At 55.9% G+C, this 55969-nt stretch carries 53 protein-coding genes and 3 tRNA genes (1 of these 56 cut by a window edge); 32 read left to right on the forward strand and 24 right to left on the reverse strand.

Features of this window, described 5'->3' with window-relative positions; translation table 11 throughout:
* Positions 1–180: 180 nt before the first annotated feature.
* Entirely contained in the window at positions 181–654 is a 474-nt protein-coding gene (locus tag ACR0CZ_RS10195; RefSeq protein WP_010439761.1) for an Lrp/AsnC family transcriptional regulator, read from the forward strand.
* 106 nt (positions 655–760) lie between these two features.
* Here the strand turns inward: ACR0CZ_RS10195 and ACR0CZ_RS10200 are convergent, their stop codons facing one another.
* Positions 761–1942, reverse strand: coding sequence for a cytochrome P450 (locus ACR0CZ_RS10200; protein ID WP_480536953.1), 1182 nt, complete (start codon positions 1940–1942; stop codon positions 761–763).
* A 46-nt stretch (positions 1943–1988) separates the two neighbouring features.
* Between ACR0CZ_RS10200 and ACR0CZ_RS10205 the strand changes: the two genes are divergently transcribed.
* The 7 genes from ACR0CZ_RS10205 to ACR0CZ_RS10235 all read left to right on the forward strand — a co-directional run bounded on the left by ACR0CZ_RS10205 (position 1989) and on the right by ACR0CZ_RS10235 (position 9418).
* Complete coding sequence (locus ACR0CZ_RS10205; RefSeq protein WP_170393222.1) at positions 1989–3722, forward strand: ATP-binding protein; 1734 nt, start codon at positions 1989–1991, stop codon at positions 3720–3722.
* Positions 3719–4948: a sigma-54-dependent transcriptional regulator gene (locus tag ACR0CZ_RS10210; protein ID WP_170393221.1), complete on the forward strand. Its 1230-nt coding sequence runs from the start codon at positions 3719–3721 to the stop codon at positions 4946–4948. Before ACR0CZ_RS10205 ends, ACR0CZ_RS10210 begins: the two co-directional genes overlap by 4 nt.
* 318 nt (positions 4949–5266) lie before the next feature.
* A complete protein-coding gene (locus tag ACR0CZ_RS10215; RefSeq protein WP_170393220.1) occupies positions 5267–6268 on the forward strand; it encodes a DctP family TRAP transporter solute-binding subunit in 1002 nt (333 codons plus the stop codon).
* Positions 6269–6384: 116 nt separating this feature from the next.
* Complete coding sequence (locus ACR0CZ_RS10220; RefSeq protein ID WP_170393219.1) at positions 6385–7062, forward strand: TRAP transporter small permease; 678 nt, start codon at positions 6385–6387, stop codon at positions 7060–7062.
* Positions 7062–8438 carry a TRAP transporter large permease gene (locus tag ACR0CZ_RS10225; protein ID WP_170393218.1) on the forward strand — a complete coding sequence of 459 codons (1377 nt, stop codon included), beginning with the start codon at positions 7062–7064 and terminating at the stop codon, positions 8436–8438. The genes ACR0CZ_RS10220 and ACR0CZ_RS10225 overlap by 1 nt, the downstream gene beginning before the upstream one ends.
* 156 nt (positions 8439–8594) lie before the next feature.
* A complete protein-coding gene (locus ACR0CZ_RS10230; protein WP_170393217.1) occupies positions 8595–8906 on the forward strand; it encodes a DMT family transporter in 312 nt (103 codons plus the stop codon).
* 65 nt (positions 8907–8971) lie between these two features.
* Entirely contained in the window at positions 8972–9418 is a 447-nt protein-coding gene (locus ACR0CZ_RS10235) for a nucleoside deaminase (RefSeq protein ID WP_170393216.1), read from the forward strand.
* A 9-nt stretch (positions 9419–9427) separates the two neighbouring features.
* On the opposite strand, the gene tpiA is transcribed toward ACR0CZ_RS10235, so the two are convergent.
* Positions 9428–10177, reverse strand: coding sequence for a triose-phosphate isomerase (gene tpiA, locus ACR0CZ_RS10240; protein ID WP_170393215.1), 750 nt, complete (start codon positions 10175–10177; stop codon positions 9428–9430).
* 120 nt (positions 10178–10297) lie between these two features.
* Between tpiA and ACR0CZ_RS10245 the strand changes: the two genes are divergently transcribed.
* Positions 10298–11212 carry an isopenicillin N synthase family oxygenase gene (locus ACR0CZ_RS10245; RefSeq protein WP_170393214.1) on the forward strand — a complete coding sequence of 305 codons (915 nt, stop codon included), beginning with the start codon at positions 10298–10300 and terminating at the stop codon, positions 11210–11212.
* Here the strand turns inward: ACR0CZ_RS10245 and ACR0CZ_RS10250 are convergent.
* A complete protein-coding gene (locus ACR0CZ_RS10250) occupies positions 11209–11574 on the reverse strand; it encodes a HesB/IscA family protein (protein ID WP_170393213.1) in 366 nt (121 codons plus the stop codon). The genes ACR0CZ_RS10245 and ACR0CZ_RS10250 overlap by 4 nt on opposite strands.
* A gap of 164 nt (positions 11575–11738) precedes the next feature.
* Here ACR0CZ_RS10250 and ACR0CZ_RS10255 point away from each other — a divergent pair, with 164 nt between their 5' ends.
* Positions 11739–12062: a hypothetical protein gene (locus tag ACR0CZ_RS10255; RefSeq protein WP_170393212.1), complete on the forward strand. Its 324-nt coding sequence runs from the start codon at positions 11739–11741 to the stop codon at positions 12060–12062.
* A gap of 304 nt (positions 12063–12366) precedes the next feature.
* On the opposite strand, the gene ACR0CZ_RS10260 is transcribed toward ACR0CZ_RS10255, so the two are convergent.
* The 3 genes from ACR0CZ_RS10260 to ACR0CZ_RS10270 form a co-directional block, all read right to left on the reverse strand.
* A complete protein-coding gene (locus ACR0CZ_RS10260; protein WP_170393211.1) occupies positions 12367–12729 on the reverse strand; it encodes an SUF system Fe-S cluster assembly protein in 363 nt (120 codons plus the stop codon).
* Between the two features lie 95 nt (positions 12730–12824).
* The gene (locus ACR0CZ_RS10265; RefSeq protein ID WP_170393210.1) at positions 12825–13103 is read right to left on the reverse strand and encodes an NfeD family protein; all 279 of its coding nucleotides are present in this window, start codon (positions 13101–13103) and stop codon (positions 12825–12827) included.
* Complete coding sequence (locus ACR0CZ_RS10270; RefSeq protein WP_170393209.1) at positions 13103–13993, reverse strand: SPFH domain-containing protein; 891 nt, start codon at positions 13991–13993, stop codon at positions 13103–13105. The genes ACR0CZ_RS10265 and ACR0CZ_RS10270 overlap by 1 nt, the downstream gene beginning before the upstream one ends.
* Before the next feature lie 175 nt (positions 13994–14168).
* Here ACR0CZ_RS10270 and ACR0CZ_RS10275 point away from each other — a divergent pair, with 175 nt between their 5' ends.
* The 4 genes from ACR0CZ_RS10275 (at position 14169) to lon (ending at position 19419) form a co-directional block, all read left to right on the forward strand.
* Positions 14169–15080 (forward strand): nucleoside hydrolase, encoded by a 912-nt coding sequence (locus tag ACR0CZ_RS10275; protein ID WP_480503209.1) that lies wholly within the window; start codon positions 14169–14171, stop codon positions 15078–15080.
* A 63-nt stretch (positions 15081–15143) separates the two neighbouring features.
* A complete protein-coding gene (gene tgt / locus ACR0CZ_RS10280) occupies positions 15144–16274 on the forward strand; it encodes a tRNA guanosine(34) transglycosylase Tgt (protein ID WP_170393702.1) in 1131 nt (376 codons plus the stop codon).
* Between the two features lie 92 nt (positions 16275–16366).
* Positions 16367–16777: a DUF6636 domain-containing protein gene (locus ACR0CZ_RS10285; RefSeq protein WP_170393207.1), complete on the forward strand. Its 411-nt coding sequence runs from the start codon at positions 16367–16369 to the stop codon at positions 16775–16777.
* 233 nt (positions 16778–17010) lie between these two features.
* Positions 17011–19419 carry an endopeptidase La gene (lon, locus tag ACR0CZ_RS10290; RefSeq protein WP_170393206.1) on the forward strand — a complete coding sequence of 803 codons (2409 nt, stop codon included), beginning with the start codon at positions 17011–17013 and terminating at the stop codon, positions 19417–19419.
* Between the two features lie 51 nt (positions 19420–19470).
* Here lon and ACR0CZ_RS10295 read toward each other — a convergent pair whose 3' ends face one another.
* On the reverse strand, positions 19471–21057 hold the full coding sequence (locus tag ACR0CZ_RS10295; RefSeq protein ID WP_170393205.1) for an APC family permease: 1587 nt from the start codon (positions 21055–21057) through the stop codon (positions 19471–19473).
* A 248-nt stretch (positions 21058–21305) separates the two neighbouring features.
* Between ACR0CZ_RS10295 and ACR0CZ_RS10300 the strand changes: the two genes are divergently transcribed.
* The gene (locus tag ACR0CZ_RS10300) at positions 21306–21533 is read left to right on the forward strand and encodes a hypothetical protein (protein WP_170393204.1); all 228 of its coding nucleotides are present in this window, start codon (positions 21306–21308) and stop codon (positions 21531–21533) included.
* Between the two features lie 75 nt (positions 21534–21608).
* Here the strand turns inward: ACR0CZ_RS10300 and ACR0CZ_RS10305 are convergent.
* Positions 21609–21683, reverse strand: a tRNA-Val gene (locus ACR0CZ_RS10305).
* Between the two features lie 213 nt (positions 21684–21896).
* On the opposite strand from ACR0CZ_RS10305, the gene ACR0CZ_RS10310 reads away from it, so the two are divergent.
* The 4 genes from ACR0CZ_RS10310 (at position 21897) to uvrA (ending at position 25736) form a co-directional block, all read left to right on the forward strand.
* A tRNA-Asp gene (locus ACR0CZ_RS10310) sits at positions 21897–21973 on the forward strand.
* 52 nt (positions 21974–22025) lie between these two features.
* Positions 22026–22102 (forward strand) — tRNA-Asp (locus ACR0CZ_RS10315).
* Between the two features lie 103 nt (positions 22103–22205).
* Positions 22206–22772: a methyltransferase domain-containing protein gene (locus tag ACR0CZ_RS10320; protein ID WP_170393203.1), complete on the forward strand. Its 567-nt coding sequence runs from the start codon at positions 22206–22208 to the stop codon at positions 22770–22772.
* Positions 22773–22877: 105 nt separating this feature from the next.
* Positions 22878–25736, forward strand: coding sequence for an excinuclease ABC subunit UvrA (gene uvrA / locus ACR0CZ_RS10325; RefSeq protein ID WP_170393202.1), 2859 nt, complete (start codon positions 22878–22880; stop codon positions 25734–25736).
* A gap of 74 nt (positions 25737–25810) precedes the next feature.
* On the opposite strand, the gene mmsB is transcribed toward uvrA, so the two are convergent.
* The 3 genes from mmsB to ACR0CZ_RS10340 are packed head-to-tail and all read right to left on the reverse strand — an operon-like array spanning position 25811 to position 28878.
* Positions 25811–26683, reverse strand: a complete 873-nt coding sequence (gene mmsB, locus ACR0CZ_RS10330; protein WP_170393201.1) for a 3-hydroxyisobutyrate dehydrogenase — start codon at positions 26681–26683, stop codon at positions 25811–25813.
* A gap of 3 nt (positions 26684–26686) precedes the next feature.
* The gene (locus tag ACR0CZ_RS10335) at positions 26687–27727 is read right to left on the reverse strand and encodes an enoyl-CoA hydratase/isomerase family protein (RefSeq protein WP_170393200.1); all 1041 of its coding nucleotides are present in this window, start codon (positions 27725–27727) and stop codon (positions 26687–26689) included.
* A gap of 8 nt (positions 27728–27735) precedes the next feature.
* Positions 27736–28878: an acyl-CoA dehydrogenase family protein gene (locus ACR0CZ_RS10340; protein ID WP_170393199.1), complete on the reverse strand. Its 1143-nt coding sequence runs from the start codon at positions 28876–28878 to the stop codon at positions 27736–27738.
* Between the two features lie 159 nt (positions 28879–29037).
* Between ACR0CZ_RS10340 and ACR0CZ_RS10345 the strand changes: the two genes are divergently transcribed.
* Entirely contained in the window at positions 29038–29898 is an 861-nt protein-coding gene (locus ACR0CZ_RS10345; protein ID WP_170393198.1) for a hypothetical protein, read from the forward strand.
* A 2-nt stretch (positions 29899–29900) separates the two neighbouring features.
* Here the strand turns inward: ACR0CZ_RS10345 and ACR0CZ_RS10350 are convergent, their stop codons facing one another.
* On the reverse strand, positions 29901–31016 hold the full coding sequence (locus ACR0CZ_RS10350) for a carboxylate-amine ligase (RefSeq protein WP_170393197.1): 1116 nt from the start codon (positions 31014–31016) through the stop codon (positions 29901–29903).
* 135 nt (positions 31017–31151) lie between these two features.
* Between ACR0CZ_RS10350 and ACR0CZ_RS10355 the strand changes: the two genes are divergently transcribed.
* Entirely contained in the window at positions 31152–32003 is an 852-nt protein-coding gene (locus ACR0CZ_RS10355; RefSeq protein ID WP_170393196.1) for a class I SAM-dependent methyltransferase, read from the forward strand.
* Between the two features lie 71 nt (positions 32004–32074).
* Positions 32075–32551 (forward strand): fasciclin domain-containing protein, encoded by a 477-nt coding sequence (locus ACR0CZ_RS10360; RefSeq protein ID WP_170393195.1) that lies wholly within the window; start codon positions 32075–32077, stop codon positions 32549–32551.
* Between the two features lie 78 nt (positions 32552–32629).
* On the opposite strand, the gene ACR0CZ_RS10365 is transcribed toward ACR0CZ_RS10360, so the two are convergent.
* Together ACR0CZ_RS10365 and ACR0CZ_RS10370 are read right to left on the reverse strand one after the other, a co-directional pair.
* The gene (locus tag ACR0CZ_RS10365) at positions 32630–33229 is read right to left on the reverse strand and encodes a L,D-transpeptidase (RefSeq protein WP_170393194.1); all 600 of its coding nucleotides are present in this window, start codon (positions 33227–33229) and stop codon (positions 32630–32632) included.
* Positions 33230–33417: 188 nt separating this feature from the next.
* A complete protein-coding gene (locus tag ACR0CZ_RS10370; protein ID WP_170393193.1) occupies positions 33418–34917 on the reverse strand; it encodes a CoA-acylating methylmalonate-semialdehyde dehydrogenase in 1500 nt (499 codons plus the stop codon).
* 104 nt (positions 34918–35021) lie between these two features.
* On the opposite strand from ACR0CZ_RS10370, the gene ACR0CZ_RS10375 reads away from it, so the two are divergent.
* The 3 genes from ACR0CZ_RS10375 (at position 35022) to coaD (ending at position 36997) form a co-directional block, all read left to right on the forward strand.
* Positions 35022–35924, forward strand: coding sequence for a LysR family transcriptional regulator (locus ACR0CZ_RS10375; RefSeq protein ID WP_170393192.1), 903 nt, complete (start codon positions 35022–35024; stop codon positions 35922–35924).
* Positions 35925–35985: 61 nt separating this feature from the next.
* A complete protein-coding gene (locus tag ACR0CZ_RS10380; protein WP_170393191.1) occupies positions 35986–36423 on the forward strand; it encodes a CBS domain-containing protein in 438 nt (145 codons plus the stop codon).
* A gap of 82 nt (positions 36424–36505) precedes the next feature.
* Positions 36506–36997 (forward strand): pantetheine-phosphate adenylyltransferase, encoded by a 492-nt coding sequence (gene coaD / locus ACR0CZ_RS10385; RefSeq protein WP_170393190.1) that lies wholly within the window; start codon positions 36506–36508, stop codon positions 36995–36997.
* Here the strand turns inward: coaD and gap (ACR0CZ_RS10390) are convergent.
* From gap (ACR0CZ_RS10390) to gap (ACR0CZ_RS10400), 3 genes are all read right to left on the reverse strand, one after another.
* Complete coding sequence (gene gap, locus ACR0CZ_RS10390) at positions 36989–37993, reverse strand: type I glyceraldehyde-3-phosphate dehydrogenase (RefSeq protein ID WP_170393189.1); 1005 nt, start codon at positions 37991–37993, stop codon at positions 36989–36991. The two genes, coaD and gap (ACR0CZ_RS10390), sit on opposite strands and share 9 nt — an antisense overlap.
* Before the next feature lie 81 nt (positions 37994–38074).
* The gene (locus ACR0CZ_RS10395) at positions 38075–38218 is read right to left on the reverse strand and encodes a hypothetical protein (protein ID WP_010439846.1); all 144 of its coding nucleotides are present in this window, start codon (positions 38216–38218) and stop codon (positions 38075–38077) included.
* 73 nt (positions 38219–38291) lie between these two features.
* A complete protein-coding gene (gene gap, locus ACR0CZ_RS10400; RefSeq protein WP_170393188.1) occupies positions 38292–39293 on the reverse strand; it encodes a type I glyceraldehyde-3-phosphate dehydrogenase in 1002 nt (333 codons plus the stop codon).
* Between the two features lie 182 nt (positions 39294–39475).
* Here gap (ACR0CZ_RS10400) and ACR0CZ_RS10405 point away from each other — a divergent pair, with 182 nt between their 5' ends.
* Together ACR0CZ_RS10405 and ACR0CZ_RS10410 are read left to right on the forward strand one after the other, a co-directional pair.
* Positions 39476–40447, forward strand: coding sequence for a DUF808 domain-containing protein (locus ACR0CZ_RS10405; RefSeq protein WP_170393187.1), 972 nt, complete (start codon positions 39476–39478; stop codon positions 40445–40447).
* Between the two features lie 87 nt (positions 40448–40534).
* Positions 40535–41335, forward strand: a complete 801-nt coding sequence (locus tag ACR0CZ_RS10410; RefSeq protein WP_170465398.1) for a thioesterase family protein — start codon at positions 40535–40537, stop codon at positions 41333–41335.
* Positions 41336–41385: 50 nt separating this feature from the next.
* Here ACR0CZ_RS10410 and tkt read toward each other — a convergent pair whose 3' ends face one another.
* Positions 41386–43407 (reverse strand): transketolase, encoded by a 2022-nt coding sequence (gene tkt / locus ACR0CZ_RS10415; RefSeq protein WP_170393185.1) that lies wholly within the window; start codon positions 43405–43407, stop codon positions 41386–41388.
* A gap of 234 nt (positions 43408–43641) precedes the next feature.
* Between tkt and ACR0CZ_RS10420 the strand changes: the two genes are divergently transcribed.
* The 3 genes from ACR0CZ_RS10420 to ACR0CZ_RS10430 are packed head-to-tail and all read left to right on the forward strand — an operon-like array spanning position 43642 to position 45217.
* Entirely contained in the window at positions 43642–44475 is an 834-nt protein-coding gene (locus tag ACR0CZ_RS10420; protein WP_170393184.1) for a coiled-coil domain-containing protein, read from the forward strand.
* Positions 44475–44867, forward strand: a complete 393-nt coding sequence (locus tag ACR0CZ_RS10425; RefSeq protein WP_170393183.1) for a cell division protein ZapA — start codon at positions 44475–44477, stop codon at positions 44865–44867. Before ACR0CZ_RS10420 ends, ACR0CZ_RS10425 begins: the two co-directional genes overlap by 1 nt.
* Entirely contained in the window at positions 44867–45217 is a 351-nt protein-coding gene (locus ACR0CZ_RS10430) for an MliC family protein (RefSeq protein ID WP_170393182.1), read from the forward strand. The genes ACR0CZ_RS10425 and ACR0CZ_RS10430 overlap by 1 nt, the downstream gene beginning before the upstream one ends.
* A gap of 1 nt (position 45218) precedes the next feature.
* Here ACR0CZ_RS10430 and grxD read toward each other — a convergent pair whose 3' ends face one another.
* From grxD to ACR0CZ_RS10460, 6 genes are all read right to left on the reverse strand, one after another.
* On the reverse strand, positions 45219–45581 hold the full coding sequence (gene grxD / locus ACR0CZ_RS10435; protein ID WP_170393181.1) for a Grx4 family monothiol glutaredoxin: 363 nt from the start codon (positions 45579–45581) through the stop codon (positions 45219–45221).
* Entirely contained in the window at positions 45568–45858 is a 291-nt protein-coding gene (locus tag ACR0CZ_RS10440) for a hypothetical protein (RefSeq protein WP_170393180.1), read from the reverse strand. Before ACR0CZ_RS10440 ends, grxD begins: the two co-directional genes overlap by 14 nt.
* 43 nt (positions 45859–45901) lie before the next feature.
* Positions 45902–46138 carry a BolA/IbaG family iron-sulfur metabolism protein gene (locus ACR0CZ_RS10445; RefSeq protein WP_170393179.1) on the reverse strand — a complete coding sequence of 79 codons (237 nt, stop codon included), beginning with the start codon at positions 46136–46138 and terminating at the stop codon, positions 45902–45904.
* A 138-nt stretch (positions 46139–46276) separates the two neighbouring features.
* Positions 46277–48436, reverse strand: a complete 2160-nt coding sequence (gene purL / locus ACR0CZ_RS10450) for a phosphoribosylformylglycinamidine synthase subunit PurL (RefSeq protein ID WP_170393178.1) — start codon at positions 48434–48436, stop codon at positions 46277–46279.
* A gap of 189 nt (positions 48437–48625) precedes the next feature.
* Complete coding sequence (locus ACR0CZ_RS10455) at positions 48626–50872, reverse strand: mechanosensitive ion channel family protein (protein ID WP_170393177.1); 2247 nt, start codon at positions 50870–50872, stop codon at positions 48626–48628.
* Positions 50873–51141: 269 nt separating this feature from the next.
* Complete coding sequence (locus ACR0CZ_RS10460) at positions 51142–52050, reverse strand: LysR family transcriptional regulator (protein WP_170393176.1); 909 nt, start codon at positions 52048–52050, stop codon at positions 51142–51144.
* Positions 52051–52219: 169 nt separating this feature from the next.
* On the opposite strand from ACR0CZ_RS10460, the gene ACR0CZ_RS10465 reads away from it, so the two are divergent.
* Together ACR0CZ_RS10465 and ACR0CZ_RS10470 are read left to right on the forward strand one after the other, a co-directional pair.
* On the forward strand, positions 52220–55639 hold the full coding sequence (locus tag ACR0CZ_RS10465; protein WP_480536952.1) for an indolepyruvate ferredoxin oxidoreductase family protein: 3420 nt from the start codon (positions 52220–52222) through the stop codon (positions 55637–55639).
* A 78-nt stretch (positions 55640–55717) separates the two neighbouring features.
* Positions 55718–55969 carry the 5' end (the start) of a lysophospholipid acyltransferase family protein gene (locus ACR0CZ_RS10470; RefSeq protein WP_170393174.1) on the forward strand. The gene runs 627 nt beyond the window's last position, so 252 of the gene's 879 nt are visible here — the first part of the coding sequence; it begins with the start codon at positions 55718–55720; its stop codon lies off the right edge, out of view.

Here is a 55969-nt window from a genome sequence, read left to right on the forward strand (position 1 = left end):
TTTGTGAATGCGCATATTTGTTTGTTTGACCTGCATCGGATCATCTCGTGACTGAATTGACTTGTGTGCCAATATAGGAAATATTCCCGCCAAATCGCCATATGCGTGAAGAAATAAGAACAGATGTTCTATCTGCGGCGAGTGGAAGAAGGTTTGTTCTGAATTGGAAGGGAAATTGGAATGTCGGTGCGAATAGACGACACGGATCGGAAAATTCTAGCCGAGCTGCAACGGGATGCCAGCCAGTCGCTTGACGAAATCGCAGCCCGTGTAGGGAGCTCCAAGACGCCGGTTTGGAATCGCATTCGCAAGCTGAAGGGGGCAGGGGTCATTGGCCAGCAGACCGTATTGCTGGACGCCGAAGCGTTGGGCTTTGAGGCCACATTCTTTGTGCTGATCCGTACGTCGGAACATGAGGCTGAGTGGCAGCAGAAGTTCCTGAAAGCGTTGCGCGATCGTCCAGAGGTTCAGGAAGCGCACCGTTTGGCTGGAGACATCGATTACATTCTGAAAGTGCGCGTCAAGAACGCGCGTGCGTATGATGCGTTTTATCAGGCGTTGATTTCAGAGGTACGGGTGCACAACGTCACAGCCTTGCTTTCGATGGAAGAGATCAAATCGACCACAATGCTGCCATTGAAGTCTGTCGGATAGTTTGAAGCGTGAATGGGGGCGCCGCCCCCGCCGCCCGAAGGCGACTCCCCCAAGATATTTATGGCCAGATGAAGAACGGATCCGGGTTTCTTGACAGGATATTAAGTCAGACCGTTACCATGAGTTTGGTCAGCCCGTGGAAATGGTAGCTGTCCGAATACTGCGGCTCTGCCGTCAGCTTTAGCTTTGGGCATTGCTGGAACAGGATGGGCAGGGCGATCCGCATCTCAAGCCGGGCCAGCGGAGCGCCCACACAGAAGTGAAGGCCACCACCAAAGCTAGTATTGGCGCTTACATCTCGCATCGGGTCGAATGTATCGGATTGGGACCAAGCAGCAGGGTCGCGATTGGCTGCGCCCAGAAGCAAGGCAACTTCGTCACCACGCGCAAAGCGGTGACCGAAGAGTTCAATATCTTCATAGGCATAGCGTCTGAACATGTGCAGTGGTGGATCGAAACGCAGGATTTCCTCGACCGCGCTATCGATAGTGCCAGGCGTCAGGACATACTGCTGTGTACCCGTCGTTAATATAGTCTTCACGCCATTGCCAATAGCGTGCACGGTGGCCTCGTGACCGGCGTTCAGCAACAAAATGCAGGTCGTGATCAGTTCGTCCCGCGAGAGTTTTTCACCATCTTCCTCTGCCGCGATCAACCGGGTGATCAGATCGTCATTCGGGTCAGTGCGGCGTTTTTCGATGTATTCTTCGAGATAGGTGGTAAAGGCTTGTGTGGCACGGACGGCTTCGTCTTCGGTCTGGCGCGTCCGGTTTGCCTGATACATGGGCACCATGGCGTGCGACCACTGCAACAGTTGCGGTGCCATGTCTTCCGGCACACCGAGCAGACGGCAGATCGTGATCACGGGGACCTGGGTGCAATAGGCCTCCAGCAGATCGAAGGGGCCAGCGGGAAACTGCTTGATCAAATCGTGGCACAACTGTTCAGTGGACCCCTCAAGCGCCGTGATCGCGCGAGAGGTAAACGCCCGCAGTACCAGAGAACGCAATCGAGTATGACGCGGGGGTTCAAGCTCTAACATCGAATGGGATTCGACTTCTAGCCAGGGTGCAAGATGGTCCGGGCCGGGTTTTGCAAGTTCCGCCGGGATTTCACGCCCGAAGCGCCGATCGCGCAGCAGAATTTGCACCGCTTTGTGCGAGACAGCCGCGACAACGCCGTAGTCTTTCCAGTAGAACAGATCGCCCGACTGACGTGCGCTGTCATAAAAGGGGTATGGGTTTTGCACGAATGCCGGGTCGGTCGGGGATTGGGTCAGCGTCTTCATGCGGTGCAGACTTGCCATGGCGGCTGCTGAATGCAAGACCCTAGATATGCAACGTTTTTGGATCATAGCCGGTTTCTTATGCGCGGTCGGATTGCTGTCAGCGGCGGTCTGGACTTATGGCTATCGTCAGGCCCTGTCGCAACTGAGCGAGAAGGCCGAGGCTGATTTGGAACTGGCCGCCGACCGTCTGAGCACGCAAATGCAGGTCTATCAGGAAGTGGCCGCCTTGATGGCGGATCATCCTGCTTTGCAGGAGCTAGAAACATCAGAACAGCAACGGGCCGCCCGAAAGGTGCTGCTGGATGTGGCAGACAAAACCGCTGCCGTTAACGTTATGTACCTGAATCCGGAGGGTCAGGTTCTTGTCGCGGCCCAACCGGTGACGCAGCGCGATATGTCCGCACATCCGGCCTTCGAGCGCGCCATGCAAGGTGCCTTGGGCAGCGCGCATGGGGTCGAAGACGCAAGCGGCGATCGCATCTATTCATATGCGGCCCCTGCATTTGGGGAATTGGGGCAGATACAAGGCGCGTTGATGGTTCTGGCCGATGTGCAGGACGTTGAACAAACTTGGCGCGGTAGCACCGATGCGGTGTTTTTCGTTGATACGGATGGGGTTGTCTTTATCTCGAACCGTTCGGATCTGCTGCTATGGCGCCGCGGGCAAGGGCAGCAAGGCCTGATGTCACCAGAAGGTGAGAATGTCGATTTCGCCTCAACCTGGATTGCGGGATATGAAGTGTGGAAGCTCGATTGGGGTCGCTATCTGCCCCGTCGCGCCTTGCATCTAACGCTCGATCTTCCGGTGATTGCGATGACCGCAGAGATGCTGGTTGATGTCGCCCCGGCGCGCCGGTTGGCGGGGTTGCAGGCGGCGGCGGTTGCGGCGATCTGTTTCGCCTTTGGTGCTTTGTTGTTTCTGGCCTCGGAACGCCGTCGGACACTTGCAGAGGCAAATACCGTGCTGGAAAGCCGGGTCGCGCAACGCACGCGCGCCTTGACGGCGGCTAATAGCGCTTTGCGCCACGAAGTTGCCGAGCGGCAGGAGGCGGAGGCCGCGCTCAAACAAGCGCAGGCCGATTTGGTTCAGGCTGGTAAGTTGAGCGCTTTGGGCAAGATGTCGGCTGGCATCAGTCATGAATTGAACCAGCCCTTGATGGCGATTCAGCAGTTCGCCGACAACGGGTCCGCCTTTCTTGAGCGCGGCAAGGGCCAGAGAGCTGGCGAAAATCTGGGCCGTATTTCCGATATGGCCGCACGCATGGCGCGGATCATCAAGAACCTGCGGGCTTTTGCGAGAAATGAAAGCGAACCAATGGGGCGCGTTGATCTGGTCCAGGTTCTGAACACTGCCACCGAATTGACCGAGGCGCGCCTGCGCGATGAGAATGTCGCGTTGGAGTGGGTGCCGCCAAAGGATGCGGTCTATGCTTGGGGTGGAGAGGTGCGACTGGTACAGGTGTTTGTCAACCTAATCAATAATGCAGCGGATGCGATGGTCGATCGACCGACGCGCAGGATATTGGTCACTCTGTCAGGGGGGAAGCCTATTCGCGTGTCGGTGCGGGATACCGGACCCGGCATCGAGGACCCCGACCGCGTGTTTGAGCCGTTCTACACCACAAAAACAGTTGGGACGTCCGAGGGGATGGGTCTGGGGCTGTCGATATCCTACGGTCTGGTTCAGAGCTTCGGGGGGGATATTCGCGGTGCCAACACGGACGAGGGTGCTGAATTCACGGTTGAACTGGAACCCTTTGAAGAAGATGAGGCAGCATGATCCGCAAAGTGCTTTTGGTCGATGATGATGCCGCCGTACGTGAGGCCTTGGCGCAAACCCTCGAATTGGCCGAGTATGAACCGGTCACCGCGGGATCTTTCGTGGCCGCAAAGGATCATATTCATCGTGACTTCGGCGGTGTGATCATCTCGGATATTCGCATGCCGGGGCGGGATGGGTTTCATCTGCTCGCATACGCGCGCGAGGTTGATCCTGAGCTTCCGGTGGTATTGCTGACAGGTGAAGGCGATATCCCGATGGCGGTACAGGCCATGGGGCAGGGAGCATTTGATTTTCTGGAAAAGCCCTGTGCAGCAGCGGATTTATTGGCGGTACTCGAACGAGCCTTTGCCGCGCGCGCAGAAATTCTGCAGGAACGCGAGCAACGGCGCGAACTTGAGCGTGGCGATCCCGCAGCACGCATGCTGTTTGGGTTGTCAGATCAAGCCGAGGCCTTGCGTGAGCGAGTGCGGAGCGTAGCGCCAACACGGGCCGAGGTACTGGTTACCGGGCCAGCGGGTAGCGGAGTTTCAAAGGTCGCTGAAGTTGTCCATCTGATGTCTCCGGTTGGACAGGGGCCATTTGTCAAACGCCCTGCCTCAGGCCTGAACCCGGATGATTTATTGCGTGTCTGCAAGGACGCGGCAGGCGGATCGCTGTATCTGGATGAGATCTCGGCGATGTCGGATGCCACGCAATACGCCGCGCTGGAACTGATCGAACAAGGGACGGAAGCCAGAATCATCGCAGGGGCAACGGCCGATTTGTCGGACCTTACTGCACAGGGAAGGTTCAATGCCGATCTGTTCTATAGGTTGGATGTCATGCGGGTGCGAATCCCGGCCCTGTCAGAACGGCCCGAGGATATCCCCGTCATCTTTCGCCGCTATGTGGCGCAGGCCGCTGAGCAGGCCGGGATTGCGGAACCTGAAGTGACACCCGAGCATCTGGCCTCGCTGATGGCGCAGGATTGGCCGGGCAATGCCCGATCGTTGATGTCGGCGGCAATGCGGTTTGTGTTGGGGATGCCGGATGAGGTTGCACAGGCCGCTGATCTGGGGTTGAGCGAGCAATTGGCGCGTGTTGAGAGGTCTTTGCTGATTGCAGCCCTTGGGCGCCACAATGGCAAGGCTGCGGATGCCGCCAAGGCACTGAAGCTGCCGCGCAAAACTTTTTATGACAAGCTGACCCGCTACCACATTAGGCCAGAAGACTATCGTCGTTAGCAAAACACTTCCGCTAGGGCGAACTGCGGTTGCGCTGTGGCTTAAGCGAGCGATTCGCTCGCATCGATTCGGATATTGTGCGGAAATTCGCACAAGGTGCTGACTGCCTGTGCGAAAAATCGCACAGCGTAGTTCTGCCGAAACACCAGATTTATAACGGACATCATTTAACCGTAAGAAATTATTTGGAAAAAACAGATTTCAGCAACATCTAAACAAAATGTTGAGAGTGAGGAGCCGATTCGGTTCACTCCGCAACATACGGCGCTGATTGGGCGCTCGATGGAAGTTTTAGGGAAGTCTGGGAGGATAAGACTGATGAAATTCCTGACAACGGCAGCAACCGTAATCGCACTGTCCGTGACAGCGACCGCTGGTGTAGCAGCTTGCGATGATGGCGAGATCGTCGTGAAGTTTGCGCATGTGACCAATACGGACAAACACCCCAAGGGCATCGCCGCTTCGCTGCTTGAGCAGCGCGTCAATGACGAGATGAACGGCGTGATGTGCATGGAGGTTTATCCGAACTCCACTCTTTACAACGATGACAAGGTTCTTGAAGCGATGCTGCAGGGCGACGTGCAGTTGGCCGCGCCCTCGCTGTCGAAGTTTGAGAAGTTTACAAAGCAATTCCGCCTGTTCGATCTGCCGTTCATGTTCAAGAACATCGATGCTGTGGATGCGTTCCAAGCCTCGGCTGATGGTCAGGCGATGAAAGACAGCATGCAGCGCCGCGGCCTTCAGGGGCTGGCATTCTGGCACAATGGCATGAAGCAGATGTCTGCGAACAAGCCGTTGGAAGATCCGTCGGATGCGAACGGCCTGAAGTTCCGCGTTCAGTCTTCGGACGTATTGGTTGCCCAGATGGAAGCAATTGGTGGCAGCCCTCAGAAGATGGCGTTCTCGGAAGTGTACGGTGCTCTGCAACAGGGCGTTGTTGACGGGCAGGAAAACACCTGGTCGAACATCTACGGCAAGAAGTTCTTCGAGGTGCAGGACGGCATCACAGAAACGAACCACGGTATCATCGATTATCTGGTTGTAACCTCAGTTGACTGGCTGGACAGCCTGGAGCCTGAAGTTCGCGATCAATTCCTGACGATTCTCGCCGAAGTGACCGAGACCCGTAACAAGGAGGCCTTTTCCGTAAACGAAGCTGCCAAGGCTTCGATCACTGACGCAGGGGGCATCATCCGGGAACTGAACCCCGAGCAGCGCCAGGCCTGGGTCGATGCGATGAAGCCAGTCTGGGACAAATTTGCCGGTGACGTTGGTCAGGACAAGATCGACGCCGCACAGGCGATCAACGCCGGGTTCTGATCCCGGTTCAAGCCACGCGTCCGGGGACTGGGGAGTTATGGACGCATAGGCTGGGCGGGCCTTAATGGCCCGCCACACTCCCACCACTCTCATCAAAAAAATGCGGGGACAGAGAGATGTCTGGTGCGAAACCCGGCCAAGGCGGGCTGGTCGACCATATCGAAGAAACCATGATTGCGTGCCTGTTGGGTCTGATGACAATTGTCACCTTCGCCAATGTGATCGCGCGGTTTGTATTCAATTCTAACATTCTTTGGGCGCTGGAACTGACAGTATTCACCTTCGGTTGGTTGGTGCTGCTGGGTGCGTCTTATGCAGTGAAGAAGCATGCACATCTGGGTGTTGATGCGATCCTGAACATGCTGGCCCCCGCGCCACGCCGGGTTTTAGCGCTGATAGCCGTTGCTTGCTGTCTGGTGTTTTCTCTGCTCCTGCTCAAGGGGTCGTATGACTACTGGGCAGTGTTTGCCGATCTGCCGCCAACCTCGGGTCGCTGGTTTCCGACCGGCTTTGACATGAGTGCGCGCAGCCAGAGCTTCTATGAAGTTGATGATATCCCGATGGTCGCGCCGCTGCGGTTTCTGGAAGATATGATCAACTATGGCGAGTATTACGAGAAACTGCCCAAGGTCGTTCCGTATTTCGTTCTGCCTCTTTCGATGTTGCTGCTGGTGATCCGTTTTGCACAGGTCGCAGTACAGATTTGGCGCGGTGAAACTGATCGCCTTGTAGCTAGCCACGAGGTTGAGGACGAGATCGAAGAAGTCCGCGCCCAGCAGGGGGAGCATGACTGATGGACGTCGTACTACTTTTCTCGATGGTCATTGGCCTATTGTTGATCGGAGTTCCGATCGCGGTGGCACTTGGTCTCAGCTCGACCCTCTTCCTGCTGATCTATTCCGACAGCTCATTGGCTTCGGTCGCTGGCACGCTGTTCGAGGCATTTGAGGGGCATTTCACCCTCTTGGCTATCCCGTTTTTCATTCTCGCGTCATCTTTCATGACCACAGGTGGAGTGGCGCGGCGGATCATCCGGTTCTCGATCGCTTGTGTAGGGCACTTGCCCGGAGGTCTGGCAATTGCTGGCGTCTTCGCGTGTATGTTGTTTGCGGCCTTGTCGGGTTCGTCTCCGGCGACAGTTGTCGCAATCGGGTCGATCGTCATCGCTGGCATGCGTCAGGTGGGCTATTCCAAGGAATTCGCCGCCGGTGTGATCTGTAACGCAGGGACACTGGGCATTCTGATTCCGCCATCAATCGTGATGGTGGTCTATGCGGCAGCCGTGGAGGTTTCGGTCGGGCGGATGTTCCTTGCGGGCGTTATTCCGGGTTTGATGGCTGGTCTGATGCTGATGATCACCATTTACGTCATGGCCAAGGTCAAGAACCTTCCCAAAGGCGATTGGAAAGGTTGGGGCGAAGTCTTCACGTCAGCACGCGAGGCCGGTTGGGGTCTGTTCCTGATCGTCATCATCCTCGGCGGTATCTACGGAGGTATCTTTACCCCAACCGAGGCCGCGGCTGTTGCTGCCGTCTATGCGTTCCTGATCGCAAGTTTTGTCTACAAGGATATGGGTCCGCTCAGCACCGAAGGGGATGCGCAGAACATCTCGCTGCTCAAGAAACCCTATGCGTTGATCACGGCCTTTGTGCACCCCGACACCAAGCATACACTTTTCGAGGCGGGCAAGCTGACTGTCACGCTGCTGTTCGTGATCGCCAACGCGCTGATCCTGAAACATGTGCTGACGGATGAGCAGGTGCCCCAGCATATCGCAAGCGCCATGCTATCGGCGGGTCTGGGGCCAGTGACTTTCCTGATTGTGGTCAACGTGATCCTGCTGATCGGTGGCCAGTTCATGGAGCCCTCAGGTCTGCTGGTCATTGTGGCCCCCCTGGTGTTCCCGATTGCCATCGAGCTGGGCATCGATCCGATCCATCTGGGCATTATCATGGTGGTCAATATGGAGATCGGGATGATCACGCCTCCGGTCGGGTTGAACCTGTTCGTAACCTCGGGCGTGGCGGGTATGCCGATGATGAGTGTTGTGAAGGCAGCGTTGCCGTTCTTGGCCGTGCTGTTCGTCTTCCTCATCATGGTTACTTACATCCCGTGGATTTCGACATTCCTACCCAACACTTTCATGGGGCCTGAGATCATAACCAACTAGATCGGGTAAACCGAGCATATGAACCGGGCGATGTAATCCGCCCGGTTTTTTTGTCTTGAAACTGATGCCCAAACGCATATCTGAGGGTCGGAGGACGACCTCACCATCATGGACGATTATTCGGGACGACCCGATCTCGGAAAGTGAGGTGTTCTTATGCCCTGGATATTACTGTTGTTTGCTGGCCTGCTCGAAATCGTCTGGGCCGTCGCGATGAAGCAGACCGCTGGTTTCACGCGGCTGTGGCCGACGGCGATCATGGGTGTTGCGATGATCGGGTCATTTGGCCTGCTTGCAATGGCCATGCGGGATCTGCCGCTTGGTACCGCCTATACGATCTGGACCGGGATCGGCGCAGTAGGGGCGTTCACTGTTGGCGTCCTATTCCTGGGCGAAGCGCTGACGCCCATGCGGATCGGCGCTGCGATTCTAATCGTGACGGGTTTGATCATCATGAAACTGGCCTAAGCGTTGACGGCCATAGTGGTGTCGGGCAGCTTTGCGAAACAACTCCGAACAAAGGACACCTGCATATGCTGACCGACACCGATGCACGCTTGCTCCGCGTCGCCTATGATGAGGCGAAAGCTGGATTTGACGAAGGAGGCTGCCCAATCGGTTCAGTGCTTGCGCGGGGTGGTGAGGTCGTTGCGCAAGGGCGTAATCAGCGTGTCCAACTGGGCGACCCGATCGCCCATGGGGAAATGGATGCGCTGCGCAAGGCAGGGCGGCAGAAGACCTATCGCGATACTGTGCTCTATACCTCGCTTTCGCCTTGCATGATGTGTTCTGGCACGATCGTACAGTTCGGTATCCCGCGTGTTGTGATCGGAGACACCGTGAATTTTGGCGGAAATGAGGACTTCCTGCGCGATCGCGGTGTCGAGGTCATCATCGCTGATGACCCGGACTGCATTGCATTGATGAGGCGTTTTATCGAAGAGAAGCCCGCGCTTTGGGCCGAAGATATTGCCGAATGAGGTTGGCGATCAGGCGCTTTCAAGCGCCTGAATGATGCCCGAGAAATCATTTGCTTTCAGACTGGCGCCACCCACCAACGCTCCGTCAACATTTGAAACGCCAAAAATCTCGGCAGCATTACCGGGTTTGACCGATCCGCCATACAGCAGGCGGACTGACCGGCCGACACCTTCGCCAAATCGGCGTTCCAGACGTGCGCGTATGAAATCGTGCACTTCTCCGATCTCTTCCAAAGTTGGAACCTTGCCTGTGCCGATGGCCCAGATCGGCTCATATGCGACAATCAGGTTCTCGCCTGTCGCTTGATCCGGGATCGAACCCGACATCTGTCCACCGATGATATCCAGAGTATTTGCTGCTTCGCGCTGCTCAAGGCTTTCACCGACGCAGATGATCGTCTTCAGGCCTGCATCCATGGCGGTGCGGGCTTTGGCACGGATGTCTTCGTTCTGCTCAGCATGATCTTCACGGCGCTCGGAATGGCCAAGGATCACTGCGCTCGACCCTGCATCCAACAGCATCTCGGCACTCAGATCCCCGGTATGCGCACCCGAGAGCGCCGCGTGGCAGTCTTGGCCGCCAACGGTAATGCCCGAACCTTCAACCGTATTTGCCGCGCGATGAAGCAAAGTGGCTGGTGGGCATATCAGGATTTCTACCGCAGAAGATGGGTGCGAGGCTTTCAACGCTTCCAGCTCGCTCAGCGCAACGCCAGTTCCGTTCATTTTCCAGTTGCCTGCCGCCAACTTACGCCGCATCGCGATCCCTCCGGTTTTCTGCTTTGAATCCTCGGATATCACCCGCAGGCGGGGCTGACAATTCCGGTTGCATAGCGCTACTTGTCAGGACACATTGCGCGCGTTGTTGCGGAGGATGGCATGATAGACGATCTCGATCTCGCCAAATTGGATCTGCGTGATCCAGCTGAGATGGAAAAGCTGAGACATGCTGTTCGCCAGATCGGATTTCTAACAATCTCCAATTCCGGCCTCGATGCCGCCCGTGTGCAGCTGGTGATTGACGCGTATCGCGATTTTTTTCGTCAACCCGATGAGATCAAGCAGAGCGTCGATATGGCAGCTACGGGTGCCAACCGCGGTTGGGGTGCGCCGCGTTCCGAACAGGTGGATCTCAGGGCGAACCCGGATTTCAAAGAAGTCTTTGATAGCGGTTTTGAACTGCCAGCCGATGATCCATATGCGGGGCGGGGATTAAGTGTGTATGCCCCAAATCTCTGGCCAGACGGGGCCGACGCCTTTCGGAGAACGATCCAGAGTTACTATTCAGACGCCTGCTCAGTTGCCATTCGCGTTTTGCGCGCGATTGCGATTGCCATCGGTAGGGATGCAAACAGTTTTGATGCGGCCTTTGATACGCCAATGGCGCTGCTGCGCGGTAACTTCTATCCGCAACGCCCTGATTGGGCAGGGGAAAAGGACTTTGGTATCGGCGCGCATACGGATTATGGCTGCCTGACTTTGCTGGCCACGGACGGCACACCGGGTCTGGAAGTTCGTATGCCTGATGGCGATTGGCAAGCTGTAAACGCCACGCCGGGACAATTCATAATCAATTTCGGGGAGATGCTGGAGTTTTGGACGGCAGGAGAAGTCAAAGCGACCGAGCATAGGGTCAAAGGCAGCGTGAACGAGAGGATCTCGGTTCCGTTGTTCTTTAATCCTTCTTACGACACAAATGTTGCGCCGCCGGGTTCATACGCCACGATCCGCGCCGGAGAGCACCTGACGCGGCGATTTAATGAGACCTACGTCCACCTAAAAGCTGCGAGTTAGCGTTGTTCAGCCAAGGTTTCGTCGAACTTGATCGATTCTCCGCATCCGCATGCATCGACTACATTCGGGTTTCGGAACTTGAACCCGGCCTCAAGCAGTGAAACCTCGTAGTCGATCTCGGTTCCGAACAGGAACATCTGTGCCATGGGGGCGATCATTACACGCGCGCCATCCTGCTCGACCACTTCGTCGTTCGGGTCGGCATCATGGACGTAGTCCATGGTGTATTCCATCCCCGCACAGCCGCCTTTCTTGACGCCGATGCGCAATCCGGTGTGACCGCCGGATTTCATAAGCCGAACAATCTGTTCAGCAGCTTTAGGTGTCATGGTCACGGCTTGTTTGCCGGGAATGCCAAACATGGTGGGCTCCGTTATCGCGCGTTATCTCTAATCTAAGGCCGACACGCGCCGGGCTCAAGAGAGAGCCTGTTCAAATACACACTCCGCGCAGGGTTGTCACGATGGTGCGCAAAGCTTTAGCGTACCTGAAGTAAAGGACAGGCATTCCAGAGAGGTTTGGATCGATGAGAGCGCAGAACTGGGCAGGAGCAGCCATTTTCACATCTATGTTGCTGGCGTCCGCGTCTGCGGCACTTGCGATAGATGACACAAAACGGCACCCGGTCAACTGTGCTACCGCACCCGGTGATCTGCGCGCAATCGCAGCTGAAAAGAAACATGCCGAGGACCAGCAGGCTGAAAGCGTGTTCTCGATCCTCCCTGCCGGTGCCTTGCTGGGTCTCGTCACAGGAACCGAGAGCAAGCACCTGAAGATGCTGTCAGGCGACTATATAAAAGAGCTGGACGCGCGCGCTGCTGAAATCAAGTCGACCTGTAACATCGAATAATCAAACAAAAAGGGCCGCTCTCGGGCAAGAGCGGCCCGGAATGGGCCCATTGAATGGGGGATGGCTATGGTCAGAGGCCCATGCAATTCACGAAGTATGTCAATTTAGCGGGGCAATCGGATAAGACGCCCGCTACTCGACATCCTGCGCCAGCACGTCCAGCAGATCGAAAAACGCATGCTTAATCACTGGGTCAGTACCTGAGGACCTTGTGACCCAGCATTGTGACAACATGAAAACGGTTAAGTAACACGCAGTACACCGTTTTGTAACATCGCCATGTTTTTTGTGAGTAAGTCGAGAGTTACATGAAACCCAGCTCAAGCCGGGCTTCATCTGACATCATTTCCATGCCCCAAGGTGGCTCCCAAGTCAGTTCGACGTCGACCTCTTTGACACCAGCAACGGGTTCGATTGCTTCCACGATCCAACCGGGCATTTCGCCTGCGACAGGACAACCTGGCGCAGTGAGGGTCATGATCACCTTGACCGCGTTTTCTCCGGTGATGTCGATCGTATAGATCAGACCGAGATCGTAGATATTGACCGGTATTTCTGGGTCAAACACCGTCCGGCAAGCTTCGACCACGGGTTCGTAGAGCGGGTGATCGATGGTCGAGGGAGCGATCAGAGGGCTGCCTTCGAACTGTTCACTGGGGTGGGTCATTGATGCCTCGGGTCTGTTACCTGAGAAATTATATAGGGAAAGTGCCGGGCAGCGTCCAGAGGTGCCGTGGCGCCTGATTTGGGCGCCACGACAGATCAGTCGTTGATGTCGTGCCTGAAGGTTTTGACCTGACCGTGCGGCAGGGCAAACATACGGCGCAGAACCAGCCATGCGACCAGTGACAGAACAGCAAATATCAACAGCAGAACGGGCAGGGATGGCGTGAGGCCAGGGATCAGCAAAGCCACTCCGGTAATGGCTGCACCGATGGCAAAACCCAGGAAAATGAAGCCGGGCAGCGCGACCTCAAGGATGCCCAGAGCAAGCGCTCCGGCCAACCAAATCCACCACGTCAGCCAGAAAGGATCGGCCATCATTTTCCTCCTTTAAGCATGTTAAAGGCATTGCCGAAGGCTTCAAGTGCGTTTGCAGGCACAACGATGGTCTGCGAGCCGGTGCCGTTGCCCAGGGCGTTCAGCGATTCCACCTGTTTCAACGCAACCTGATACTGTGCCGCTTCCAGCCCGTTGTCCTGAATGGCCTTTGCCACGACCTGAGTCGCATAAGCTTCGGCCTCAGCCGAGATTCGGCGGGCCTTGGCGGTCTGCTCTGCCGCATAAAGTTCGGCATCTGCCTGCAGCTCAACGGCACGCTTTTGGCCCTCGGCCTCGGTCACCTGCGCGCGGCGGGCACGTTCGGCGTTCAATTGCTGCAACATCGCGTCACGAGTGGCCTGATCGAGGTTCACGTCCAGAATCTCAGCGCGGGTTACTTCGATCCCCCAATCGTCAACAGCGGTTTCTACGCTTTCCTGAATACGTTCAATCAGTTGCGCCCGGTTCGATTGCACTTCATCCAGGTCCATCTTGCCGATCTCGGCGCGGACGATACCGGCTACAGTCGTTGCAATCGCACCGTCGACATCGCGGATGCGATAAACCGTCTTTTCTGGCTCGAGAATGCGGTAGAACACCGAGGTATCGATCTGCACCAGAACGTTGTCCTTGGTAATTGCGTCTTGCGTTGCGTTTGGCAACTGACGCTCAAGGATGGATATCTTGTGGCGGGCAACATCTAGAAAAGGAACGATAAAATTGATCCCGGGCCCAAGCACCGAATGCAGGCGGCCAAACCGTTCAACCACGTACTTTTCGGATTGAGGCACGATTTTGATGCCTTTGAATATGACAATGGCAATAAGCGCCGCTGCCAGCAGGTAGATAATGTTCGAAGTAATCAGTCCGATAATCTGGTCTTCTATCATACTGTCCTCATTTATTGTGTACTATGGTATACATATGGGGATTGAGTCGCTCAATTACAACTCTGGTATGGATTGTGCTGGCCGGAATGCAAATCGGTGAAAACGTTCATACCGGCCAGAAATTCCCTTTTGTGGCAGCTTTGCATCCCACTGGTGTTTGCGTTATCGGACGAGGATGAAACTGATTATCGATACAGACCCCGGCATCGACGACGCAATGGCCATTGCCTATGCCGCCGCTGCGTCCGAAATTGACCTGATCGGCCTGACCACCGTGTTCGGCAACACCCATGTGCATCAATCCAGCCGCAATGCGCGGTTTCTGGTGGACAAACTGAGGCTGGGCATACCCGTGGCCCAAGGCGCGTCCTCCGCTTTGGGAGAGAGCACGCATTCACCTTCGGAACATGTGCACGGCCCCGAAGGCTTTGGTGACCTGACCCAGATTGAAGAGATCGGTGAAAACCACGCCTTGTCCGCCGCAGAGTTTCTTGTCGACATGGCGCGCAGCCATCGCGGAGAGCTGGTCGTATGCGCGGTTGGGCCATTGACCAATATCGCTGATGCCATGCGATTGGACCCCGAGTTTGCGGACAATCTTGGCAAGCTCGTCATCATGGGCGGGGCCGTGTACTGCCCGGGCAATATCACCGAACATGCCGAGGCGAATATCTATCACGATGCCAAAGCTGCAGACGAAGTCTTTGCCGCGCCGCCGCCTACGATTCTGGTGGGATTGGATGTGACTCTGAAAACGCTCTACGAGACCGCTGATTTTGAGGCGCTCGCTGAACGTTCCCCTGACATGGGTGGTTTTCTGCGTGATATCTCGCGCTTCTATTTAAAGTTCTACAAAGAGATCGGTGGGCTTGAAGGGTGCGGACTGCATGACTCGACTGCCGTTATCGCCTGCACCCATGAACCGATGTTCGAAATGGTCGAAACGGGTGTGCAGGTGGCGTTGGACGGGGCTGAGATCGGTGCGACTCGTCCTGACCCTGCACGGCCACCAGTGCGAGTGTGCCGGGATGTCGATGGGGCAGGGGTGGTGCGCCTGTTTACGGACCGTGTAGCCTCGTTGCCCTGACGGGTTGCAATGCCCTTGCAGATCGGGCAAAGCCTGCCCGGTTCAGCGATCCAAGGCGTTACCATGACCCAGCGATTTTCTTTCGACCTGAAAGCCACCGATGGCAAGGCCCGCACAGGCGTGATCAACACGCCGCGCGGTGAGGTGCGAACGCCGGCGTTCATGCCTGTGGGCACAGCCGCGACCGTCAAGGCGATGATGCCGGAAAGTGTGCGTGCCACGGGTGCCGATATTCTGTTGGGCAACACCTATCATCTGATGCTGCGCCCAACGGCCGAGCGTATCGATCGTTTGGGAGGCCTGCACAAGTTCATGAACTGGGACCGGCCCATCCTGACGGATTCTGGCGGATTTCAGGTGATGTCGCTGGCCGGTCTGCGCAAACTGACCGAGAAGGGCGTGACCTTTAAATCTCACGTCGATGGCTCGAAGCACGAATTGACGCCGGAACGGTCGATGGAAATCCAGCGGCTTTTGGGCTCGGACATCGTCATGTGCTTTGATGAATGCCCTGCGCTGCCCGCCGATCGCGACCGTATCGCCGAGTCCATGCGCCTTTCGATGCGGTGGGCTGCGCGGTCGCGTGAAGCGTTTGGAGACCGCCCCGGACATGCCCTGTTTGGGATCATGCAGGGCGGGCTGGAACAGGATCTGCGGGAAGAAAGTGCCGAGGCGCTTAAGCAGGTCGGTTTTGAAGGCTACGCCGTCGGCGGCCTTGCCGTGGGTGAGGGGCAGGAGGCCATGTTCAGCTGCCTTGACTATGCGCCTGACTTCTTGCCCCAGGATAAACCGCGTTATCTGATGGGCGTAGGCAAGCCTGATGATATCGTAGGTGCCGTTGCACGCGGGATAGATATGATGGATTGCGTTCTACCTTCGCGGTCGGGTCGCACCGGGCAGGTGTTCACGCGTTACGGTGTGGTCAATATCAAGAACGCCCGCCATGCTGACGACCCACGCCCGCTGGATGAGAACTGCACATGCCCCGCGTGTTCAAGTTATTCTCGCGCCTACTTGCATCACGTGTTCCGCTCGAATGAGATGATCTCGGGCATGCTGCTGACTTGGCACAATCTGCATTACTTTCAGGAAATCATGCAGGGAATGCGGGACGCGATTTCACAGGGCACATTCGCAGATTGGCAATCGCAATTCCACGCGCTTCGGGAGCAAGGCGATATTGAACCGCTGTAGATTGTGGCCATTGCGGTGACAAACGCGGTATTTTTTGCTATACTGTTCGCGCATTATTTACCATTTTCATTTGTTTTGTTCAGGAGGATTCAATGCCTCGCTTTATTGTTTCTCTCGCAATCGTTCTTTGCGCATCGACATCTCTTGCGGATGTCTGGACCTTCGAAACCCCGTCCGAGAATATTCAGTGTGTCGTCGGGCAGGGGGCGAGTGTTTCGGACCTGTCTTGCACCATAATTGAGCGGAGTGGTGCGCCTGCGTTCCCGCGCCCGGCGGATTGTCAGTCGGACTGGGGACATGATTTTTTCATGACTAATACGGGCGCCGTCCGCATGCTGTGCCAACCAGTCAGCCATAACCGGGACGGATTTGACCGTGCAGACTACGGCGTAACCGGAGAGTTTGGCGGGTTCGTCTGCCATTCCTCGAAAAAGGGCTTGGAATGTAGAAACGAAGTCGGTCATGGCTTCTTTTTGTCGCGAGCTAAGCAGAGGGTGTTCTGATCCACGCTGGATGATCTGTTGCCCGTTTTAAAGCTGGGTTCGCTAAAATCGGTGGATATGTCTGTCGGATGCCTTGAAGTCCCCAAATCATCGGGTCATGCTGCAACACGACAAATGACGATGAGGTTGAAATGGGGGAACAGGTGCCCCACCTTTATCGTCCAAGACAGGAGATGGCCAAAGGTTGCCTGAATCAGGGACCAGCGCCGTCTTGCCAATGATAAGGATAGAGCATGCAAGAGCCTCTGAATTCCTCATACCCCGTCCTGCCGCTGCGCGATATCGTGGTCTTCCCACATATGATCGTGCCGCTGTTCGTGGGCCGTGACAAATCGGTCCGCGCCCTGGAAGAGGTGATGCAGGATGACAAGCAAATTCTGTTGTCCAGCCAGATTGATCCTGGTGAGGATGATCCGGAAATCGACGGTATCTACCGCTCGGGCGTTCTGGCCAACGTGCTGCAACTGCTGAAACTGCCCGATGGCACCGTGAAGGTGCTTGTCGAGGGGCAGGCGCGGGTGCAGATCACAGAATTCCTTGAAAACGATCAGTTTTTCGAAGCGCGCGCCGAGTATCTGACCGAGATTCCGGGCGATGTCACCACGACCGAAGCACTGCTGCGCACCGTCGCCGATGAGTTCGAGCGATATGCCAAAGTGCGCAAGAACATCCCCGAAGAAGCGCTGGCCGCTGTTGGTGAAACCACCGAGCCTGCAAAGTTGGCCGACCTTGTGTCAGGTCATCTGGGCATCGAGGTTGAACAGAAACAGGAACTGCTTGAGACTCTCTCGGTGAGCGAGCGGCTTGAGAAGGTCTATGGCCTGATGCAGGGCGAAATGTCGGTTCTGCAGGTCGAGAAAAAGATCAAGACCCGCGTCAAATCCCAGATGGAGAAGACGCAGCGCGAGTACTATCTGAATGAGCAGATGAAAGCCATTCAGAAGGAGCTTGGCGATGGTGAGGACGGCAGCAACGAAGTTGCCGAACTGGAAGCCAAGATCAACGAGACCAAGCTGTCGAAAGAGGCGCGCGAAAAGGCCGAAGGTGAGCTGAAAAAGCTTAAGAACATGTCGCCCATGTCGGCTGAAGCGACCGTTGTGCGCAACTATCTGGACTGGATCCTGTCACTGCCGTGGGGCACCAAATCTCGCGTTAAAAAGGATCTGGGTCGCGCGCAGGACATTCTGGACGCCGATCATTATGGACTTGAGAAAGTCAAAGAGCGGATCGTCGAATATCTGGCGGTTCAGCAGCGCTCGAAAAAGCTGAAAGGCCCGATCCTGTGCCTTGTTGGCCCTCCGGGTGTGGGTAAAACCTCGCTGGGTAAATCGGTCGCAAAAGCCACGGGGCGCGAATTCATTCGCATCTCGCTGGGTGGTGTGCGCGACGAATCTGAGATTCGTGGCCACCGTCGGACTTATATCGGGTCGATGCCCGGCAAGATCATTCAGGCGCTGAAGAAGGCGAAAACCACAAACCCTCTCATCCTGCTCGATGAAATCGACAAGATGGGGCAGGATTTCCGTGGCGATCCAGCCTCGGCGATGCTGGAGGTGTTGGACCCGGAACAGAACAACACGTTCATGGATCATTATCTTGAGGTCGAATATGACCTGTCCAACGTGATGTTCCTGACCACGTCTAACAGCTACAACATGCCTGGGCCTCTGCTGGACCGGATGGAGATCATCCCGCTGGCCGGTTACACCGAAGAGGAAAAGAGCGAGATCGCCAAGCAACACCTGATCGACAAACAGGTCAAAAACCATGGTCTGAAAGCCAAGGAGTTTGAGCTGACCGATGAGGCGCTGCAATCGATCATCCGCACTTATACCCGCGAGGCGGGTGTGCGGAACCTCGAACGCGAAATCGCCAAAGTGGCGCGGAAATCGTTGACCAAGATCATCAAGAAAGAGGCGGAGACCGTAAAAGTGACGCCCGACAATCTGGATGATTTTCTTGGAGTGCCCAAGTTCCGTTATGGCTTGGCTGAACAGGACGATCAGGTTGGTGTAGTCACTGGCTTGGCCTGGACTTCGGTCGGTGGTGATCTGCTGCATATCGAGGCTCTGAAACTGCCCGGCAAAGGGCGGATGAAGACCACTGGTAAGCTGGGCGATGTGATGAAGGAATCGATCGACGCGGCGTCGTCTTACGTCCGATCAATTTCGCCTCAGATCGGGGTTAAACCGCCGCAGTTCGACAAAATCGATATCCACGTGCACGTGCCCGATGGTGCGACGCCAAAGGATGGTCCGTCTGCGGGCTTGGCTATGGTGACCTCGATTGTTTCGGTCCTGACCGGTATTCCTGTGCGCAAGGACATCGCCATGACAGGCGAGGTTTCGCTGCGCGGCAACGCGATGCCGATTGGCGGGCTGAAAGAAAAACTGCTGGCTGCCCTGCGTGGCGGGATCAAGACCGTCCTCATTCCCGAAGAGAATGAAAAGGATCTGGCAGATATTCCCGACAACGTGAAAGAAGGGCTGGAGATCATCGCGGTCAAACACGTCTCGGAAGTACTGGAGCAAGCGTTGATACGTAAGCCCGAGTCAATTGAGTGGGATGAGGCCGCTGAAGAGGCCGCTGCCGCTGCCGCCAAGGCGGCCGAAGGGGCAGGACCGTCGGCAACAGCCCACTAACCCTGAAACAGATTAATTAGAAAGGCGGGGTCATTCCCCGCCTTTTTTTGTTCAAAGTCCAATGACAGGTTTGGTCGGGTCCAGCACCTCTTCGTTTTCGATGTAAGCCTGGAATTTTTTGTCCGACAGCGCCGAGCGTACGGCGAGCGCAAAAATCACTGCCGAAAATGCCGCACACAGCACAATGTCCCAACCAAACGGGATCTGTTTTTGCGCGCCTTCTCCAAACTGACCCATGTAAGAGATCAGCCCCAAACCACAGAAATAGGGCATCAGCCAAAGCGCCTCGGTTGCGTCCATTTCATCGAGCCGATTGTGAAAGCGGATCAGCAGCAGCGCCATGCCGATGAGCAGTGCAATTCCCAGCCTCCAGACCGTGTCCCATCCGCTCCAGTAGACGATCAGGGTTGAGATCGCGAAGGCCGTGAGCCCGACAAGTTTGACGGCGGGAATACGGATTGAGCGCGGGCGGTCAGGCATCAGATCGCGTAAACACACCACGGCGATTGGGCCGACCGCGAATGAAAGCACAATGGCGGCCCCGTTCAGGGCGATTACGGTTGCGAACGGGACCGTCAGTAAAAACAGAGTGCCAATCAGAAAGTTGAGAGCCAAGGCCCAAAGCGGTACTCCGAACGATGACAAGATCTGCAAACGTTTCGGCAGGAACCCGTTTTGCGACAGGGCCAGAGCGATACGGGCGTTCGATCCTGTTGCAACCAACCCATTGCCAAACGGGCCGATGACCGACCCGACGTTCAGCAAGCTGAGGAACCACAATATTCCGACAGACATTATGACGCCATCCAAAGGACCTTGCCCACCGAAGCTGAGACTCGCCCAACCATCGCGGATCATCATGGGATCAAGCGCGCCGATAAAGGCCACCTGTAATCCAAGGTAGATCAAGGCACATAGTACAATGGACAGAACCAGAGCGGCCGGGATGTCGAATTTTGGGTTTCGAACTTCTCCTGCCATATCAACAACATGCCGGAAACCTATAAAGGAAAAGATCACCCCACCGGTTGATACTGCGGCCATGATGCCTTTCAGGCCGTAGGGGGCGAAACCGTCAGGGGCGGAGAAATTCTGCACGTCAAAGCGGGTCGCGATCAACAACACGGACAATACTATCGGAATGGCAATCTTGGCCCAGGTCAGCGTTGCATTTACCTGTGCAAAAAATTTCACGCCCAGTGCGTTCACAGCGACGAACAGCAACATGAACAGCAAGGCGACCGAAACACCAGCGCCGGTCAGTTCGCCGGTATCCGCGGCGTGGAGCCATGACGCGTAGGGCGCGAGGTATTTAAGCATGGCTTCAACTTCGATCGGAGCGGTGGTGTTGTAGCCAATCCAGGCCGTCCATCCCATCGCCATCGACACGATGTTGCCGTGTGAGAACTGAGGGACGCGTGCGATTCCGCCTGGGATAGGTAACATCGCTGAAATCTCGGCGAATGTTATTGCCAGTATGAACATCGCAACGGCGCCAATAATCCAAGAAAGAACCGCGGCGGGGCCTGCGTGTTGCACGGCGAGCAGGGGGCCGAAAAGCCAGCCTGACCCAATGATTCCTCCAACCGAAATGAAGGTCAGGCCGACCAGGCCAATTTCCCGCTTCAGTTTCGCCATGTTATTTCTCGCCCAAAGAGGGGTGCCTTATTGGTGGCTATGACATCAGGATAAGCAGGCCACGGGAAACATGGCAAGCACCACATATCATGCAGAAAATTCGCGAAAACGAGGTCTGCCCGATTCATCTTCTAAATCCTGCTGGGCGTGTTCTTCGAAACGCGATCGCCGGCAATAGGTATTTGAAGTGGAATCGACTCGGAACATGAGGCACGCTGGTCGTCTGTGCCAAGGTAGGAGAACCCAGGATGCCTCTGTACAATGATATGTTCGAGCTTTCGGTCGAAGATATGGATATAATCGAAGAGGCCATGCGTCATGCCATAGCTTCCAGATCGAATGGCCCTGTTGACGAGAGGGTGGAAGAAAGGGAAACCCGTGAAGACTTTGTGCGCAAGGCACACGACCTTCTGGGGCGTCTGCATGACCAAAAGGTTTTTTATCGTCCTAAATCCGGCGTGTATGTCGGAGGATGACAGCATTGTGTTCGCAGCGTTGAACCAAATGGCTCCAAAACGCTTCAACTATGCCGCATAAGAATTTGAATAATATGGTGGGTGATAAGAGATTTGAACTCCTGACATCTTCGATGTGAACGAAGCGCTCTACCACTGAGCTAATCACCCATAGCGGCGTTTGATACAGCGGCTTGTGTTTCGCCGCAAGTTCAAAGCGTTCAAATTGCAGCGCGTCAGACGAAATCCGGTTTTCACCCAATGACCGCCAAGTCGGATAGATCGGAAAAAATCAGGTTCGAGCAAAAAACTTGAAAACGCCGCTTGACGATGCCGGGGTGTAGCCATAATACACCCCAACGTTCAGAGATGAACGGGCAGTGGGCGGTTGTAGCTCAGTTGGTTAGAGTACCGGCCTGTCACGCCGGGGGTCGCGGGTTCGAGCCCCGTCAACCGCGCCATCGCTGCCAGCCTTTGATCCGGGCAAACGGATCGCACATAGACCCTAAATGCGCGGTTGTAGCTCAGTTGGTTAGAGTACCGGCCTGTCACGCCGGGGGTCGCGGGTTCGAGCCCCGTCAACCGCGCCATTTTCCTTCGAGTTAGAAAGTCATACGCCCTTGTGGGCGTTTTTTTGTGCCGACATCTTACTGATCTTATGGTTTATTGCCTGCAAAACATCAGGGGCAAGCAGTGACCAGTCTAAATCGAGTCATCATGGCACGGCGCAGCCGGCAGTGGGTCCGCGGCCTGAAGCCGGAAACACTTGATGTCATTGAGATTTCTGGTTCGTGGGGTAAGCAATTTGGATTTTGCAGCTATGAACAGATTTGGCATAAGCAACATGATATCTGCACCGGACCCGTTCTGAATAAACAACAGCAGGTGCGAAAGGTCGATCTGGTTTTGGCCAATCAGGTGTGGGAGCACTTGGATCGCCCGGTTGAAGCCACGCTGAACGTGCTAGAGATGCTAAGGCCCGGAGGGTATTTCTGGCTGGCCGTCCCGTTCTTCATTCCGTTTCACGCTGCTCCGCATGACTGTTCGCGCTGGTCTGCGCGCGGATTGAAAAACCTGCTCACTGAGTGTGGGTTCGACCCGGATCTCATCCGGGCCGAACAGTGGGGTAATCGGCATGCCGCTTTGCGCAATCTCGAACTTGAATGGCCTCCTGTTTATGACCCTGAGACAGACAATTTGGAGAACGATCCCGATTTTCCAATCTGCGCATGGGCTCTGGCTAAGAAAACCAGTGCTTAAGCCGAGTGTCGAAAAATCGCCTGTTCTTACTTTGTTCTAATTTTTTGGTTGGAGACTCAGCCGCTCTCGCCTATCTCTGAGTGACGTTGGTTGTTGGGGGCCTGAATGGCTGAGCTGAAGAATATCGAGGTGCGCGGTGCGCGCGAGCATAACCTCAAGAGCATTGATGTCGACATCCCACGGGATCAGCTGGTGGTGATCACTGGCCTGTCGGGCTCGGGTAAGTCTTCTTTGGCATTTGATACGATCTATGCCGAAGGGCAGCGCCGCTATGTCGAAAGCCTGTCGGCCTATGCGCGCCAGTTCCTCGATATGATGGAGAAGCCTGATGTGGATCACATTAGCGGACTAAGCCCCGCGATTTCGATCGAGCAGAAGACGACCTCAAAAAACCCGCGTTCAACCGTGGGCACCGTAACCGAGATCTACGACTATCTGCGCTTGCTCTTTGCCCGTGCTGGTACGCCTTACAGCCCGGCCACAGGATTGCCGATTGAGGCACAGCAGGTGCAGGACATGGTCGACCGGATCATGACGATGGAGGAGGGCACACGCGGCTATCTGCTGGCCCCCATCGTTCGTGATCGGAAAGGTGAATATCGGAAAGAATTCCTTGAGCTGCGCAAGCAGGGTTTTCAACGCGTCAAGGTAGATGGTGAGTTCTATGAATTGGATGAGCCGCCGACGCTGGACAAGAAGTTCCGCCACGATATCGACGTCGTTGTCGATCGTCTGGTGGTACGAGAGGGCATGGAAACACGCCTGGCCGACAGCCTAAGGACCGCACTGGATCTGGCGGACGGGATCGCAATCCTCGAAACCGCACCGAAGGAGGGCGACCCGGAACGCATCACATTCAGTGAGAATTTTGCCTGCCCGGTCAGTGGGTTCACCATCCCCGAGATCGAGCCGCGCCTGTTCTCATTCAACGCACCCTTTGGGGCTTGCCCCGATTGCGACGGGCTTGGGGTCGAACTGTTCTTTGATGAACGTCTGGTCGTGCCGGACCAGACATTGAAACTCTATGACGGGGCGCTTGCGCCCTGGCGGAAGGGTAAATCACCCTATTTTCTACAAACGATCGAAGCTATCGCGCGACATTACGAGTTTGACAAGAACACTCCCTGGAAGGACTTGCCCAAGAAAGTCCAGCAGGTGTTTCTGCGCGGGTCTGGTGATGAAGAGATCCAGTTCCGTTATGATGAAGGTGGCCGCGTCTATCAGGTTACCCGAAGCTTTGAAGGCGTCATCCCCAACATGGAGCGCCGCTATCGCGAGACTGACAGCGCCTGGATTCGCGAAGAATTCGAGCGCTATCAAAACAACCGACCCTGCGGCACATGCAAAGGCTACCGTCTGCGTGCTGAGGCGCTGGCCGTCAAAATTGCGGGTTTGCACGTTGGACAGGTCGTCGAAATGTCGATCCGCGAGGCGTTGGCCTGGGTCGAGGATGCCCCAAATCATCTGAGCGCACAAAAGAACGAGATCGCGCGCGCAATTCTCAAGGAAATTCGCGAGCGGTTGGGTTTTTTGAATAATGTTGGATTAGAGTATCTTACGATGTCTCGTTCAAGTGGTACCCTGTCCGGAGGTGAAAGTCAGCGTATCCGTCTGGCGAGCCAGATCGGCTCGGGCCTGACCGGGGTATTGTATGTACTCGACGAGCCATCGATTGGTCTGCACCAACGCGACAATGATCGTCTGCTGGGAACGCTTAAGAATTTGCGTGACCAGGGCAACACGGTCATCGTCGTTGAACATGACGAAGAGGCCATTCGCGAGGCGGATTATGTGTTTGATATCGGTCCCGGTGCAGGAGTGCATGGGGGACAGGTGGTCAGCCACGGTACGCCCGAGCATATCGCCGGCGATGCGGCCTCGATCACCGGTCAATATCTTTCGGGCACGCGCGAGATCCCGGTGCCGGTTGAGCGGCGAAAGGGTAAGAAGCAAAAAGTAGCCGTTGTTAACGCAACGGGAAACAACCTCAAGAACGTTACGGCCGAATTTCCGCTGGGAAAATTTGTTTGTGTGACCGGTGTGTCTGGCGGTGGAAAATCGACGCTGACGATTGAGACTTTGTTCAAAACCGCCTCGATGCGGTTGAACGGCGCTCGCCAGACACCGGCGCCCTGTGAAACGATCAAAGGGCTAGAGCATCTGGACAAGGTGATCGACATAGATCAGCGACCCATTGGCCGGACTCCACGTTCAAATCCAGCGACTTACACCGGGGCTTTCACCCCGATCCGAGACTGGTTTGCCGGGTTGCCAGAAGCCAAAGCGCGTGGATACAAGCCCGGGCGGTTCAGCTTTAACGTCAAAGGCGGCCGGTGCGAAGCGTGTCAGGGTGATGGCGTCATCAAGATCGAGATGCACTTTCTGCCTGATGTTTATGTCACCTGCGAAACCTGTAAAGGCGCGCGATACAACCGTGAGACGCTTGAGATCAAATTCAAGGGTAAGTCCATCGCGGATGTACTTGATATGACAGTGGAAGATGCGCAGGAGTTTTTTAAAGCGGTGCCATCGATCCGTGACAAGATGGATGCCTTGGCTCGCGTTGGGCTCGGCTACATCAAAGTTGGTCAACAGGCGACCACGCTCTCCGGTGGTGAGGCGCAGCGTGTAAAGCTCTCTAAAGAACTGAGCAAGCGATCAACGGGTCGAACGCTGTATATTTTGGACGAACCCACAACGGGTCTGCATTTCGAGGACGTGCGTAAGCTATTGGAAGTCCTGCACGAACTGGTCGACCAAGGAAATACTGTTGTTGTCATCGAACATAATCTCGATGTCGTAAAAACCGCCGACTGGATAATCGACATTGGCCCGGAAGGTGGCGATGGCGGAGGTCAGATTGTGGCTGAGGGTACGCCCGAAGACGTCGCTGAATGTGAGCGTAGCCACACTGGGCGTTATCTGAAGCCAATGCTGGATGGGCAAGCCGTAGCTGCCGAATAGGAACAGAGCGAGAGAAGAAAATGCTGCGAATTTTCTTCTCTGTTGCTTCGTAGAGCGCTGCGTTCTTAGGTTGTTCAGTCTCTGGACCGCTTCTCAAATCGCGGTAACATGGCGCTGAAATCGCGACCCAAGCCATTTTCTTGTTCGACAAACTGTTCATATAGCTTTGTCGCAACCTGTCCCATGGGCGTATCAGCGTCCGCACTTTCGGCAGCCTGTTGGCTGAGACGTAGGTCTTTCAACATCAGCTCGGCGGCGAAACCAGGGGTGTAGTTATTGTCGGATGGGCTTTCGGGTCCAACGCCTGGGGCAGGGCAATAGGCGTTCATTGTCCAGCTGTACCCTGACGAGGTGCTGACCACATCGAACATCTTTTGCCGGTCCAGTCCCAATTTATCAGCAAGCGCAAATGCCTCGCAGGTTGCGATCATCGTCACGCCGAGGATCATGTTGTTGCAGATTTTGGCGGCCTGACCCGCGCCAGCTTCACCGCAGTGAACCGCTTTTTGCCCCATGATTTCAAATAACGGAGCCGCCTTGGCAAAAGCTGCGTCAGATCCACCGGCCATAAAGGTCAAAGTGCCTGCAGCGGCCCCACCAATCCCGCCGGATACAGGTGCATCGACTGATAGCAGACCAGCCTGAGCAGCTTGCTGCGCCACCGCGCGGGCGCTGTCGACATCGACCGTAGAGCAGTCAATCAGAACCGCACCGTCTTGCATTGTCGGGACGACTTCATTGGCCACAGTGCGCAGAATCTGCCCGTTGGGAAGCATGGTGATGACGGCGTCGGCTTCCGCAGCTGCAGCGGCGCCAGAGGACGCCATGGAAACGCCTTCGATGGCGACATCAACTTGATCAAAGCCGATGACGTCATGGCCCGCGCGCGCCAGATTGGCCGCCATCGGGCCGCCCATGTTGCCAAGCCCTATGAATGCGATTTTCATCCCTTACTCCTCTGAAAAGCTTAAAGCATCCGCACCGAGCGGTTGCAGCATCTTGGACACCGCGACTGCAGGCACATCCAAATCAGCAAACTGCCATTTCGGGTTGCGATCCTTGTCGATGATCTGGGCGCGAATGCCTTCCAGAAAATCGCCATGCTCCATCGCGCGATAAGTAAACCGGTACTCCAGATCCAGCGCTTTTTGCAATGTCAGGCCGGTTCCGCGCAGCCGATGCAACATCTCGACAGCACAAGCCATGGAGATAGGAGAGTTTCGCTGCAGGGTGCCAAGAATTTTTGTCGAAAATTCTGTGTCATCGTTGCGCAAGCTGTTCAGGATATCGCTAAGGCTTTCTCCGCTGAATAGCCTGTCGATCTCGCCCTGCATTTCAGCCAAGGGGCTATCCGGTGCGGGCACTGCATGCTCATCCACCAGTTCCGCCCGTCCAGAGGCTTCCAACTGGTCTATCAGCCCCGCCCAATGCTCTTGGGGAATGAAATGGTCGGCAAACCCGGCATAGATCGCGTCTCCGGGCCCCATGCGGTGGCCAGTGGTGCCCAGATACTCGCCCAATCGCCCCGGCGCCAACGCCAACATCAGCGATCCGCCCACATCAGGAACCAGCCCGATTGAGCATTCCGGCATCGCGATCTTTGAGCTTTCTCCAACCACTCGATGGCTGCCATGGCACCCGATGCCAACCCCGCCACCCATGGTGAAACCTTGCAGGAAGCTCACCACTGGTTTTGAGTACTCAAAAATCAAGGCATTCAGGCGGTATTCGTCGCGCCAAAACGTTTGGCCATAAGCATAGTCCGCCTTGGTGCCGGTTGCATAAAGCTCGGCAATATCTCCGCCAGCGCAAAAGGCTTTGTCGCCTTCGGCATCGAGAATGATCAGATCGACTTGATCATCCTCACGCCAGTTGCGCAGAGCGGTATCGATGGCCATGCACATCTCATAGCTAAGGGCGTTCAGGGCGTGTGGTCGTGTCAGCGTGATGCGCCCGGCACGGCCTGTGGTGCGAATGTCGATATCGGACATCAAAGACCTCAGCGATTGGAGAGCATCTGGCGCGCAACGATCACGCGCATGATCTCGTTCGTGCCTTCCAGAATTTGGTGCACGCGCAGATCCCGCACCAGTTTCTCGATGCCATAATCCGCCAGATAGCCATATCCGCCGTGCAATTGCAGACACTGATCCACAACCTTCGATCCGGTTTCTGTTACGAATTTCTTGGCCATCGCACAGAATTTTGTGGCGTCTGGTGCGCCCTGATCAAGTTTCCACGCTGCCTGACGCAAGAATGTGCGCGCCGCCTGTAGCTCAATCTCCATATCTGCCAGTCGGAACTGCAGCGCTTGAAACTGATCGATCGATTGTCCAAAGGCCTTGCGCTCGGACATATACTGCAACGTCATGTCCAGACCGTTCTGAGCTGCCCCCAGCGAGCAGGAGGCGATGTTCAGGCGGCCACCGTCCAGCCCCATCATCGCGTATTTGAAACCGTCGCCTTCAGCCCCGACCAGATTGCCGGATGGAATTTTGCAATCGTCAAACTGAACTTGCGCGGTTGGCTGGCTTTTCCAACCCATTTTTTGTTCCAGCCCACCGAAACTCAGGCCCGGCGTGCCGTCTTCGACATAGACGGTAGAGATTCCTTTAGGGCCGTCTTCACCCGTGCGCACCATGCAGACATAGGCATCCGAATAGCCGCCGCCGGAAATGAACGCTTTTGTGCCGTTGAGCGTAAAGCCTTCATTGGTCCGTTCAGCGCGCGTTTTCAGCGCCGCAGCGTCCGATCCCGATCCGGGTTCCGTCAGGCAGTAGCTGAGGACGGTTTCGAGGCTGAGGATACTTGGCATAATGCGGTACTTCAGATCGTCACTGCCAAAGCTGTCCAGCATTTTGGCGCACATGTTGTGAATCGACAGGAATGCCGCGACCGAGGGGCAGGCCATCGATAGCGCTTCGAACACCAGTGTCGCATCCAATCGCGTCAAACCCGAACCACCAGCCTCTTCCGAGACATAAAGTCCACCAAATCCTAGTTCGCCGATTTTGGGCCAAAGCTCTTTGGGGATGGTTCCGTCTGCTTCCCACTGACGCGCGAAGGGGGCGACGTGGTCTTGGCCAAAGGCGTAGGCCATGTCGAAAATGGCCGTTTGTTCTTCGGTCAGCGCGAAATCCATGACGTGTGCTTCCTGATGGCTATAGAATTGAACGAGCGTTTTATTCTTCAATCCTTACAGAAATTTTTCAATGACGGCAAACCCGGCGATTTAGGGGATTTCTGGACGGTGAGGTATACTGCGGGAATTCTGCTTTCTTGATCATTACGGAGTATTCTTATGTCGTCACACAAGCTTGCTGTTATCGCGATTCACGGCATGGGCAGCCAGTACAATCCTCAGAACCAGCCCCCATCCACGACCCCAACGTTTTCCAAAGGGCTGAAACGACGCGTTTCGAACCGGGTCGGCGCGGATATGGATGATGTGATCTGGCACGAGGTGGTCTGGGCACAGATCCTGCAAGGGCGGCAAAAGGCATATCTGCGTAAGGTCAACCGCAGCCTAGGATACGACAAGCTGCGCGAGTTTGTAGTGTGCAATCTGTCGGATGCTGCTTCTTACCGACCAACTCCGGATGATGGCGATAAGATCTATGAGGCGATCCACAAGAAAATCGAGAATGTGATGGGGGTCGTCAAATACCAGGTCGGACCACAGGGGCCTGTACTGATCCTGGCGCATTCGCTGGGTGGGCACATAATGTCGAACTATATTTATGACATGCAAAGACATCTGCGCCAGGGTGGTTCACCGGTTCACCCGACAGATGTTGAAAACATGAAAACCGTTGCTGGCCTCGTGACGTTTGGGTGCAATATTCCGATTTTTCTGTTCGCATATCCCGAGAATGAGATTTTTCCGATCATGGCCCCGAACCGCGCGCTGCCGCCTGCGTTGCAGTTTTCGACCTGGTGGCGAAACTACTATGACAAGCATGATGTTTTGGGTTTTCCTTTGGGTAAAAGCGCGCCAAGCTATGAACAGCTCGCTCAAAGTGGGGCCTTGAAGGATAAGCCGATCAATGCGGGCAAAATCTTTACGTCGTGGAACCCGCTTTCGCATAACGGATACTGGACGGATCGCGATTTGTATGAACCCGTAGCGGACCGGATCAAGGAGATTTTGGCGGCGGTTTGACTTTATAGGTCGGCGTGAAATTCCTCGATCAGGTGCTTGACCACCGCCATGCCCGGATCATCCCCGCGCGCTAAAGCTTCAGCGTAAACACGGCGTTGGCGGGTGGCGGAGGTGCCATTTTCTGCGATCTGCCGAAGTCGGGCGAGTTCGGTCATGGTGCCCAATGCCTCGGTGTCTTCGGCCAACATGCCCATCAGCTCTCCGATCAGTTCAGCCATCGGCTTGATTGAGCGATCACCGAAATCGATCAGACCTTCGCCCACACCGTAGCGCTGCGCGCGCCAACGGTTTTCGCCGATCAGAAACTTATCATATTGCCGCCAACGAAGATTGCGGTCTTTCAGGCGGCACAGCATCCGGGTCAGCGCCTGCACTAGCGCTGCAAGCGAAAGCGTATGTTCAAGCCTTGGCTGTACGTCCATGATGCGTGTTTCTAGGGTGGGGAACCGGTGAGATGGACGTAGGTCCCACCAGATCTTCGAGGTATCCTCGATAACGCCGAGTTCGACCAGCACGCCGGTGGTGCGTTCGTATTCGCCCCAACTGCTGAACACCGGGGGCAGACCGGTCCGGGGCAGATTGTCGAACACGGTGAGCCTATAGGAGGAAAGCCCGGTATCTTCGCCGTTCCAATAAGGAGACGAGGTCGACAACGCCAGCAGATGGGGCAGAAAGTAAGAAAGCTGGGGTACCAGGTCGGCGCGCAAGGCTTGATCTTCGACGCCCACATGCACGTGCATTCCGCAGATCAGCATCCGCCGCGCCACGCCGCCCAAAGCATGCTGCAGGGCGTCATAGCGTTCTTTCCGTGTATGGTGTTGATCTTTCCAGTTCGCAAACGGATGGCAAGAGACCGCGATCGGAGCCAGATTATACTCGGACGCACGTTTTGATACACAAGAACGCAGGCGCTTTAGATCTTCGCGCGCCGATCTGATCGTAGCATGTGGGCGGGTCCCGACTTCGATCTGGCACTGCAGAAATTCCGGGCTGACCTGGCCTTCGAAATCTGCCTGACAAGCTTCCATCAATGCTGCGGGCGCCTCGGCGAGCTGCAGACTGTCTTGATCGACCAGCAGGTATTCCTCTTCAATGCCGATCGTGAATTCCTGCTGCATGGCGGCCCTCGTTGGTCAATTCACATCAGTGAATACGGAAATTAGCGTTTTGCCAAGGGTTTGACCTGTCGGTTCTTGCAGAGGTCCTGCGTGCACAGGTAAAGAGCGGGCGCAACGCAATGTGGAGCCGTCCTCGTGAAACCCAGAAAATTTCCGCAGATCAATGCCGCCCTGGATGAGTTGGGCGTTAAGCTGATCGACAAGGTTACAGAACAGGATGAACGGGCGCGGCTCGAAGCGTTCGAACGGGCAGGGGGATTGAACAGGGCTGCCTATGCCCTGTCACCGGGGATGGACGGATTCGATATCGCGCAACTGATCAAAGAGTATACGCGCCATGCCGATGAGCTTGCTGCGTTGAAGGACCCGGCGCGAAACCAAACCGGTTATTACACCGGCAACGGATATTACGATAGCCCGGATGCGGATGCGCTTTACTTGATGATCCGCCGCTTTCAGCCCAAGCGCGTGATCGAGGTCGGCTGCGGGAACTCTACCCGCGTGACGCGGCAGGCGATCATAGATGGTGGTTTGGATACGACGATCACGGCAATTGATCCGTACCCGCGCGCAGATATCGCCCATGTCGTCGATCAGTTTGAGCAGAAGCGACTGGAAGAAGTAGATCCCGCGCTGTTCGATCAGCTTGAGGCTGGGGATGTTCTGTTCATCGATTCAAGCCATGTGGTTCGGATGAGCAACGATGTCGCCCATCTATTCTGTCGGATCATTCCGGCGCTGAAACCCGGCGTTGTCATTCATGTCCACGATGTTTTTCTGCCTTATGAATATCCCAAACGGTTCTTCTATGACTGCCCAGGATGGGGTGAGCAGTACATGTTGCACGCCTTGCTGCAATCCGGTTTCTATTCAATGCTTTGGCCCGGATATTACCTTCAGCAGGATCGCCCCGACGCCGTCGCAGCGCTGCCGTTTCTAGAAGAGGGCCGTGCGCAGAGCATCTGGGTTCAGCTCAAAGAAAATTGATTTCTGTGTGATCCGGTTCGAACCCAGGCCCGTAACCCTTTCCATAACAAGCTGGAGAGGAGTTAACAGCCATGTTCCGCCGCACATTCATGGGCGCTGCCGCCGCATTTGCACTTGCACTGCCCGTCAAGGCACAGGCCGCTGATATCGTAGATACCGCAGTTGCTGCCGGGTCTTTCAACACCCTGGTTGCTGCCGTTCAGGCCGCGGGCCTGGTTGATACGCTGAAAGGCGATGGGCCCTTCACCGTCTTTGCACCCACGGATGAAGCTTTTGCAGCTCTGCCTGAAGGCACTGTTGAAACCCTACTTCTGCCAGAAAACAAGGACCAGTTGGTGTCGATCCTGACCTACCATGTCGTGCCAGCCAAAGTGATGTCCGGCGACATTGCAGGAAAGCGCGCGAAGGTTCTGACCGTGCAAGGCGACCGACTAAGCGTGAACGCAAAAAATGGCGTGAAAGTTAATGGTGCCAAAGTTGTGCAGGCCGACATCGAAGCCAGCAACGGCGTCATTCACGTTGTCGACGAAGTGATCATTCCCGAATAAATCTACCACCTTCACGAAAACAAAAGCCCCGTTCCTGATGGACGGGGCTTTTTTGTGTTTCGTGTAGAAACTCGCCGTTTAGACCAAACGTACCTGAGTACCGACCTTTACCAGCGGATACAGCTCTTCAACGTGCTGGTTATAGAGACCAATACAGCCGGACGAGCTCTGACGTCCAATCTTGCGGGTATCATAGGTGCCGTGAACCAGGTAGGCAGGCCAGCCAAGATACATAGCGCGAGTTCCCAATGGGTTTCCAGGTTCACCACCCTCCATGCGAATTGGCAACGAGGGATCGCGCTCGCGCATTGATGGGGTTGGTGTCCAGCTTGGGTTCTCCGCCTTGCGTGTGACTTTGGTATAGCCGCGCTTGGTCAGCTCTTCGCTCATCGGGACAGAACTGGGGTACAGCTTGTAGGTTCCATCCGGCCCCCAGTAATGAACAGCCCGGCTGGTGATATCGGCCAACAATGCGCCGACGCCCAACTCGTCAAAGTGATCCTGCCAATTCTGCTGCGAGAACGATGAAACGTTACGACGTACTGGAAGCTGCGTGCTGATTGCTTCCTCGGTCTGTGGGAAAGCATCAGTGCTTTGAGCACGCACGATGGCAGGGGCCGCAATCAGCGATGCAGCGCCCAAAAGGGCGTGACGACGGGTAAAACGATTTTGGGACAAGGTTGCCTCCAGGAAGTTATGAGCTGCTCGGATAGTTGAATTACCGATAAAATATTAGTGATTGCCTGCTTTTTCCAGAGGGCGACCTCTGAATTTCTTGTGAGGTACGCGATCAGGCAGCAACTGGCGCATGCACGAAAAAACCCGACCCATGTAGGGCCGGGTTTCCTGATTTGTAAGCTGAATGATCAGTCCATCGCTTTGAAGTTGAACTCGCCACCTTCCTTGATGCCCGACGGCCAGCGCGATGTCACTGTTTTGGTGCGGGTGTAGAACTTGAAGCTGTCCGGACCGTGCTGGTTCAGGTCGCCGAACATCGATTTCTTCCAGCCGCCAAAAGTGTGGTAGGCCAGCGGAACCGGGATCGGAACGTTGATGCCGACCATGCCGATGTTCACACGGCTGGCAAAGTCACGCGCCGTATCACCGTCGCGGGTGAAGATCGCAGTGCCGTTGCCGTATTCATGATCCATCGCCAGTTTCAACGCCTCTTCATAAGAACCCGCGCGTACGGTCGACAGGACCGGGCCAAAGATCTCTTGCTTGTAGATATCCATGTCGGGAGTGACGTTGTCGAACAGGTGCGGGCCGACAAAGAAGCCATCCTCATAGCCCTGCAGGCTGAAGTCGCGGTTGTCGACAACCAGCTTCGCGCCCTGCTCAACGCCCGAGTTGATCAGGCCAAGGATACGCTCTTTCGCGGCAGCAGTAACAACCGGACCCATGTCTACGTCGTCGCCCGCTGTGTAGGGGCCGACTTTCAGCTTCTCCACGCGAGGGATCAGTTTTTCGATCAGTGCGTCTGCGGTTTCTTCGCCCACAGGCACGGCCACCGAGATTGCCATGCAGCGTTCGCCAGCCGCGCCGAAACCTGCACCGACCAGCGCATCAGCAGCCTGATCCAGATCGGCGTCAGGCATAACGATCATGTGGTTCTTAGCGCCACCGAAACACTGCGCGCGTTTGCCGTTGGCGGTTGCACGAGCATAGATGTACTGCGCGATCGGGGTTGAACCCACGAATGACACGCCCTGAATGATTTCGCTGTCCAGCAGGGTGTCCACGGCCTCTTTGTCACCGTTTACGACTTGGAACACGCCCTTGGGCAGACCAGCTTCGACAAACAGCTCTGCCAGCATCAATGGAACAGAGGGGTCGCGCTCGGACGGCTTTAGAACAACTGCGTTGCCGCAGGCCAGTGCCGGGCCAACGTGCCACAGTGGCATCATTGCGGGGAAGTTGAATGGCATGATCGAAGCGACCACGCCCAGCGGCTGACGCATTGAATACATATCGATGCCCGGGCCCGCGCTGTCGGTGAACTCACCTTTCAGCATCTGGGGCGCGCCGATGCAGTATTCTATCACTTCCAGACCACGCTGCAGATCACCCTTGGCGTCCGGGATGGTTTTACCGTGCTCGCGGCTGAGAGCCTCGGCCAGCTTGTCCATGTTGCGGTTCATCAAACCAACCATCGCCATCATAACGCGCGCGCGCTTCTGCGGGTTGGTTGCGCCCCAAGCGACCTGAGCTGCTGCAGCGTCTTCGATCGCAGCGGTGGTCTCGGCGACACTGGCCATCGGGCATTGGTACTGCACTTCACCCGTTGCTGGGTTGAATACATTGTCAAAGCGGCCAGATGTGCCAGCGACATTTTCGCCGTTGATGAAATGGGTCAGGTTCTGCATTGCAAACTCCTCCGGATTAAGTTGCGCGAAGAATAGACTTGCGAAAATCACCTGAACAGAGGCAATATTTCAAATCAGTTTTGCAAAAATGCAAAGGGTAGAGCATGACGCCGAATTGGGATGATTTGCGGGTTTTCCTAGCGGTCGCGCGCGATGAAAGCCTTTCGGGTGCGGGGCGGGTTCTCAAGATAGACCCGGCGACAGTCGGGCGCAGAATCGCGCGGCTCGAAGCGGCATTGGACGCGGTGTTGTTCACGAAATCACAGCAGGGCTATGTGTTGACGACTGCAGGACAACGCCTGATGGAGCATGGGCTGCAGGCGGAAGAAGCTATGCGCGCAGCGACTGGTGTCATGTCAGGCTCTGCCAAATCGCTAAGCGGTCAGATCCGAATTGGTGCCCCGGATGGTAGTGCCAATTACCTGTTGCCACAGGTCTGCGCCAAGATCAGCGATGCCAATCCTGATCTCGACATTCAGATCCTGGCGTTGCCGCGCATCATCAACCTATCCCGGCGAGAGGCCGACATGGCGGTAACAGTCAGTGCGCCCACCGCAGGGAAACTGCTGGTGCAGAAGATATCCGACTATCGGCTGCATATGGTCGCAACGAAGGAATACCTGAGTCGTCACGCCGAAATTCGATCCATCGAGGATCTAAAAGGGCATCGGATGATAGGCTATATTCCGGACATGATTTTCGACCGCGAGCTGGACTATCTCAACGACATTGGTGTTGAACGTGTCGCGCTTGCATCAAACTCTGTTTCCGTTCAGCTGCGACAAGTTTCGCTGGGAACAGGGGTCTGCGTGGCACATGATTTCACATTGCCGTTCCATCGGGGATTGCAGAAAATCCTGACGGATCAGGTCAGTCTGACCCGGGGGTTCTATCTGGTCCGCCATCAGGGCGATCAGCGCAATGAGCGGTTGAACCACTTTGCCGAGGCGTTGACGCGCGGAATACGGGACGAAGTAGCGCGGCTTGAGCGCGAAGCTTCACCTTGACACATTCACACATTCCGGCAACGCTTTGGAAAACAGTACGTAATTCCGGAGGTTTTCGCTTATGCTTGTACAGGCCATTCTCAAATCCAAGGCCAGCGGCGGTGTGGAGACGGTCGAGCCAACGGCATCCGTTTCTCAGGCTGCCAAGATTCTTGCGGAAAAGCGGATTGGTACTGTGGTCATTTCCAAGGATGGGGGGCAGACGGCAGCGGGCATTTTATCCGAACGAGACATTGTTCGCGAGTTGGCTGCCAGCGGCAGCGGATGCTTGGATAAACCCGTTAGCAACTATATGACCAAGCAACTTGTGACCGCCAGCCAGCAGGATACTGTTGAGTCTATCCTGTCCCAGATGACCGAAGGACGATTTCGCCACATGCCTGTATTGGAAGATGGCAAACTGGTCGGCATCGTTACGCTGGGTGATGCGGTCAAGGCGCAACTGGCTGAACTTGCTATGGAAAAAGACGCGCTTGAAGGCATGATCATGGGGCACTGAACGCGGGGGCTGTTTCAGCCTCTTGCACCTGCGGCAAAGTTATGTTTGCTTGCGCAGAAATATTGTTGCGCTGGAGAGCCCAATGCGGGTTGGATTATATCCCGGTACTTTCGACCCTATCACCATGGGTCATATAGACATTATTCGCCGCGCGGCTGCGCTGGTGGATAAGCTCGTCATTGGTGTTGCTATCAACCGGGACAAGGGCCCGCTGTTTTCTTTGGAAGAGCGTGTCGCGATGATCGAGGCCGAATGCGCCCATCTAACCGAGCAGACTGGCACCGAGATTGTCGCGCATCCGTTTGAAAACCTGCTGATCGATTGCGCCCGCGATGTAGGCGCTCAGATCATCGTGCGCGGACTGCGTGCGGTTGCGGATTTCGAGTATGAATTCCAGATGGTTGGGATGAATCGCGCGTTGGACGACTCGATTGAGACCGTGTTCTTGATGGCAGAGGCACGGCATCAAGCCATTGCGTCGAAACTGGTCAAAGAAATCGCCAGATTGAACGGGGACGTGTCAAAATTCGTCACGCCCCGCGTTAATTCCGCCTTGAAAGAGCGGTTAGGATAGCGCGCCCATCGCGGCGGCAGTGTCCAGCATCCGGTTCGAGAAGCCCCATTCGTTGTCGTACCATGCAAGCACACGAACCAATGTGCCGTCAGTTACTTTGGTTTCAGCCAGTGAAACCGTCGAGCTATGCGAGTCGTGGTTGAAATCGATCGAGATCAAGGGGCGATTCTCGGCCGCCAGCACACCGGGGATTTTGGCGGCGGCTTCTACAAAGAGGGCATTGACCTCTTCTTCGGTCGTCGGTCGCGAAACCTCAGCAACCAGATCAACGACTGAGACATTGGGCGTGGGGACACGAATGGCTTGCCCGGTCAACTTACCAGCAAGCTGCGGCAGAACCAGACCAACAGCCGATGCCGCGCCAGTTGTCGTCGGAATCATCGACAGCGCAGCTGCGCGCGACAGGTAGGGGTCTTTGCCCGCAGTGTCGTGAACCGGTTGGCTGGCCGTATATGCATGAACTGTGGTCATGTTGCCGTGTTTGATACCTAGTCCTGCGTCCAAAGCCGCCGCGACCGGCGACAGGCAGTTGGTGGTGCACGAGGCATTGGAAACAACGATATCGTCGGCGGTTAACTCATGATCGTTCACGCCGAACACGACTGTCTTCACGCCGCCGTCGCCACGGGCAGGGGCCGAGATCAACACTTTCTTTGATCCGTTTTTCAGGTGCCGCTCAGCTGCTTCACGGGTCCGGAAAACACCGGTGCATTCCAGAACCACATCCACATCAGACCAGTCCAGTGCTTCGGGATCACGCTCGCTGGTCAGCCGGATGGGCCCAGCACCCACGTCCAGACCTGCATCAGTCAGAGTTACGGGATTGGAATAGCGTCCATGCACGCTGTCGAACTCGAACAGATGTGCGTTCATTTCGGGCTTTGCCAGATCGTTGATTGCGATGATTTCAACATCAGTACGTCCGGATTCCATGACGGCCCGAAGAACGCCGCGCCCGATCCGTCCAAATCCATTGATTGCCAGCTTGAGTGTCATAATGCGCTCCGTCAGAACATGGTCCATAGATGGTTAGCGCTAACAAAGCCAGATTGGCGCGAAAGTCAAGAAAAACCTCTGTCAGCGCCAGAAGGCGAGCCAATCCAGGAAATCGTAGAGCTTCTTGCCCAGGAACAGCAGGTGTTCGGTGCCGAATAGTGCCACGTCCAGCATCAGACCGCCCAGAATTAGGATTCCAAGCCAGATGGCGATTTGATTTGTCATTTCTGCGCCCTGAACGAAAATGCCCGCTCAGATAACCTGAGCGGGCATAAAGGTACAAGCTATGTCCAAAGGGTCAGTTAAGGCGGCCCATCGCGACGGCGACATCCGCCATACGCACCGAGAATCCCCATTCGTTGTCATACCACGCCAGCACGCGCACCATACGGTTGTCGACCACACGGGTCTGATCCGGCGCGAAGATCGAGCTTTCTTCGGTATGGTTAAAATCGGTCGAAACCAGCGGCGCAGGCTCATACCCTAGAACGCGCTGCATCGGGCCTTTTGCTGCCTCTTCGACGATGGCGTTAACTTCTTCGACAGTGACGTCGCGCGAGGCGCGGAATGATAGATCAACGGCCGAGACGTTTGGAGTGGGCACGCGGATGGCCGAGCCGTCCAGGCGCCCTTTGAGGTTCGGCAGAACCTCTCCCAGTGCTGCAGCGGCGCCAGTGGACGTCGGGATCATCGACATGGCGGCAGCGCGGGCGCGATAAAGATCGCTGTGGCGACGGTCCAGCGTCGGTTGGTCGCCGGTATAGGCGTGAATCGTGGTCATGATGCCATGCTCGATGCCGATACCTTCGTCCAGAACCTTGGCAAGCGGAGCAAGGCAGTTGGTGGTGCAAGAACCGTTCGACACCATATTGTCGTTTGCGGTCAGGCTGTTGTGGTTCACACCAAATACGATGGTCTTGTCGACATTTTTGCCGGGAGCCGACAGCAGAACCTTACCAGCGCCGCGCTCAAGATGGGTTTTGGCTTTCAGGCCGTCGTTGAATTTACCGGTGCATTCCAGAACGACATCGCAGCCTTCCCAGTCCAGCTCGTTCATATCGTAGGTCGAGAACATCTCCATCGGGCCGCGACCCAGATCCATGGTGTTGCCTTCGACCGAGACGTCGCGTGGGAAACGTCCATGGATGCTGTCGTATTTCAACAGATGCGCCGAGGTTTCCAGCGGGCCGGTGGCGTTGACCTTGATCACTTCGATGTCGTTGCGCGCCGATGCGGCGATGTGCGACAGAGTACAGCGGCCGATGCGGCCAAAACCATTGATACCGACCTTGATGGTCATCCGACGTCTCCAAAAATGCGCTTGCGTTGCAGGCCATATAGCCGCGAATATTGAATCTCAAAAGGGCAAAAATGGCATATTTTTAAGGTGTTAGCGCAAACCTGCGCCGATTGCGCTAACGCTTGCGCTAGCCGTTGGATCAGGTAGGGTCCGATCGAACAGATGAATGGAAAGGAAGCGCGATGAGTGGTCTGTTGGCCCTGTTGGACGACGTGGCGGGCATTGCAAAGGTTGCGGCGGCCTCGGTGGACGATGTGGTGGCCGCTGCCGGCAAGGCTGGGGCCAAGACTGCGGGTGTGATCATTGACGATGCGGCCGTGACGCCCAAATACGTTCAGGGTTTTGCCCCGGCGCGGGAACTGCCGATCATCTGGCGCATCGCGCGCGGATCGATTTTCAACAAGATCATTCTGTTGTTGCCAGTGGCATTGCTACTAGCCAATTTTGCGCCTTGGTTGATCACACCGCTGCTTATGCTCGGTGGTTCATATCTGTGTTTCGAGGGGGCCGAGAAGATTTTTCATGTCCTGTTTCCACATGGGAGCCATGCGATAGACGAAGATATGAAAAATCCTGATCCTGGCCATCTGGAAGAAAAGAAGGTGAAGGGTGCGATCAAGACTGACTTTATTCTGTCTGCTGAAATCATGACCATCGCTTTGGCGGCCATTGAAGCACCGAATGTGTGGATGCAAGCCGCGACGCTGGCCGTGGTGGGCGTTGGGGTCACCGTCGCCGTTTATGGCTCGGTCGCTCTGATCGTGAAAATGGATGATGTCGGCCTGTATTTGGCGCAAAACGCGCCGACGCCGATAGGGCGCGGAACGGGAAGGGGCCTCGTCAAAGCGATGCCCGTTGTTATGAAAGTTCTGTCTATCGTTGGTACTGCTGCGATGCTGTGGGTCGGCGGGTCGATCATGATCCACGGTATGGAGGTCCTGGGCTTTGGCTGGCTGGGCCATCACATTTACGACTGGGCAAATGCTGCGAGTCATGCTGTGTCTGAACAATGGGCAGGCGCGGTAAAGTGGATCGCGAAGGCGACGATGGATGGTGTATTCGGTCTGGCCTATGGGCTGGCGCTGATACCGGTGGCAACCAAGCTGCTGTCCCCCGCGATCAGCGCGATTTCGGGATCTGCGAATAAACACTGAAATCAGGATCATGTGACGTGAGGTTTCATCTGGCACAACGGTAAGAGCGGGGTAAGTTCCAATCGAAGCATATCCGGTGTGAGATCGATGACTAAACTCAGCCTTTCCCAAGTCCTTGCCAGTTCAGATCGGTTGAACGGGATGCTGCAGTTTCCGGTACCGCCAAACTGGATGCAAGGCCGCACAACATATGGCGGCTTCTCGTCTGCCTTGCTGCTGGCTGCTGCGAGAAATGCGGTCGATGTTCTGCCTCCATTACGCTCGGCCCTGATCAATTTTACCGCGCCCATCGGTTCACCTCCGCTGATCGAAACCGAGGTGCTTCGCAATGGGCGGAATGTCACGACGATCAATACACGAGCAAGGATTGAGGGGAATACAGCCGCACTTGGGACATTTACGTTTGGCAAGGCACAGGACAGCCATGTGGCGTTCGAACATCCGGCTAAGGCAGAGATACAGCCAGAGATCACAGAACACTATTTCCCGCCAGATTTGCCAAAACTTCCCATCGCATTTCTTGAGAACTTCGACGTTCGGTTGATCGACGGGGCGCGGCCATTTGCTGGTGCAGAGCGTGGCTATGTGAAGGTTTGGGCGCGCCATAATGATGCCGATATGCGCGATAGGATCGAAGGGTTGATCGCAATTGCGGACCTGTTGCCACCGGCCATATTCCCGACATTGAAGAAGCCGGGAAACAACTCATCAATGAACTGGATTTTCAACGTGCTATCCGAAGATATTCATACTCGCGATGGATGGTGGTTGATGGAACATCAATTGACAGCTGGACATGACGGCTACAGCTCTCAGGTCATGCGGATGTGGAACACCGATGGTGATCTAATTGTCGATGGTATGCAGTCAGTAATAATTTTCGTCTAACAAAAAAGGCCCCGGTTTTAACCGAGGCCTTCTGACTAATTTGGGTAGGTTCAACCCAGCAGTTCTTTGACCTTGGCGACTGTTGCCTCGGTCGTGATGCCAAAATGCTTGTAGAGCTCTCCGGCGGGTGCCGACGCACCAAAGCTGGACATGCCGATGAACCCGGCTTTGGCCTCGCGACCACGCTCGCCCAGAAGCCAACGGTCCCAGCCTCCGGCGCGAACCGCAGCCTCGATACCGACGCGGACGGCTCCCGCAGGCAATACGCGCTTGCGGTAGGCTTCGTCTTGTTCGGCAAACAGCTCCATACAGGGCATGGAAACGACCCGAGTGCCGATGCCTTCGGCCTCAAGTATTGCTTTAGCTTCCATCGCCAGCGAAACCTCGGAACCTGTGGCAATCAGAATCGCCTGACGCTTGTTTTCTGCGTCAGCCAATACATAAGCGCCTTGCGCGGTCAGGTTTTTGGCTTTGTGCTGGGTCCGAACAGTTGGCACGCCTTGACGGGTCAGCGACAAAACCGAGGGGCTGTCCTTGAAGGTCAGCGCCAATTCCCAGGCTTCGGCGGTCTCAATCGTATCCGCGGGGCGGAACACATAAGTGTTCGGCGTCGCGCGCGAGATCGCCAGATGTTCCACCGGTTGGTGCGTCGGACCGTCTTCGCCCAGACCAATCGAGTCGTGGGTCATCACGAACACCGTCGGGATCTTCATAAGTGCAGCCAAACGCATCGAGGGCCGCGCATAGTCGGTGAAGGCCATGAACGTACCGCCATACGGGCGAATGCCACCATGCAGCGCCATACCGTTCATAGCAGCGGCCATACCGTGTTCACGAATGCCGTAATGGATATACCGACCCTTGCGGTTTTCCGGAAGGAACACGCCCATATCAGCCGATTTGGTGTTGTTCGATCCAGTCAGGTCAGCCGAGCCGCCAATGGTTTCGGGCATGATCGGGTTAACGACATTCAACACCTTCTCTGAAGAGGCGCGTGTGGCCAGCTTTGGCTGGTCTTCCGACATCTGTTTCTTGAACGACCGGATGGCGCCGGCCAGCTTCTTTGGTGCCTCAAACGCATAGGCGCGGTTGAATTCGGCTTGTTTACGTTCGGAGACTTGCGCAAAACGCTCCTCCCACGCTGCGCGCTCGGCTTTGCCACGTGCACCAATGGCCTCCCAAGCGGCTTTGACCTCAGCAGGGATGACGAACGCATCATGCGGCCAGTCATATGCTTCTTTGGCGGCGTTCAACTGATCCTGATCGGTCAGAGCGCCATGGCCTTTTGAAGTGTCCTGCGCCGCGTGACCCAGTGCAATGTGGCTTTCACAAGCAATCATCGTCGGTTTGTTCGACTTCTTCGCCTGCACGATGGCCGCATCGATGGCCTTGGGGTCGTGGCCGTCAATCTCAAGCACATGCCAGCCCGAGGCCGCAAAACGGCGCACCTGATCGGTGCGGTCGGCGATGTCGACTGTGCCGTCGATGGTGATGTTGTTGTTATCCCAGAAGACGATCAGTTTGCTTAGCTCGTGGCGACCGGCCAAAGTGATCGCCTCTTGGCTGACGCCTTCCATCAGGCAGCCGTCGCCCGCAATCACGTAGGTATAGTGATCAACGATCTTCTTGCCATAATGCGCACGCTGAATTTCCTCGGCCATCGCAAAGCCAACGGCATTCGAAATGCCCTGACCCAAAGGTCCGGTAGTGGTTTCGACACCATCGATCAGGAAGTTCTCGGGGTGCCCGGCAGTTTTGGCGCCCAATTGACGGAAGTTCTTGATCTCTTCCAGCGTAACATCGCCATGACCGGTGAGATACAGCAGCGAATAGACCAGCATCGAACCGTGACCCGCCGATAGGATGAACCGATCGCGGTCCGGCCAGTTCGGGGCAGTGGCGTCGAATTTGAGGTGCTTTTCGAACAATACGGTCGCAACATCGGCCATGCCCATCGGCATACCGGAATGGCCGGAATTGGCGGCGGCGACAGCGTCGAGGGTCAGGGTGCGGATGGCCGCAGCCTTGTCCCAGTGTTCGGGGTTGGCATTGCGCAGCGCAGTCAGGTCCACGGGCGTAGTTCCTTTGGTTTACGGGCAGATGGGCGCTGAATACCATCCGATTGTCAAAGTGCAAGCAGAACCGCGTGGCACACCGAATTGGCGCTTCAAGAGCGGTGTGCAAGTGGTTGAAACCAAACAGTGGGTATTTTCTGTCGCATTCCGTTAGACTAGGGCTGAGCGCCGCCGCTTTTGATTCGGGTAGGCGAATATCAGAACGAACCTTGATAAAGAGGTGACACAGGCATGAGTCAGATCGAAGAACTACAACGCCGTATTATCACCGCGATGGAGCGGATCGGTAATGGTGTCGAGGCCTTGCACGATGCTGGATCCGCAGCCGGTGATGACACGTCGCTGCGAACGGCGCTTGAAGAAGAGCGGGTGGCCAATGCCCAGCTTGAGGAACGGCTGAAAACGATCAAAGAGAGACACGCGCAAGAGATTGACGCGCTGCGTGCGCAACCGGCACCGAGTTCGGAAGTGGATGCGCTGCGTGCGCAATTGGCCGAGGCGACCTCTCAGCTCGCCACGGTTGAGGCTGCGCGGGCCGAGTTGGCGGATGCCAAGGCTGCGCTTGAAAACACGGACGAAGTCGAGGGCTTGAAGGCTGAGATTGAGACTCTGCGATCACATCAGGGCGCCGCAGAAGAGGCCAATACGTTGCGCGCGCAGGTCGAGAAACTGACCCCAATCGCGGATCGCGCGGAAGAGATGGAGGCCGAATTGGCGCGTCTGCGGGCTGAACTGGTCGATAGCGAGCGGTTAACCGAACTCAATGCCGAGCTTGAGATGCTGCGCGCGGAACGGGCTAGCCATGGGGCCGCGATGTCCCGGTTGGATGATGATTTGCAACGGCTTCGCAATGCAAACGATCAGCTCCGGAGCGCTGTCGATGAATTACGCGCCGCCGCAGAGGACGGTGTCACGGATGCTGACATGCTGAACCGGGCCACGACAGCCGAATTAGAAGCCATACGTGCCGCGCGCGCGTCGGACGCAGCCGAAGCGCATGCGGTCCTGGCTCGACTTGAGCCATTGCTAAGTCATGCCAATCTGGCCGAGGGAGAGGTGGAATAATGCCCGAAGTAACCATTCATATCGGTGGCCGCGGCTTTGATGTCTCGTGCCAGGACGGTGAAGAACCGTTTCTGCAAGCGGCAGCCAGACTGCTGGATGATGAGGCTCAGGTTTTGTCGGACCAGATCGGACGTATGCCGGAATCGCGGATGCTGCTGATGGCGGGACTCATGTTGGCAGACAAGGCAGCCGCGCATGAAGATCGCATGAAACTGGCCGAGGCCAAGCTGGTTGAATTGGAGACCGAATTGAAGCGGCTCCGCAGCCAACCGCAGCCGGAACCTGAACGGATCGAGGTCGCGGTAGTGCCGCCATCTGTCACGGATACGCTGGCTGAAATGGCGGCGCGCGCCGAAGCCCTGGCGGCAGTCATTGAAGAAAGGACGGCCTAATGCCGATCGCCCGAATGGCCTTTTGCGCGGCCGTCGTCTCGCTGACTGGCACGATGGCAAAGGCCGATATCGACATTCTGTCCGTGACGTTTATCTGTGAAAACAACACGCAAGTGCCGGTGTCCTACTTTAACGCCTCAAATGGCGATGGGGCGGCTGCGATGATGATCGATGATCAGTTGATCCCCATGAAACAGGTTCCAAGCGGTTCGGGCATCCGGTATGAATCCGTCGGAGGGGCAGGGACATACACCCTGCGCTCCAAGGGGTGGGATGCCACGATCAGCCATCAGGCCGAAGGCGACACAGCCCCGGAACTCGTATTGTTCAAGGACTGTAGCAGCCGATAGCTTACGCGTTTGCTTCGCGGATTTTGTCCGCAGCGTCTTTATTGTAGCCCACACTGTTTTCATCGAACAGTGTGTCTAGCTCGCCCGACAGCGTCATTTCAGTGATAATGTCGCAACCGCCGACAAACTCGCCTTTGACATAAAGCTGAGGCACGGTTGGCCAGTCGGAGTAGTCCTTGATGCCCTGGCGCACAGCTTCGTCAGCCAGAACGTTCACATCGGTGTATTCGACACCCATGTAATTCAGAACACCGGCCACCCGGGATGAGAACCCGCACTGCGGCATCTCTTTGGTGCCTTTCATGTAAAGCACCACATCGTTGGCTTTGACGGTTTCGTCGATCTGGGTCTTAACGTCGCTCATCTTGCTTTTCCTTTTCATCCGCTTGCGCGGCGGTCGTTCGGTTATCGGGCAGTTCAGGTGCCCATCCTTCTTCTTCAAGCCGCCGGTGTTCTGCTTGTGCAAGCGTCACCGGATCAAGCCCGTATCGTTCAATTCCCCCAACCTTGCTAAGCGTATCGGGGTCAGGGCGCATATCCGACAGTTTTCGTTTTCTGTTGCGTTTGACATAGGCTTCGATGAGGGCGGCGACAACTATCAATGCACCAAGAAGAGATATCCAGAAGGGCCAGCCACTCATCTTTTCAAAGCCACTTAGGCGCTTTTTTGAAAGTAGTGCTGTGTCATTCAGGTACCTTCGTCGTCAACGCCAGCGCGTGCAATTCCCCATCAGATCCATCCATCTTGCCTTTCAGCGCAGCGTAAACCGCACGCTGTTGCTGAACGCGGTTTTTGCCGCGAAAGCTTTCGTCCACGACCATGGCGGACATGTGCACGCCATCGCTGCCACCAACCTGAATTTCCGCATTGGGAAAGCTTTCGCGCAGCAGGGTTTCGATCTCGTGGGCGCTCATCGGCATGTAGGTTCACTCCTGAAGGTCTTTCCCAAGATGTAGAGTGATGAGAGCGGGCGTGCAAGATGTCGAGCATCTTTCAGATACGCGAATCCCGCGCCTATGGAAGACGCGGGAATTCTGGAATTCGGAAGAGACGATTTATCAGGCGACCGCGGCGGCAAAGCTCTGGCGGAAGGTCTCGGTCAGTTCTGCCAAAGGAGCTTCGGAATTGCCGATCTTCACGCTGTCACCGGTAAATCGACCAACCGAGACCAGCGGGACACCAGCCTGACCGGCAGCGATCATTAGCGCCTCGGCTTGATCGAAGTTGCACGCCACAAGATAACGGGCCTGGTCTTCGCCGAATAGGAACTCGGATGATGCATCATCCAGGCAAACGCCTACGCCTGCAGCTTCAGCAAGTTCAAACGCAGCCAGTGCAAGGCCTCCATCGCTCAGATCAGTACATGCTTTGATCATCTCGCGATTGGCACGGATGAATTCCCCGTTGCGCGCCTCTGCAGCCAGATCAACGTGCGGCGCGTCTCCGTCCTCGCGGTTGAATACCTCGGCCAGCAGGGCGGACTGACCCATATGGCCGTTGGTTTCGCCGATGACCAGCGCAACATGGCCATCCCGAACCTCGTTTCCGATGATCTCGTCGCTATGAGCAAGAAGACCAACCGCGCCGATGGTGGGGGTTGGCAGGATCGCCTGACCGTCTGTCTCGTTATAAAGAGAGACGTTGCCCGACACGATGGGCATATCCAGCGCACCAACGGCGGCACCGATACCTTGGATCGCGCCGACGAACTGACCCATGATCTCGGGCTTTTCGGGGTTCCCGAAGTTCAGGTTGTCTGTGGTGGCAAGTGGTTTGGCCCCCACGGCGGTCAGGTTGCGATAGGCCTCGGCCACCGCTTGTTTGCCGCCTTCCACCGGGTTTGCACGGACATAGCGCGGGGTTACGTCGCTGGTAAAGGCTAGCACCTTGTCGGTGCCATGTACGCGGACCATGCCAGCGCCCAGACCCGGCGTGCGAGTTGAATCCGCCATGACCATGGTGTCGTATTGCTCATAGACCCATTGTTTGCCTGCGTAATTGGGTGAAGAGAGCAGGGCGCGCAGACCGTCGATCGGATCGATCTGTGGTACGTCTTCCAGTGGCGCGGACTCAGGGGTCGGTTCCCACGGGCGGTCGTATTCAGGCGCGGTCGAGGACAGTTTAGACAGGACCAGATCGGCTTTGATCTCACCATTGTGCATGATCAGGAAACGGTCTTCGGCAATGGTTTCGCCTACGATGGCAAAATCGAGGTCCCATTTTTCGAACACGGCGCGGGCCTCGGCCTCAAGCTCAGGTTTGAGGACCATCAGCATCCGTTCCTGAGATTCTGACAGCATCATTTCATAGGCTGTCATGTTCTCTTCGCGCTGAGGTACGTTTTCCAGATCAAGGCGCACGCCAAGGCCGCCCTTATCGCCCATTTCCACGGCAGAACAGGTCAGGCCCGCCGCGCCCATGTCCTGGATCGAGATCACGGCACCGGTCTGCATCAGTTCCAGCGTTGCTTCCATCAGGCGCTTTTCGGTGAAGGGGTCGCCGACCTGAACGGTGGGGCGTTTTTCTTCGATGGTGTCATCGAATTCGGCCGATGCCATGGTTGCTCCGCCCACACCGTCACGACCGGTTTTTGCGCCCAGATAGACGACGGGCATCCCAACGCCCGAAGCGGCCGAGTAGAAAATCTTGTCACTGTCAGCCAGACCAGCGGCAAACGCGTTCACAAGGCAGTTGCCGTTATAGGCCGGGTGGAACCGAACTTCGCCACCCACGCAAGGCACACCGAAGCAGTTGCCGTAGCCGCCAATACCCTCGACCACTCCGTTCACCAATTGGCGCGTCTTATGGTGGCCTGGCTCGCCAAAGGACAGTGCGTTCATCGAGGCGATGGGCCGTGCGCCCATGGTAAAAACATCCCGCAGGATGCCGCCCACGCCGGTCGCCGCGCCCTGATAGGGTTCGATATACGAGGGGTGGTTGTGGCTTTCCATCTTGAACACCACGGCCTGACCGTCGCCGATATCGACGACACCCGCATTCTCGCCTGGGCCGCAGATAACCTGAGGGCCAGAGGTTGGAAGGGTGCGCAACCATTTCTTGGATGACTTATAAGAACAATGCTCGTTCCACATCGCTGAAAAGATGCCAAGCTCGGTAAAGGTCGGCTCACGCCCGATGATCTCAAGGATCATGTCGTATTCCTCGGGCTTGAGCCCATGTGCGGCAATCAGATCGGGTGTGATGGCGGGCTCTTGCATCTTCTGTCCTGTGTCCAAGTGGGCCGAGATTGCGGGCCTTTTAGGGCAATGGGCCGCTTGAGGAAAGAGCCAAACCCGCACAGGGGTCATCGGGCAATAAAAAACGGAACCGGCCATAAGACCGGTTCCGATTTGAGAGGCGTGCTGATTTGGTTCAGCCAGCGGCTGAAACGTGTCGAAGCCTAAGTGTCAGGCGGGGTTTTGCCCTTTGTTGACCGCATCTGCGGCGGCTGCACCGGCGGCAGCTTTTTGTTCTTCAGTTATGTTCTCAGCCTCATCCAACCCCGGGATGGCGACGCGCACCTCGCGGCGGGCGAAGTCGATACCATTTGCGTTGAATTCGGCCTTCACACGGTTAAAGATTTCCTTACGCAATGTGAATTGCTTACCGGGCTTGGCCATGAACTTGCCTCGGATGATCATACCGACATCGTCGAAGTCGAACACACCCTGAGATTTGAAGGGCTGCAGGAAGCCATCTTTGTGAACCTCGTCCTGCATCATCTCGGCACCGATCTTCTTGAAGATCTTCTTGACCTTGTTGGGGTCGGTGTCGAACGGCACAGTAAATTTCAACTTCATGATCACCCAGTCACGGCTGAAGTTGGTGAGCTTTTGAATCTCGCCATAAGGTATAGTGTGCACCGGACCACGATGGTGGCGAAGCTGCATTGAGCGGATCGAAATTTTCTCGACCGTTCCCATGGTCCCGCCGACATCGACATATTCGCCGACGCGGAAGGCGTCATCGATCAGGAAGAAGATGCCGCCAACGATATCGGCCACCAGTTTCTGCGCACCAAAGCCGATGGCCAGACCCAAAACACCAGCACCAGCCAGCAGCGGCGTGATGTTGATGCCCAAGGCGCTCAGGGCTAGTAGGCCGAAGATCACCGAGATGGTGACTTGTGCGGTGATCCGCAACAAGGGCAGGACGGTCGCCAGACGCGAACCACCCGCGCCGCCACCTTCTCCGCCGGCTTCTTCATCCAGCTCCTCGGCCGCTGTCTGTTCCTTGGCCAGACGACGGTTAATCCACAGCGAGACGATCTCGTTCAGGATGTAGCCGACAGCGATGATCAGCAGGAACTCGATGATTGCGCCGCCAACTTCGGCACCGATTCCTGCGGACGCAACATGGCGCAGATCTAGCTGCCAAACACGGGAAATCATGAAGACGACGAAGAGGCCAGCAATCACCCGACCGATGCGAATATAGCTGCGCTTGGCCGATCGGTAGGCGCGTTCTGCTAATGGCCCTTCGCCCGACATTGGCGGCTGCAGGTGGCGCACCAAACCACGTATCAATGTATCAAGTGCAGGTGCAATCAACAGCCAGAACATGGTTGTGAAATGCGCTCCACCGGACAGCACGCGGATCAGCGCCGGGTTGCGTTGTGCCACCAGGAATTCGACCAGCAGCCAAATCACGACCGAAACGCCGATTGCAAAATACGGGTAATACCGCGCGACTTCTTCGTCGAACTTGGTGTGGTCTGGGTCGGTGCCCAGCATCATCTGTGACAAACCTTCGCGCGCAGTCCAGGCGATTATGCCAATATAGACGTGGATTGCTGCGTTCAGCCAGAAACCGATGCGTGTCTGATCGCCGGTTACCCCGTTGAGCGCGTTGAACCTTAGTACGAACAAGGTAAAGCCGATCAGGATCAGCAGACCGATCAGGTTGCGATGCAGGTATTTTGCCCAGTGGTCGTCAATGTTTACCAATCGGAATTGTGGCTTTTGCGGCGCAAGAACAAAGCGCGAGACTGCTGCCCCCAGACGCGGCACCCAGATTAGGTAGAATACAAATGGGGCTGCATAGATGATCTGCTCGGGGCTCAGCAATCCTCGGCCAATCGCCCGAATGACGACGTAGAATACGATAAGCCCTGCAATTTCGCGGCAAAATCGGCGGAACAGGTAGTTCACAGCGCCTCTGAGATCAGCGTCACCCGATGGCTCGGTTGCCTCATGCCAGCGGCGGGTCAGGAAAATGAATAGCTTCTCAGCAATGAAGCCGACTATCAGGACCGAGAGCACCAGCCCCATTAGCGTCAGAACACCAGCGCCCCCCAATTTGTCAGAGAAATTGCTAAATGCAGTGATTTGCGCACTGATGATATTGGGAACTGTGGTCAGAACATGTGTCCAGGATGCGACCATTTCTGCCCAGATCTCATTGAGCTCGGTCAGCGGGTCTTCCTGACCTTCCTTTTCCGCCGCTTGCTTTTCGGCAACAGCGTCAAGGCGTTCCAGAAGGATTGCCCGTACCTGGTCGTCAGACATGCGCGCAACCAGATCATCAACCTGTTCTGGCGTCAGATCTTCGGGAATTTCAACTGTAGCGGTTGTGCTTGTGTCTTGTGCATGAAGTGGCACGGCCAGGAACAAGACTGAAATCATCGCCAACAATAGGCGGAATGAGTGGAACATGAATTAGCCCTCGAACACGAAATTTAGGTGTTTTTTCGGGATCATAGGCCTACGCGTTGGATTTTCCCAGTGCTTTCCACTGAATTGCATCAGCCTGGCGCAAAAAAAAGGCCGAGCACTAAGCTCGGCCGTAGTCCAACAGGGAGGTATGAAGATGATGAGCGTTTCAGCATCACCGCCTTCATGTGCTCATTTAGGGATCAGTTTATTAACGATCAAGGTCTATTAGCAGACCCCGGCGTCATGTCCGCTATGCTCTGAGTGCATGGCTATAGCTTGCCCAATTGCCTCAGCTGTTTGCGATGGGCGATTATCTCATCCTGCACAAAGTCCCGGAATGCCGCTATCCGTTTGGAATGACGCAATTCTTCGGGGTAGGCGAGGTAAACCGGCACATCAGCACTTTCGATGTCTGACATGACGGGGACCAGATCCGGGAAGTCCTCTGTCACATAATCAGGAAGTACTCCGATACCCAGATCATGCAGCACGCCCTGAAGAACGCCGAAATAGTTGTTCACGGTCAGCAACGAGCCGGGATTGTATGTCATAAGGTGACGAACCATCGACGCGCTTGCCCCAACCTGAGGGGCTGCGGGCGTTTGGCAGATCAATCGGTGCTTGGAAATGTCTTCCAGCGTTTCAGGCGCCCCACCATGAGCATCCAAATAGCTGCGCGTTGCATAGAGCAGCATCTGCACAGTCATCAGCCGTTTGCGCACGAGATCGGCCTGGCTGGGCTCTTTCATGCGGATGGCCACATCGGCTTCACGCATTGGCAGATCCAATACCCGTTCTTCAAGCATGAGGTCGATATTGAGGTCGGGATACTGTTCATAGAGCTTCGGTAGGCGCGGGGCGAGCCACAGCGTGCCGAACCCGAAGGTGGTGGTCACCCTCAGTACGCCAAATACCTCATCTTCGCTATCCCGGATACGCGCTGCAGCGGCATCCAGACGTTTCAGCATAGCTGTCGTAGCATCGAACAACAATTCGCCTTGTTCTGTCAGAATCAGGCCGCGTGCATGGCGGTGGAACAAGGTTGCATCGAGTGATTCTTCAAGCGCGCGGATCTGACGGCTCACCGCGGATTGAGATAAATTGAGCTTGTCTCCCGCGTGTGTGAGGCTGCCAGCGTCTGCAACCGCGTGAAATATTCTGAGCTTGTCCCAATCCATCGCCGCAACTTTCGTTATCCTCGCGCAGCCCTATATGAAACAGGTAACAAATTCCACAATGAAACCCGGAAATCGTTACGTAATAGAGTAAAATCACTATACAGGTCAGTATTTATGACCTAATATGCACGAGAATAAAGCACACTAATCCGACGAGGGGAGACGTCAGATGAGTCAGCCGAAAATTTCACTCAACGACCGGTTCGACCTGTCCAAAAGCCCGGTTCTTTTGAACGGCACGCAGGCACTGGTGCGTTTGATGCTGATGCAAAAAGTACGAGACACTGCGGCGGGATTGAACACAGCAGGTCTGGTCACAGGCTATCGGGGGTCTCCGCTTGGGGCTGTAGACCTTCAGATGTCTCGTGCAGAAAAGCAACTTGCCGAAAAGGATGTCACCTTTCAATTCGGATTGAACGAAGATCTGGCTGCAACCGCATTGTGGGGCAGCCAACAGGCGGGGCTGCGTGGCGACGGAAAATTCGATGGTGTTTTTGGGCTCTGGTATGGCAAGGGGCCGGGCGTAGATCGATCCGGTGATGTGATGCGCCATGCCAATATGGCGGGCACGGCGCAACATGGCGGTGTATTGATGGCCATGGGCGATGATCACACGGGTGAAAGCTCGACCGTTTTGCATCAGTCGGAATGGTCACTGGTGGACATGTATATGCCCGTGGTCAGCCCGGCAGGTGTGCAAGAAATTCTGGACTATGGCATCTATGGATTTGCGCTCAGCCGCTTCGCCGGGGTCTGGGTCGGGCTGAAAACGATGAAAGACACGATCGAAGTGACTTCCGTCGTAGATGGCCGCCCTGACCGAATGCAGCTGGTCACCCCTCAATTCGATATGCCAGAGGGTGGGCTGAATATTCGGCTGGGTGATACGCCGCATCTGCAGGAAGCGCGCGTAATCGACCACAAGCGCTTTGCGGCAGAGGTCTTTTCGCACGCCAATAAGTTAGACAAGAGGGTCTGGGGAAAACCGGGCGCCAAGATTGGGTTTGTGGCGGCGGGTAAGAACTGGCTTGATCTGACTCATGCCATGTCGCTGCTGAACATCAACCCGGATGAGGCCGAACGGCTAGGCATTACCACCTATAAGATCGGGCAGACTTTCCCCTTGGATATGAAGGGCTTCCACGATTGGGCTGAGGGGCTGGACCTGATCGTGATCGTCGAGGAAAAGCGCAAGCTGATCGAAGTTCAGGTCAAAGAAGCGATCTTTGACGACCGTCGTGGGCGCCGTGTTTATGGCTGGTACAAAGGCGGCGCGGGGACGCTACACCGCGAAGAACTGTTCCCGACCCGAGGGGCGCTTGACCCGATCATGATTGCCGAGAAGCTGGGTGAGATCCTAATCGAAGAGGGGCGCGATACAGATGGCGTTCGCGCCGGACTGGAGGCGCTGTCCGAAGCGCGCCGGGCTGACAATGCGCAGGAAATCGCGGCGCGTTTACCATACTTTTGTTCTGGATGTCCGCATAACAGTTCAACCAAGCTGCCTGATGGCAGCCGAGCCTATGCCGGGATTGGCTGTCACTACATGGTGCAGTGGATGGATCGCGAAACCACCGGTTTCACCCAGATGGGCGGCGAAGGGGCGAACTGGATTGGCGAGGCTCCGTTTTCAACCACACAACATGTGTTCCAAAACCTCGGCGATGGCACCTATAACCATTCCGGCGTGCAGGCGATCCGGGCGGCACTGGCTGCGGGCACAAATATCACCTTTAAGATCCTCTATAACGACGCCGTTGCGATGACCGGAGGTCAGGAGAACGAAGGTGGGCTAAGTGCCGAACGCATCGTCGCCGAGGTCCGTGCGATGGGTGTCAGCAACGTCGCTGTCGTTTACGACGAAAAAGAAGATGTGAATTTTGGTGCGTTGCCTTCGGGCGTTGAGACGTTCGAGCGTTCAAAACTGATGCAGGTTCAGGAAAAATTCCGCGAAATCGAGGGTGTATCGGTCATTGTTTATGTCCAGACCTGCGCAGCTGAAAAGCGCAGGAGACGCAAGCGCGGCACGTTCCCCGACCCCGATAAGCGAGTGTTCATAAATACTGATATCTGTGAGGGTTGCGGAGATTGCGGCGTTCAGTCGAACTGTGTTTCCATCGTACCGAAAGAGACCGAACTTGGCCGCAAGCGTGCGATTGATCAGTCAAGCTGCAACAAGGATTTTTCCTGCTTGAACGGGTTCTGCCCGTCTTTTGTAACCGTTGAAGGGGCGAAAATCCGCAAAGAGGCGACGACCGACCTCGACTTGCCCGATCTACCGGACCCCGTTTTGCCACAGATCATTGGCACTCATAACGTCGTAATTACCGGAGTTGGCGGCACAGGCGTTGTCACCATCGGGGCGGTTCTGGCGCAAGCCGCACAAATCGACGGCAAGGGTGCCGGTATGATGGAAATGGCCGGCCTCGCACAGAAGGGTGGCGCCGTACATATCCATTGCCGTCTGGCCAACCGGCCCGATGATATCAGCGCGATCCGTGTTGCCACTGGCGAAGCGCATTCGCTGATCGGTGGTGATCTGGTGGTATCGGCCGGGGCCAAGACGCTTGGCCTCACGCAAACCGGCCAGACCGGCGCTGTTGTGAACAGTCATGAGATTATCACCGGTGACTTCACGCGCGATACAGAATTCACAATCCCCAGCGATCAATTGCAGCTTGCGCTGCAGGCGCGGTTGAAAGACGGGGTGGCCCTTTTCGATGCCACCGATCTGGCGCGAGCCGTGATGGGCGACTCGATCTATTCCAATATGATGGTCTTTGGCGCAGCCTGGCAGCGTGGTCTGCTACCGATCAGTCACCAAGCGATAATGGGTGCTATTGAGTTGAATGGTGCGGCGGTCGAGCGCAACAAACGCGCCTTTGAAGTTGGTCGCTGGGCGGTGACCCACCCCGACGACGTGGCCAATATTTTGCGCCCCAACGTAGCAGAGTTACCAAAGACCCTCGATCAAGTGATCGATTTCCGCGCTGCGCACCTGATCGACTATCAGAACAAGCGGTTGGCGAAACGTTATCGCAAGCTGGTCGACAGCGTTGCAGATCAACACGTTCGTGAGGCTATTGCCAAAGGCTACCATAAGCTTTTGTCATATAAGGATGAATATGAAGTCGCCCGATTGCTGCTCGACAGTCGCCAGAAGGCGGAGGCCGAGTTTGATGGTGACTTTAAGATGACCTTCCATCTTGCGCCGCCAACCCTGGGGACGAAGGGCGACAATGGCCGCCCGGCCAAGAAAGCGTTCGGCGAGTGGTTTCTTGGTCCGTTGAAGGTTCTAGCCAAGCTGAAAGGTTTGCGCGGCACTCCGCTGGATATCTTTGGCTACACGACAGAGCGCAAAATGGAGCGTGCTCTGATCCGCCAGTATGAAAAGGACATGAAAGAGGTTTTGCCCAGCCTGACACCCGAAACCAGTGATGCGATCGCGGCCCTTGCGGCTCTGCCATTGGACATTCGCGGTTTCGGTCCGGTTTTGGTCGCGAATGAAGCCAAGGCTGCGAAACGTCGCGAGGAATTGTTGGCTGTTATTCGCGATGGCGGGCCTCAGATGAAAGCTGCGGCAGAGTGAGGCTTTACAAGCTTGTCATCAAACCTATGCAAACTGGCTACCCGGCCTTATCTAAGCGGCAGCAAACCGGAGTAGCCAATGCCCTCGCGCCATCACGTCGCTCGTGACATCTCTTACGCCCATTCCGCAGAAACGCGGAGCGGGCGTATAGTGATCAAGCTGATGGAAAACACGACCGGTCGTCTGCGTCTTATCCGCCGCGCTGACGGGTATGAGCAGGAGGTCGCACAGGGGCGTGATTTTTGGTCCGTAATGGTGGATCGATATGGGCTGACATTAGACGTGGTTGGCGGTGCGTTGTCGAACATCCCAAAAGATGGGCCATTGATC

This window comes from Ruegeria sp. H9, from assembly GCF_056532915.1.

Bases quoted from the DNA above. Each gene is read 5' to 3' on its own strand.
- ACR0CZ_RS10195 (WP_010439761.1), top strand. From the start codon at position 181: ATGTCGGTGCGAATAGACGACACGGATCGGAAAATTCTAGCCGAGCTG.
- ACR0CZ_RS10200 (WP_480536953.1), bottom strand. From the start codon at position 1,942: ATGAAGACGCTGACCCAATCCCCGACCGACCCGGCATTCGTGCAAAAC.
- ACR0CZ_RS10205 (WP_170393222.1), top strand. From the start codon at position 1,989: ATGCAACGTTTTTGGATCATAGCCGGTTTCTTATGCGCGGTCGGATTG.
- ACR0CZ_RS10210 (WP_170393221.1), top strand. From the start codon at position 3,719: ATGATCCGCAAAGTGCTTTTGGTCGATGATGATGCCGCCGTACGTGAG.
- ACR0CZ_RS10215 (WP_170393220.1), top strand. From the start codon at position 5,267: ATGAAATTCCTGACAACGGCAGCAACCGTAATCGCACTGTCCGTGACA.
- ACR0CZ_RS10220 (WP_170393219.1), top strand. From the start codon at position 6,385: ATGTCTGGTGCGAAACCCGGCCAAGGCGGGCTGGTCGACCATATCGAA.
- ACR0CZ_RS10225 (WP_170393218.1), top strand. From the start codon at position 7,062: ATGGACGTCGTACTACTTTTCTCGATGGTCATTGGCCTATTGTTGATC.
- ACR0CZ_RS10230 (WP_170393217.1), top strand. From the start codon at position 8,595: ATGCCCTGGATATTACTGTTGTTTGCTGGCCTGCTCGAAATCGTCTGG.
- ACR0CZ_RS10235 (WP_170393216.1), top strand. From the start codon at position 8,972: ATGCTGACCGACACCGATGCACGCTTGCTCCGCGTCGCCTATGATGAG.
- tpiA (WP_170393215.1), bottom strand. From the start codon at position 10,177: ATGCGGCGTAAGTTGGCGGCAGGCAACTGGAAAATGAACGGAACTGGC.
- ACR0CZ_RS10245 (WP_170393214.1), top strand. From the start codon at position 10,298: ATGATAGACGATCTCGATCTCGCCAAATTGGATCTGCGTGATCCAGCT.
- ACR0CZ_RS10250 (WP_170393213.1), bottom strand. From the start codon at position 11,574: ATGTTTGGCATTCCCGGCAAACAAGCCGTGACCATGACACCTAAAGCT.
- ACR0CZ_RS10255 (WP_170393212.1), top strand. From the start codon at position 11,739: ATGAGAGCGCAGAACTGGGCAGGAGCAGCCATTTTCACATCTATGTTG.
- ACR0CZ_RS10260 (WP_170393211.1), bottom strand. From the start codon at position 12,729: ATGACCCACCCCAGTGAACAGTTCGAAGGCAGCCCTCTGATCGCTCCC.
- ACR0CZ_RS10265 (WP_170393210.1), bottom strand. From the start codon at position 13,103: ATGGCCGATCCTTTCTGGCTGACGTGGTGGATTTGGTTGGCCGGAGCG.
- ACR0CZ_RS10270 (WP_170393209.1), bottom strand. From the start codon at position 13,993: ATGATAGAAGACCAGATTATCGGACTGATTACTTCGAACATTATCTAC.
- ACR0CZ_RS10275 (WP_480503209.1), top strand. From the start codon at position 14,169: ATGAAACTGATTATCGATACAGACCCCGGCATCGACGACGCAATGGCC.
- tgt (WP_170393702.1), top strand. From the start codon at position 15,144: ATGACCCAGCGATTTTCTTTCGACCTGAAAGCCACCGATGGCAAGGCC.
- ACR0CZ_RS10285 (WP_170393207.1), top strand. From the start codon at position 16,367: ATGCCTCGCTTTATTGTTTCTCTCGCAATCGTTCTTTGCGCATCGACA.
- lon (WP_170393206.1), top strand. From the start codon at position 17,011: ATGCAAGAGCCTCTGAATTCCTCATACCCCGTCCTGCCGCTGCGCGAT.
- ACR0CZ_RS10295 (WP_170393205.1), bottom strand. From the start codon at position 21,057: ATGGCGAAACTGAAGCGGGAAATTGGCCTGGTCGGCCTGACCTTCATT.
- ACR0CZ_RS10300 (WP_170393204.1), top strand. From the start codon at position 21,306: ATGCCTCTGTACAATGATATGTTCGAGCTTTCGGTCGAAGATATGGAT.
- uvrA (WP_170393202.1), top strand. From the start codon at position 22,878: ATGGCTGAGCTGAAGAATATCGAGGTGCGCGGTGCGCGCGAGCATAAC.
- mmsB (WP_170393201.1), bottom strand. From the start codon at position 26,683: ATGAAAATCGCATTCATAGGGCTTGGCAACATGGGCGGCCCGATGGCG.
- ACR0CZ_RS10335 (WP_170393200.1), bottom strand. From the start codon at position 27,727: ATGTCCGATATCGACATTCGCACCACAGGCCGTGCCGGGCGCATCACG.
- ACR0CZ_RS10340 (WP_170393199.1), bottom strand. From the start codon at position 28,878: ATGGATTTCGCGCTGACCGAAGAACAAACGGCCATTTTCGACATGGCC.
- ACR0CZ_RS10345 (WP_170393198.1), top strand. From the start codon at position 29,038: ATGTCGTCACACAAGCTTGCTGTTATCGCGATTCACGGCATGGGCAGC.
- ACR0CZ_RS10350 (WP_170393197.1), bottom strand. From the start codon at position 31,016: ATGCAGCAGGAATTCACGATCGGCATTGAAGAGGAATACCTGCTGGTC.
- ACR0CZ_RS10360 (WP_170393195.1), top strand. From the start codon at position 32,075: ATGTTCCGCCGCACATTCATGGGCGCTGCCGCCGCATTTGCACTTGCA.
- ACR0CZ_RS10370 (WP_170393193.1), bottom strand. From the start codon at position 34,917: ATGCAGAACCTGACCCATTTCATCAACGGCGAAAATGTCGCTGGCACA.
- ACR0CZ_RS10375 (WP_170393192.1), top strand. From the start codon at position 35,022: ATGACGCCGAATTGGGATGATTTGCGGGTTTTCCTAGCGGTCGCGCGC.
- ACR0CZ_RS10380 (WP_170393191.1), top strand. From the start codon at position 35,986: ATGCTTGTACAGGCCATTCTCAAATCCAAGGCCAGCGGCGGTGTGGAG.
- coaD (WP_170393190.1), top strand. From the start codon at position 36,506: ATGCGGGTTGGATTATATCCCGGTACTTTCGACCCTATCACCATGGGT.
- gap (WP_170393189.1), bottom strand. From the start codon at position 37,993: ATGACACTCAAGCTGGCAATCAATGGATTTGGACGGATCGGGCGCGGC.
- ACR0CZ_RS10395 (WP_010439846.1), bottom strand. From the start codon at position 38,218: ATGACAAATCAAATCGCCATCTGGCTTGGAATCCTAATTCTGGGCGGT.
- gap (WP_170393188.1), bottom strand. From the start codon at position 39,293: ATGACCATCAAGGTCGGTATCAATGGTTTTGGCCGCATCGGCCGCTGT.
- ACR0CZ_RS10405 (WP_170393187.1), top strand. From the start codon at position 39,476: ATGAGTGGTCTGTTGGCCCTGTTGGACGACGTGGCGGGCATTGCAAAG.
- ACR0CZ_RS10410 (WP_170465398.1), top strand. From the start codon at position 40,535: ATGACTAAACTCAGCCTTTCCCAAGTCCTTGCCAGTTCAGATCGGTTG.
- ACR0CZ_RS10420 (WP_170393184.1), top strand. From the start codon at position 43,642: ATGAGTCAGATCGAAGAACTACAACGCCGTATTATCACCGCGATGGAG.
- ACR0CZ_RS10425 (WP_170393183.1), top strand. From the start codon at position 44,475: ATGCCCGAAGTAACCATTCATATCGGTGGCCGCGGCTTTGATGTCTCG.
- ACR0CZ_RS10430 (WP_170393182.1), top strand. From the start codon at position 44,867: ATGCCGATCGCCCGAATGGCCTTTTGCGCGGCCGTCGTCTCGCTGACT.
- grxD (WP_170393181.1), bottom strand. From the start codon at position 45,581: ATGAGCGACGTTAAGACCCAGATCGACGAAACCGTCAAAGCCAACGAT.
- ACR0CZ_RS10440 (WP_170393180.1), bottom strand. From the start codon at position 45,858: ATGAGTGGCTGGCCCTTCTGGATATCTCTTCTTGGTGCATTGATAGTT.
- ACR0CZ_RS10445 (WP_170393179.1), bottom strand. From the start codon at position 46,138: ATGCCGATGAGCGCCCACGAGATCGAAACCCTGCTGCGCGAAAGCTTT.
- purL (WP_170393178.1), bottom strand. From the start codon at position 48,436: ATGCAAGAGCCCGCCATCACACCCGATCTGATTGCCGCACATGGGCTC.
- ACR0CZ_RS10455 (WP_170393177.1), bottom strand. From the start codon at position 50,872: ATGTTCCACTCATTCCGCCTATTGTTGGCGATGATTTCAGTCTTGTTC.
- ACR0CZ_RS10460 (WP_170393176.1), bottom strand. From the start codon at position 52,050: ATGGATTGGGACAAGCTCAGAATATTTCACGCGGTTGCAGACGCTGGC.
- ACR0CZ_RS10465 (WP_480536952.1), top strand. From the start codon at position 52,220: ATGAGTCAGCCGAAAATTTCACTCAACGACCGGTTCGACCTGTCCAAA.